Genomic DNA, 55,589 nt, shown 5'->3' on the forward strand with positions numbered 1-55,589 from the left:
TTCGTAGCGGACGGCACGGTCGGCACGCAGGTGCAGTTCCGGCTGCGGTTCCTGCCTGGCGGCGAGCGCGATATTGTTCTCCAGGGTGGCCTGGTCGACTTCAACCTGGTTCCAGAACACTTTGCCTGCCGCATCGATCGAGACATTGATGTTCTGCGGCTTGCTTTGGTTCGGCTGGTTGGTCGCGCGCGGCAAGTCGATCTTCACCGCGTGATTGATGACAGGGATGGTGATGATGAAGATGATCAGCAGCACCAGCATGACGTCGACCAGCGGCGTCATGTTGATCTCGCTCATCACCTCGTCGTCATCTCCCTCGATGGTACCGAATGCCATGATGACTTCCTTGATGCCGTGTTATTGCCGTGCTGCGGCCAGGCGCACCGCACCGTCTTCCGGACGGGTGCTGGTCGGGCGCACGCGCGCGCCGGTGACGAAGTAGGCGTGCAGGTCGTGGGCAAAGCGGTTGAGCTTGGAGATGACCGCCTTGTTGCCGCGGGTCAGCGCGTTGTAGCCCAGCACTGCCGGGATCGCCACGGCCAGGCCGAAGGCGGTCATGATCAGTGCCTCGCCGACTGGGCCAGCCACCTTGTCGATGGTCGGGACGCCCGATGCGCCGATGCCGATAAGTGCATGATAGATGCCCCACACCGTGCCGAACAGGCCGACGAACGGGGCGGTGGAGCCTACCGATGCCAGCACGGCCAGACCCGATTGCATGCGTGCCACGGAGTCGTCAATCGCGCTCTTGAGCGAGCGGGTCAGCCAGTCGGAGATATCCATCACGTCGTGCAGCTGCGGCTGGCTGGCGCGATGGTGCTGGGTCGCGTCCTTGCCGGTGATGGCCAGGGCGCGGAAAGGGTTGGCGTCGCTGGCGCCGAGGGTTTCAAGCGCGTGGTCGAAGTCGTCCGAGTGCCAGAAGCGTTTCTCGGCGCCTTGCGCCATCTTCTTGAGCCGAATCAGATCCCATGCCTTGGTGAGGATCACGATCCATGACGCGAGCGACATGATCAGCAGAATGATGGCAGTCGCACGCATGACGAAATCGCCTTGCGCCCAGAGGTGGGAGAGTCCGAGGTCCTGCATGTTGGTTCCTGGTGAGTTCGCTGGTTAGTTAGTTCTGAATCAATTGAGTTCAAAGCCGATCGGCTGCTGCGCGGTGACGGCAACGGCGCGGCCGTTGTCCATGTACGGCTTGCAGCGCATCCGCTGCACCGCATCGACGGCAGCCTGGTCCAGACGCGATGAGCCGCTGGATGTCACCACGGAAGTCTTGACGACTTTACCGCTTTCATCGGTGGTCAGACGCACAACCGCCTTGCCGGTTTCGCCCATGCGGCGCGATTGTGCCGGGTAGGACGGTTGCGGCGGCGTGCACTGGATTTCGCCGATGCCGACCGCGCGCGGCGCGGCGGAAACCGGAGCGGGCTCCGGGGCCGGGGCGGGGGGCGCCGGCGGGGCCGGCGGCGCGGGCGGTGCCTCGAGCGCCGTCGGCGAGGGCGGCAGCGCTGCAACCGGTTGCGGCGTGGGTTTGGGCTGTGGCGGCGTCGGCCGTGGCGTGGTCACCTTGACCTGCTTGGGCGGCGTTTCGGGCTTCGGCGTTGGAGCATCGGGCGCCTTTTCCTGCTTTGGTGGCTCGAGCGGGATGATGCGCGCAACGATTTCCGGCGCTATCACTGCCTCGGTCAGCTTGCGGCCGAGGCCGCTCTGGATCAGATAGAGCAGTCCAGCGTGGAACAGCAAGACCGCAATCGTAATCTTGAAAAAGCGTTGGTCGAACATGGGTGAACAACAGAAATCGGCCGGCCGGCGCAATGTCACTTGCGATAGAACAGGATCAGCGAGATGCCACAACCAACCAGCAGGCTAAGCAGCAATTCCATGATAAACGCTCCTACAACAGGGTTGCCGGGGGAGCGCTACTCTCGGGCAGCGTGTCAGTCGGGCAGTATAAACGATAATGATTCTTATTTGTTGTGATTTGTGCGACGCAACTGGCAATTTGTCCAAACCGACGTTATACCCCCATTCCGGGGATCTTTCTGTATCCGTGGTCAAGGCCACAGTGGCGTGCACTAGGGGTTGCCGGGAATGCCCGGCGGGCGACAAAGCGCGCTAGCATAGGAAGAAACTGCAAAAGGTGGCTGCGCGCCTGTCGCGGCGCCGTAGCCGCGCGCTCGGGGACCAGGACATGGACTTCACACGTTTTGCTGAAGATGACCGTTCGACGATTCTCCGCGCCGTCCCGGGCGTTTCTTCCAGCTCGGCACTGGACTGGATGTGTGCCCAGTTCGCGTTGCGCGTTGTGTGCGCCCTGGGCCCCCGATTCAATCTCCGCAGCAATATCAATGATGTCCTGACCGTCAGCGCCCAGGAAATGGTGTGGCCGTACGGAGTGGTGCTGCGCGTGCAGCGCTTCCTGTCGGCCCGCTGTGCCGACATGCCGGCCTGGAAGGGCGCGTCGCGGCTGACACCCGAGGAATTCCTGGACCGCCACGGCCAGTGGAACAGCGCCTTCGACGAGAGCGCGCTGTTCTACTACCTCGACGAGTACGTCAAGCATCACGCCAAGGACATGTTCGCCGTCTTCGATGCCTCGGCCGCGGCCATTGCCGCGCGCCTGGACGGCGAGCGCGTCTTGCTGGTGCGCAATATCGACATGCTGAGCCATGTGCTCGACTTGCCCGACCACGAGCGCAAACTGCTGCTTTATGCCGCACTGGCCAAGTACAAGCGCGACCTGCGCGCCGTGATGGTGGACTGCAAGGTGGCCCACAGCCAGGAAGCCTTCCAGATCCTGTCCGGCCTGACCGGTGCGAGCCCTGCGGACGTGGCCGCGTCGCTGCGGCCTGGCTCTCGGCTCGAGACCCTGAACCTGATCGAACAGCCGCTGCCTGAGAACAGCGTGACGGACCTGGGCGACCTGATGCGCCTGTCGGATCGCCTGCTCCACGTGCTGCTGGGCAACTACGCGAACGAGGCCGAGATGATGGCGGTCTTTACCCGCCCGGCTGCGCCGCCCACGCTGTGTACGGCCGACTACCCCCATGTGGAGACCGACGCCCGCTACCTTTCCGCGCTGCTGGCCAATGCCACGCGGCAGCACGCGAGCGGTGTCAACGTGCTGATCTATGGCCCGCCGGGTACGGGCAAGACTGAGTTTGCCCGCCTGCTGGCGCGCGAAGCCGGCTGCGAGCTGTACGAGGTGGATTGCCTGGACCGCGAAGGCAACAGCCTGTCGGGCAAGGACCGCTATCGCTCCCTGCAGGTCTCGCAGGCCTTCCTGCGAGGCCGTGCGCGCACGGCGCTCTTGTTCGACGAAGTAGAAGACGTCTTCCCGGGCAGCGCGCGCGAATTGATGAGCCTGTTCGGACAGGAGGATGCGCGTGCCTCCGTCAACGGCAAGGCGTGGGTCAACCAGACCCTGGAACAGAACCCGGTGCCCGTGATCTGGATCTCGAACTCGATCCGGCAGATCGACCCGGCTTACCTGCGGCGCTTCCAGTTCCACCTGGAGCTGAAGATCCCGCCGCCGCAGGTGCGGGAGAACATCATCCGCAAGCATCTGGGCGGGCTGGACGTGACCGATGCGTTTATCACTTCGCTGGCCGCGCGCAAGACGCTGACGCCGGCGCAGGTGCAGTCGGCGGCGCGTTTTGTCCAGCTGGCGCGGCCGGACGTGGACGAACCGGTCGAGGCACTGATCCTGCGCCAGCTCGAACATGCGGACCGCGCGATGGGCCTGCGCCCCGAGGTGGAAGCGCGCCCGGTGGTGACCCACTACCGGCTCGACAACCTGAACCTGGAAACGCGCTATGAAGTGGCCAAGATTGTCGAGGCGCTCAAGGCTCGGCAGCGCGGGACCATGTGCTTCTATGGCCCGCCTGGCACCGGCAAGACTGCGCTGGCCGAACACATTGCTGCCGCGCTCGACCTGCCACTGATGATCCGCCGCGCGTCCGACCTGATGAGCAAGTACGTGGGCGAGACCGAGCAGCAGATCGCCGCCATGTTCGCGCGGGCCGAGGAGGACGGCGCCGTGCTCTTGCTGGACGAGGCCGACAGCTTCATGCAGAGCCGGCAGCAGGCGGTGCGCAACTACGAGGTCTCCGAGGTCAACGAGATGCTGCAGGGCATGGAGCGCTTCAATGGCATCTTTATCTGCACCACCAACCTGTTCGACCGGATCGATGAAGCCGCATTGCGCCGCTTCTCGTTCAAGATCCGCTTCCTGCCGCTGAAGGCGCCTCAGCGCGTGACGATGTTTGTCGACGAGGCGCTGGACGGGGACGATAGCCAGCTGACCGACACCATGCGGCACGAACTGGATGCGATGGACTGTCTGACGCCGGGCGACTTTGCCACGGTCAAGCGTCAGTGCGTGTTGCTTGGCGAGGCGCTGACGCCGGACGAATTCCTGGCGCAGCTGCGCCACGAGCACGCCGTCAAGCCCGAAGTGCGGCACCACCGGCCGCTGGGTTTTATTCAGTAGGCAAGCGCCCGACGGCTAGAACGCCGGGGCCGGCTCGATCACGACTGTTTCCGAGCGGGCATCCACCTGCAGCAGCGCTGCGGCCATCGCGCGCAGATGCTCCGCGTTCTTGGTAGAGACGAAGCGGTCCTGGGGGATCGCATCCGGACCGGCGGAAAGCGCATGTTCCATCAGCTTGCGCGCGAGCTGTCGCGCAATGGCGCTGCCGGTGTCGACCAGCGCCAGCTGGTCGCCGACCATCGCGCGGATGGTGTCCGACAGGAAAGGGTAGTGGGTGCAGCCCAGCACCAGCGTGTCGGCGCCGGCTTCCAGCATGGGTGTGAGATAGGCGTCGAGCCGTTCGCGCACGGCAGGCCCGTTGGTGTCGCCTTGCTCGATCAGCGAGACCAGGCCAAGGCCGGCTTCGCAGATAAAGCGGCTTTCGCCATCCAGCGATGCAAGCAGGCGCGCGAACTTTGCGCTCTTGAGCGTGTTGGCGGTTGCCAGCACGCCCACCACCTTGCTGCGGCTGGCCGCGGCGGCGGGCTTCAGGCCCGGTTCCACGCCGATGATCGGCAGCGGCAGCCTGTTGCGCAGCAACTCCACGGCGTGGCCGGTTGCGGTGTTGCAGGCAATCACCAGCGCCTTGCAGCCCTGGCCGATCAGCCACTCGCAGGCCTGCAGGGTGCGCGCTTCGACGAATTTCTCAGGCTTCTCGCCGTACGGCGCGTACTTCGAGTCGGCCAGGTACAGCAGCGATTCATGGGGCAGCAGCGCGCGGATTTCGCGCAGCACGGACAGGCCGCCAAGGCCGGAATCGAAGACGCCGATGGGTGCGGGGTTCACGGGAAGCAACGGGTGGTCAGGGCAGGAGACTGTGCAGAAAAAAGCCGGGTCGAGACCCGGCTTTTTTCCAGTGCGACGGCAGATTCTACCGCCTTACAGCGCGGCGACCGGGATCTTGCCGATCTTGGCCTGCCATTCGGCGGGGCCGGTCTTGTGCACTGAGGTGCCTTCGCTGTCCACGGCAACGGTCACCGGCATGTCCTTCACTTCGAACTCGTAGATGGCTTCCATGCCGAGGTCTTCGAAGCCGACCACCTTGGCTGCCTTGATGGCCTTGGCCACCAGGTAAGCCGCGCCGCCGACCGCCATCAGGTAGGCCGACTTGTGCTTCTTGATGGCCTCGATGGCCACCGGGCCGCGCTCGGCCTTGCCGATCATCGAGATCAGGCCGGTTTCGGCCAGCATCATCTCGGTGAACTTGTCCATGCGGGTGGCGGTGGTGGGGCCGGCCGGGCCCACGGCTTCGTCGCGCACCGGATCGACCGGGCCGACGTAGTAGATCACGCGGTTCTTGAAGTCCACCGGCAGTTTCTCGCCCTTGGCCAGCATGTCGGCGATGCGCTTGTGCGCGGCGTCGCGGCCGGTCAGCATCTTGCCGTTGAGCAGCAGGGTCTGGCCCGGCTTCCACGAGGCCACTTCTTCCGGCGTCAGCGTGTCCAGGTCGACGCGCTTCGACGTTTCGGTGTTCGGTGCCCATTCCACCTTCGGCCAGGCCGACAGGTCAGGCGCTTCGAGCTTGGCCGGGCCGCTGCCGTCCAGCGTGAAGTGCACGTGGCGGGTGGCCGCGCAGTTCGGGATCATCGCCACCGGCTTGGAAGCCGCGTGGGTCGGGTAGCCCATGATCTTCACGTCCAGCACGGTGGCCAGGCCGCCCAGGCCCTGCGCACCGATGCCCAGCGCGTTGACCTTCTCGTACAGCTCGACGCGCAGTTCTTCGATCCAGTCCTTCGGGCCGCGGGCGATCACGTCCTGGATATCGATCGGGTCCATCAGCGATTCCTTGGCCATCACCATGGCCTTCTCGGCGGTACCGCCGATGCCGATGCCCAGCATGCCCGGCGGGCACCAGCCGGCGCCCATGGTCGGCACGGTCTTCAGCACCCAGTCTACGATGGAGTCGGACGGGTTCAGCATCACGAACTTCGACTTGTTCTCCGAGCCGCCGCCCTTGGCCGCGACCTGGATGTCCACGGTATTGCCCGGCACGATCTCGTAGTGGATCACTGCCGGGGTGTTGTCCTTGGTGTTCTTGCGGCCACCCTCGGGCGGGTTGACGATCGAAGCGCGCAGCACATTGTCGGGGTTGGTGTAACCGCGGCGCACGCCTTCATTGATCATGTCGGTCAGGCTCATGGTGGCGCCATCCCAGCGCACGTCCATGCCCACCTTGACGAAGATCGTGACGATGCCGGTGTCCTGGCAGATCGGCCGCTTGCCCTCTGCGCACATGCGGCTGTTGGTCAGGATCTGTGCGATCGCATCCTTGGCCGCGGGACTCTGTTCCAGCTCATAGGCACGGCCCAGGCTGGTGATGTAGTCCATCGGGTGGTAGTAGCTGATGTACTGGAGGGAATCGGCGACGCTCTGGATGAGGTCTTCTTGCTTGATCACAGTCATTTTTGTGGGGGAGGCCAGCGGTGAAATTCAGCCCGGAATCATACACCGACCGGCGCGCGGTTGCCCGGCTGCATACACGCGTCCACACGTACGGAAGTGCCGCCGGCGGCGCTCCACTGGCCCGATCGCCCCAAAATGAAAAACCGCGGCGCCAGGGCCGCGGTCCGGGGGTGCAGGCGGTGGCTCGCCGCTTCAATGTGCTTCAGGCTTCGCGTGGGCGCCGGCAGAGTGCGAAACCATGCGGTCTACCCAGGCCATCGCCAGCGCTGACAGCAGGAAGGCGAGGTGGATGGCTACCTGCGACATGACGGTGTGCCTGTTAGTCGACTGAGGTCATCCGCCGTGATTCAGCCGGCGGCGCCCGTATCCGCTTCCGCCGGGTCCGCTCGCCAGGCGCGCCGCGCCAGCTTGCCCGGCCAGCTGGCCAGTACGATGCCGCCCAGCACGCAAGCCAGCGCGACCGCGTGCGGCCAGCCTGGCGTCTCGCCGAGAAAGACAATGCCGTAGGTGGCCGCGGCCACCGGCAGCACCGAGGTAAAGACGCCAGCCAGCTGGGCCGGCACATGCCGGATGCCCTTCATCCACAGCCAGAACGAGAACACGCTCGCGGACAGCGCATACCAGAGCAGCATCAGCCAGGTCTTGGCCGGCACGTTCGACGGATCGAACGTCAGCAGCGGAATCAGACCTAGCGGCAGCATCAGCAGCCCGCCTATCAGGTGCGTGTAGGCGCAGATCTCGATGGCGGCGAGGGTCTGGGTGAGGCGTCGGGACAGGATCACGTAGATCGATTCGCACACCACCGCGCCCATGATCATCAGGTTGCCCAGCAGCGTCTGGCTGCCGGTTGCGCCACTGCCATGCCCTTCACCGCGGGCAATATTCAGCACTGCCACGCCGGCCATGGCGAGAAGCACGGACGCAATGGTCCGGCGCGACAGCCGCTCGCGCAGCAGCAGCCAGGACAGGATCGCGACCGTGGCCGGGATCGTGCTGGTGATCACGCCCGCAGCCATGGCGCTGGTCAGCCGCACGCCATTGAGCATCAGCAGCGTGAACATGAACGTGCCGAAGAACGCCTGCAGGAACAGGTTCAGCCACTCCCCGCGCGAGACCCTGCGCATGCGCGAGGGGCGGTACCACGGTGACAGGCAGACGATGGCGATCACAAAGCGCAGCAGGGCGAACAGCAGCACCGGCACGTGCGCGATGATGGATTTCCCGAGGCCGACATTGCTGCCGACAAGCGCCATCGAGGCGACCAGGAACAGGGCGTAGACGGGAGTGTAGGCGGGCACGGATACTGCCTTGGTCGGGAACCGGCGGGGCGGGCCCCCTGGTAGTGCGACTGGCTCCGGTTCCGGTGGGCGGCAGCAGCAGTGTGCCGCGTTCAGGTAAAGGACTCGCGGCATTATAGCTGTGCTAGCCTAATGGAGAAGGCTGCACATTCGCCATGAAATTTCCGGCGTCGCTCCCTGTTGCAACGCAATATGACGCTGGGAGACCGGCATCGTATCCGGGCGTCAGGTTTAAGTAAGCCGTCAGGCGTAATTTGGCAGCCAAGCAGCCTAGTCAAAAATCAGGAGACAAGTCCATGTCCGCCATCGAATCGGTGATGCAAGAGCATCGCGTTTTCAATCCCCCCGAAGCGTTTGCCAAGCAAGCCGCGATCCCGAGCATGGAGGCGTACCGCGCGCTGTGCGAGGAGGCCGAGCGCGATTACGAAGGCTTCTGGGCCCGCCACGCGCGCGAGCAGTTGCACTGGGACAAGCCCTTCACCAAGGTGCTCGACGAGAGTAACGCTCCGTTCTACAAGTGGTTCGAAGACGGGGAAATCAACGCCTCCTACAACTGTCTCGAGCGCAACCTGGAGAACGGCAACGCCGACAAGGTCGCGATCGTGTTCGAGGCCGACGACGGCACCGTGACGCGCGTCACCTATCGCGAACTCCACGCCAAAGTCTGCCGTTTTGCCAACGGCCTCAAGTCGCTCGGCGTCAAGAAGGGTGACCGCGTGGTGATCTATATACCAATGTCGGTCGAAGGCGTGGTCGCCATGCAGGCCTGCGCGCGCTTGGGCGCCACGCACTCGGTGGTGTTCGGCGGCTTCTCTGCCAAGTCGCTGCAGGAGCGGCTGGTGGATGTCGGCGCGGTGGCGCTGATTACTGCCGACGAGCAGATGCGTGGCGGCAAGGCGCTGCCGCTCAAGGCGATCGCCGATGACGCGCTGGCGCTGGGCGGCTGCGAGGCCGTGAAGAACGTGATCGTCTACCGCCGCACCGGCGGCAAGGTCAACTGGACCGAAGGCCGCGACCGCTGGATGGAAGACGTCTCCGCCGGCCAGCCCGACACCTGCGCGGCCGTTCCGGTCAGCGCCGAGCATCCGCTGTTCGTGCTCTATACCTCCGGCTCGACCGGCAAGCCGAAGGGCGTGCAGCACAGCACCGGCGGCTACCTGCTGTGGGCGCTGATGACGATGAAATGGACGTTCGACATCAAGCCCAACGACCTCTTCTGGTGTACCGCCGACATCGGCTGGGTCACCGGGCACACCTATATCGCCTATGGCCCGCTGGCGGCAGGCGCCACCCAGATCATCTTCGAAGGCGTGCCGACCTATCCGAACGCCGGCCGCTTCTGGGACATGATCGCGCGCCACAAGGTCAGCATCTTCTACACCGCGCCGACCGCGATCCGCTCGCTGATCAAGGCCGCCGAAGCCGACGAGAAGATCCACCCGAAGCAATACGACCTGTCGAGCCTGCGCCTGCTGGGTACGGTAGGCGAGCCGATCAATCCGGAAGCCTGGATGTGGTACCACAAGAACATCGGCAACGAACGCTGCCCGATCGTCGATACCTTCTGGCAGACCGAAACCGGCGGCCACATGATCACCCCGCTGCCGGGCGCCACGCCGCTGGTGCCGGGCTCGTGCACGCTGCCGCTGCCGGGCATCATGGCCGCCATCGTCGACGAGACTGGCCAGGACGTGCCCAACGGCAGTGGCGGCATCCTTGTGATCAAGCGCCCGTGGCCGGCGATGATCCGCACCATCTGGGGCGATCCGGAGCGCTTCAAGAAGAGCTACTTCCCCGAGGAACTCGGCGGCAATCTCTACCTGGCCGGCGACGGCTCGATCCGCGACAAGGACACCGGCTACTTCACCATCATGGGCCGCATCGATGACGTGCTGAACGTGTCGGGCCACCGCATGGGCACGATGGAGATCGAGTCGGCACTGGTGGCCAATCCGCTCGTGGCCGAGGCGGCAGTGGTGGGGCGTCCCGACGACATGACGGGCGAGGCCATCTGCGCGTTCGTGGTCCTGAAGCGAGCGCGTCCGGACGGCGAGGAAGCGGCGAAGCTCGCCGCCGAGCTGCGCAACTGGGTGGGCAAGGAGATCGGGCCGATCGCCAAGCCCAAGGACATCCGTTTCGGCGACAACCTGCCCAAGACTCGCTCCGGCAAGATCATGCGTCGCCTGCTGCGTTCCCTGGCCAAGAACGAGGAAATCACCCAGGACACTTCCACGCTGGAGAACCCGGCAATCCTGGATCAACTCAAGCAGGCGCAGTGACCTGCGTAGTGACTCGATAACGGCCTGCAACCCCTGACCCGCCGCCGCGCCCAGCGCGCCGGCGGGTTTCTCACAACGCCCCGCCGCTACTACTGCCACCCATGCCCGATGCCCAGGCGCGCTTTCGCCGCCGGCTGTTGCTGTACTACGGCCTGTTTACATTAGGGCTGTTTGGTTTCGTCGGCATGATGGGGCTGCTGGAGCGCTCCAATGCCGATGCGCTCTGGCTTGGCTATGTCTTCCTCTTCGTCACCATCGCCATTTACGCGTGTATCGGGCTGATCTGCCGCACCTCGGATCTGAACGAATACTACGTGGCGTCGCGGCGCGTGCCGGCGATGTTCAATGGCATGGCCATCGCGGCGGACTGGATGAGCGCGGCGTCGTTCATCGGACTGGCCGGCATCCTGTTTGCCTCCGGATACGAAGGGCTGGCCTATGTGATGGGCTGGACTGGCGGCTACTGCCTGGTTGCCTTCCTGCTGGCGCCATACCTGCGCAAGTACGGCGGCTACACCATTCCCGATTTCCTCGCCGCCCGCTATGGCAACGGCAAGCCGGGTGGCAACCTGCCCGTGCGGGCCATCGCCGTGCTGGCAGCTTCGCTGTGTTCCTTTGTCTATCTGGTGGCGCAGATCCAGGGGGTAGGGCTGGTTGTCACGCGCTTTATCGGGGTCGAGTTTGCCGTCGGCATATTCTTCGGGCTGGCCGGTATCCTGGTCTGTTCGTTCCTCGGTGGCATGCGCGCGGTCACGTGGACCCAGGTGGCGCAGTACATCATGATGATCGTCGCTTTCCTGCTGACGGTGTCGATGATCGCGTGGAAGCATCACCATGAAATAGTGCCGCAAGTGAGCTACGGTTCGCTGCTCACGCAACTCGATCAACGCGAACGCCAGATCGAGCGAGAGCCGGCCGAACAGGCCGTGCGCGAGTACTACCGGCAGCAGGCCATCCAACTGCAGGATCGGATCTCGCGCCTGCCGGAGTCCTTTGCGGAAGAGCGTAGCGCCCTGGAAGCGCGATTGCAGGAGCTGCGGGCGCGCAACGCGCCGCTGCGCGAAATCAAGGCCGTCGAGCGCGAACGGATCGACTTCCCCGCCGATTCCGCCGCCGCGCAGCAGCAGTGGAACCAGATGCGCGAGGACGCCCTGGCCCGCAGCATGCCATCCACTTCGTCCACGGAACCTTACCCGGCCGCATCGGAGCAGGAGCGCAAGACCAAGCGGTTGAACTTTGTCCTGCTGGTGTTCTGCCTGATGCTTGGCACCGCCAGCCTGCCGCACATCCTGACTCGCCTGTACACCACGCCATCGGTGAAGGAAACCCGCAATTCGGTGGCATGGGCGGTGTTCTGCATCGCCTTGCTCTACGTATCGGCGCCCACGCTGGCGGCCCTTGTGAAGTATGAGTTTTTCCAGCACCTGGTCGGCACGCCATACGCCGAACTGCCGCAATGGGTGGTGCAGTGGCGCAAGGTCGATCCGCCGGTATTCGGCATCCGCGACGTCAATGGCGACGGCATCGTGCAGTGGGCGGAAATCCTGCTCCAGCCAGACATGATCGTGCTGGCGGCCCCCGAGATTGCCGGGCTCCCCTACGTCATCTCCGGGCTGGTAGCGGCAGGCGCCCTGGCTGCCGCGCTTTCCACGGCCGACGGCCTGTTGCTGACCATTGCCAACGCGCTGTCGCACGACGTCTTCTATCACATGGTCGATCGCCAGGCGAGCCACCAGCGCCGCGTGACGACCGCCAAGATCGTGCTGCTCGGCGTGGCGCTGTTTGCCTCCTACGTCACCTCGCTGAGGCCGGGCAACATCCTGTTCCTGGTCGGCGCGGCGTTCTCGCTGGCGGCTTCCAGCTTCTTCCCGGTGCTGGTGCTCGGCATCTTCTGGCGTCGCACCACCGCCGCCGGCGCCGTCGCGGGCATGGCGGCGGGGCTTGGCGTGGCCGTCTACTACATCATCGTCAATTACCCGTTCTTCACCCGCATGACCGGCATCTTCGGAAACCGCTGGTTCGGCGTAGACCCCATCGCCTCCGGGGCATTTGGCGTGCCGGCAGGCTTCGCCGCGGCCATCCTTGTCAGCCTGGTGACGCCGCACAATGCGCCGGTGATCGACCGGCTGGTGAGCTACTTGCGGAGGGGGTAGGGCGAGGTTCGTCGACGAAACACTGGATTCGCCGGACAACTCTGTTATAATCGCCGACTTCCCGGAGAGATGGATGAGTGGTTTAAGTCGCACGCCTGGAAAGCGTGTATAGGTTAATAGCCTATCGGGGGTTCGAATCCCCCTCTCTCCGCCAGTTATTCTGTAAGGCTTAGCGGGTTAGTAAGAGCTAACTGCTGGGTCATAAAGCGCCATGTGGGTCATTCCCCCTGGCGCTTTTTGTTTGCCTGCAGAGGGGCGACGACCTCTGCCTTGCGCCGGTACACGCGCTGAGTGGTGGCGCTGATGGCATGCGAGAGCAGGGCGCGCGCATGCTCAAGGTAGTCCGCGTCGCTGCCGGCCTTCGCTCGGATGTCGTGCTCGGTGAACCGAACTGCAACACACGATGGCCAGCGACGCCTGCCCGACGATCACCGCGCTGGTGCCGCAGGTGTACCTGCCCGAAGGCTACGCGCAGGCGCTCGCCAAGCCGACCGGCGGCAACATCGCCGGCGACAACGTGAACCTGAGCTTCGCCAGGGATGCGGTGCTTCGCCCCAACGCAAGGGTCAGCCTGAACGAACCGATGCACGCCGACGCAGAGTATGTGAGCGTCGTTGCGTTCTTCCTCAGTCCAGACAAGGACGTGGCATGGAAGCTGGTCGTGCCGAAGCGGCAGTGGAGGAAGACCGATCCCGTAAGGATCGCCATATCCGGCAGCAGTCTCGAACTGGCGGCATCCCACTGACGCCGGCTGCCGGCGGCCCCCATGCGCAATTTGCATAATGCGCGGCAACGCAGTATGGAAGAATTCCAGCATCAACTCCTCTCGCCCCAAATACCATGACCGAACCCGTCGTCTACCTCAATGGGAACCTGATCCCGATCTCTGAAGCCAGCGTTCCCGTGCTGGATCGCGGTTTCATCTTCGGTGACGGCATCTACGAGGTCATTCCAATCTACGGTGGCAAGCCGTTCCGCGGTGTGCAGCATATGGCCCGGCTCCGGCGCAGCCTGGCGGCGATCGGTATTCCCGATCCGCATAACGAAGCCGAATGGCTTGCCCTGATCGCGCGCGTGGTGGAGGCCAATGGCCTGTCGGACCAGATGATCTACATCCAGGTCACGCGCGGCGTCGCCAGGCGGGCGCATGCCTTCCCGAAGGAAGTTACGCCCACGGTGCTGATCATGACGAACCCGATGGCGCTGCCGTCGGCGGAAATGCGCGAGCGGGGCGTGGCCTGCGTGACGATGGAAGACCGTCGCTGGCTGAATTGCCAGATCAAGTCGACATCGCTGCTGGGCAATGTGCTGGCCGCGCAGGAAGCTGCGGTGCACGGCGTGACCGAGGCGATCCAGTTCCGCGACGGCTACCTGACCGAGGCCTCGTCCTCGAACGTGTGGGTGGTCCGCAAGGGCAGGGTGGCGGCGCCGCCGAAGGACAACCTGATCCTGGAAGGCATCCGTTACGGGCTGATGGAAGAGCTCTGCGCGGCCCTGGATATCTCGCTGGAGGCGCGCCGCATTACGCGCGACGAGGTGTTCGAGGCGGACGAGGTGCTGTTGTCGTCCGCCAGCAAGGAACTGCTGCCGGTGGTGAAGATCGACGGGAAGACGATTGGCGCGGGCGTGCCGGGGCCGGTTTTTGGCCGGCTGTACGCCGCCTACCAGGCTGCCATCGCCGCACTCTGAGCAAGATTTTCGCCGTCGGGTGCCCGTGCTACGATGCCCCGGGAACTCGATCGAGGAGACGGTCATGGCCAAGCGCGAGCGCGGCCCGCGAGCCTTGCAGGATGAGGTGAGCCGGCGGATTCAGCAGATCTACGAAATCGGCGAGGATGGCGCCAAGGTCCGCGTGCCCCCGCCCGTGCCTCATGCCCGGGACGCGCGTGGCCGCAACTGGAACATGACGGCGTTTGGCAATGCTGCCGGTTACGAAGCCAGCATTCGCGCCGTGGTCGACAAAGTTCGCGACGAGTTCGATCTGGTGGAGACGCCGGGAAATCGCACGCCGAACCCGTTTGGCGACTGACGGCCCCTGGTGTGTCCCCTGTCTGCGTTACGAGACTGCCTCCAGGCATGGCTCCGCACTTTGCCAGATGCCGCCTGATCGGCGTTTGGCTCCGTACATGGCTGCGTCCGCCGCATGCAGCAATGCCTGGCTGCCTTGCGCATGCACGGGGAATACGGCCAACCCGATACTGACGGAGGCCCCGACGCTGGAGCCATCGGGCAGGGTGATGGGGGCCTGCATCGCAAGCAGGACGTGCTCAGCCACCTGTATGGCATCGTGAGGTGCGCGCAGCGATGCCACCAGCACCGCAAACTCGTCGCCGCCCAGGCGTGCCACCACGTCGCTTCCACGCAGGCTGCCGCGGATGCGCTGCGCAATGGCAACCAGCACCGCGTCGCCGGCGGCATGGCCGAAGCGGTCGTTGATGTCCTTGAAGGCGTCGCTGTCCAGGTACAACAGCGCGGCATAGCCCTGTTTTGCGGCGGCGGTGCGCACGGCCAACTCAAGGATTTCTTCGAATGCGGCGCGATTGAGCAGCCCGGTCAGGGCGTCGTGATTGGCGCGGTGCGCGAGCGACCGGTTCTCGTGCTGCAACTGGTTCTGCCAGGTCTGCAGTTCGTCGAGCAGGCCGTTGAAGTCTTCGCCCAGTGCGTTGAGTTCTTCGATATGCGCCGGCGGCGTGCGCTGCGCGAAGTCGCGCTCCGATCGGACCGCGTGCGCCACGCGCATCAGGTTGCGCAACGGCTCCACGATGTGGACCAGCATGCGGCTTGACAGATAGTGCGCGCCGACCGCGGTCAGCAACAGGCAGCCGAGCAGGCCGAGCACGCCGCGCAGCAGGAAGTGCAGCAGGTTGCCGGGGTCTGCCGTCACGCGCAGCAGGCCGACCTGCTGGGCCTCGTGGATGATCGGCTGTTCTGCCGCTCCGGTAGTCAGCAGTTCGCCGATCGCGTAGCGCAGGCCGGTGAAGCGCTGCGGGTCGGGCCGTTTCCATTCGGCGAGCACCTGGTTGTCACGATCAAAGACCGTGGCGCGGGCGATATCTTCGGACGCGGCGATCACGCCGAGCGTGTCGCCGGTCGCTGCCTGGTCGTGGAAGACCACGGGGGCTTCCAGCGTGTAGGCGATGGAACGCGCCACCAGGTGCAGATTGTGCTCGGCGTAGACGCGCAGTGCTGTCACGCCCAGCGCGGTCAGCGAGACGCCGGCTGTGCAGACGGCAATCAGTGCTACACCGAGGTGGATGCGGCGCAGCGCGCTGTAGAGCGTCAGGCGTGGCGCAGCGGTGCCGGCCGGAATCCGGGTGCTCATGATGATGCCGCCTTGCGCCGGCCCAATTGCAGCACGCCGGGATGGACATGGATGCCGCTTCTCGCGATCGCATCGAGATTGACCCGGAACGACACCTGGCCGTCGCGGAAATTCAGGCAAAACATGCTGCCGGCTTCACATTCGAAGTCTTCTTCGCTGATGACCAGGACCGGGCGGCCGGTCAGATCGGCGGAAAGCCGCTTGCGCCGTACATCCGTCATGCTGCCCAGGTAAAGCGCATCGCAGTTGAGCGCGAGCGTTTCGACCATGACATCGACCTCCCGGCTTTGCACCGCGCGGCCGCTGCCGAGCGTGCCGCCCTCAAGCAGCCTGGCTGCATATCGGCTTGTGCTGTCGACACAAAGGCGGACGGCTTCGCGCTCACTGGGCCAGCGCGCGTAGCTGAGCAGGCTGAAAACGACGCGGGCTACCGAGTCGACACGTTGCGGCGCAGGCTGTGCTGTCACGGTGGGCGGCAGCACAGCAGGCAGCACAGCCAGGACAAGAGCGAGCAGGAAGGGCGTGCCGCGGCGAACGCGGGAGCGATACCGTGCACTGCGAATAGTGGCTGGGGCAGTAGCCATCAAAAATGGGGCGCGTGATTGCGGACAGCCTGAAGTTGCAGAGTTCGCTATTGAGGCTGGCTACGGGGCTTCCGCTAAACGGATCATTTGGGCGCCAGGTCGCGCGGCTTTGTGCTTCTCGTCGCCGGAGGGCGGGGCTGGGTGGCCCGGCCGTCCGGCTTGGCATCTTTCGGTTATCGGAATACCGGCGGAATTCATGAGGGCTGAATTGCGTCTGGGCCGGCCCGATGCAGGAAGAAGGGCTGCACCGCCATTTACGGGGCATAGAATACGGTCGTCGCGCAATAACGCGCCCCGTCACGGACCCCCGATGTTTCCAGATCCGCTTTTCCGCTTCCTGCACGTGGCCGGCGTCGCCGTCTGGGTCGGTGGCATGTTCTTCGCCTATCTCTGCCTGCGCCCGACTGCGGGGGAGGTTCTGGAGCCGCCGGTGCGGCTGCGCCTGTGGCGTGGGGTATTCGAGCGATTCTTCCGCTGGGTCTGGGCGGCTGTCGTGCTGATCCTGGTCAGCGGCGGAGCCATGATGGCAAGCGCGGGTCTTGCCGCAGCGCCGCCCAGCTGGCACCTGATGGCTACCATCGGAGTCGTGATGGTGGCTGTCTTCGTGTATGTCTTCTTCGGGCCGTATCCTGCTTTGCGGCGAGCCGTCGACGCGCAGGACTGGCCCGCCGCTGGCGCCGCGCTGAATCGCATCCGGCAGGCCGTGGGGCTGAACCTTGTGCTGGGCCTGGTCAATATTGCGGTGGGCACGCTGGGCCGGCTGCTGGCCTGACCGGGCCATCACATCATCGATATGGCTGTGCTAGAGTTTTCAGACACGTTTCGCAAGGAGGTGGATCATGACGAGTGAATCCCGGCCCAACCTGAAAGCTATCGTGCAGACCGCGCCCCAGGCAGGCCGCTATGTCTGGATCATTTCGCTGGTGGACTTCAGTGCCCAGCAAATCCGGCGCACCATTGTCTCGGACGATACCTTCACCACGTCTGACGCGGCCAGGGTGGCCGGCGACGCGGAACTCAAGGCCATGGCATCGGACCATTAGCAGGACCGGCCTGCCACGTCGGGGTGTTGCATTTTCATCGCCCTGTCATGGACGGAAACCCTTTGTTACGCTCCCGGCATGTGCCGGCGGGGTAGACTTTGTGCATGTTCCGCAAGAAGAAAGGACTTCCATGACACAATGTGCCCGCCGGCCCATGATGGCGCTTCTGCTTGCCGCCATGCTCGGTACCGGCCTGACCTACGCTACTGCTGCAATGGCGCAGGTGTCGGTCGATATTGCCATCGGCGTTCCGCCTCCAGCCCCCGTTTACGAGGTCGTGCCTGCACCGCGTCCGGGGTATGTCTGGGCGCCAGGCTACTGGGACTGGGACGACCACTACCACAAGCACGCCTGGAAGAAGGGTCGCTGGGAGCGCGAGCGGCCAGGATATGTCTATGAGTCGCCTCGCTGGGTCCAGGCGAGCGGCGGCTGGGTGCTGGTGCCGGGTCGCTGGAACGACCGAGGGCGCCATTACGACCACGATGACTACGACCATGATGACCATGGTCACGGCAAGAAGGACAAGGGCTATCATTGCCCGCCGGGTCACGCCAAGAAGGGCGAATGCTGAGTCTCTGAGCCTGTGCCGTGCCGGCGATGTTGCCGCCAGGCGGTGACATCCGGACGGCATGCCATGCTACGATCCCGCAACTATTGGCGCACCTTTCGCGCACCATGCAGGTGCGCTGCCAGCGGACTCGGAGGCAGATATGGCAAAGCAGGTTTTTTCGCGCGCGCAGTATCTCGACATCCTTAACGACAGCCTGCGCAAGCATCCGGGCTGGCGGCCCGGCATGGCTTTCGTGTTCCTGCCGCCCGGCGCCGACGCCAGCCAGGCAACCGCCGTAGGCTGCACGGGACCCCTGGATGCGATCGCAGTCTATTCGGAAATCCAGCGCGTGGCCGCCGAACTGATTGAAGTCCGCGAGTAGCCCGGCACGGCAAAGCGGATGCGCGGGCCCGGGCCTGCGTACAATACCGGCCTCGACAGACTTTCGGATGATGCCGTGAAGAAGACAGACCTGGAAAAGAACAAAGGGCTGAAAATCGCCCACAGCATGAAGCAGGCGGCAGCCAGCCGTGGTGCCGGTGTGGCCACTGCAGCCAAGGTGGATCGCCGCGAACAGCGGCGGCTAGATCAGGAGCAGGGCCTGGTGCCCTTTGCGTGCAAGCTGGACGGAAAGCTGGCCAGTCGCCTGCAGGTGCTGGCGGCCAGTCATCCAGGCGGCATGACCGGCCTGCTCAATGAACTGCTGACCGGCGCGCTGCCGGCCGAGGAGAACGCGGGCTGAAGCCTGCCGGCGCCCGCCGGGCGCCCGGATCCGCCCGCGCCTGCGGGCGAGGTCAGTCTTCCTCTTCCTCGTCCAGGAATTCGCGGCGCAGCATCCAGTTGGCGATGGCTTCGTCGCAGACTTTCTTCAGCTTCGCCTTTTCCGGCAGCTTGTCGAAAAACTCGAAATTGACCAGCGCCATGCCGGCATCGGTGATGTAGAACAGGCGGCGCGGCTCGTCATGGTGGACGATGCGACCGTCGATATCGTCTTCACCGTTGTCCGCCGGCACGTCTTCCAGTTCGACGACCCGGCAGGTGAAGCGCGGGCTGCGGGTATGGGTCAGGTACTCGAACTCGTCGTGCATGACCTCGCCGCCTTTGCCGGCGACTACAGCGAAGCCCCAGATAAAGCGGGGCATTGGCAGATCGGACAGGTCTTCAATCTCGTCCATGGTGTTCTCCCTGATTCAATAGCCCGCATTATCGCCCGGAACGCCGTTCCTTCAAATGCCAGCGCGCAGGCTACCTGCGCGCGCTACCTGGCGGCGTGACAGCCGGCCCGCACCGGCGGCTCGTTTTCGCCCTTCATCAGCTCGCGCAGCGTGCCGTCCTCGCCCTTGGTCCACCACTCGTACCTGCCGCCGACATAGCGCGCCCCTGAGCCGCTGATCACGTTGACAGCCAGCACCGACTTGCCTTCCAGCCGGAAGATCGCGATCTGGTTGTCGGGGCTGTTGAAGTAGCGAACCGCCAGCGTCATGTCGCCCTCGCACTGATAGCGCACCGTGCGGATGTTTTGGAAGCGAACGTCGTCGATGCCAGGGTTGCGCGCTGCCTGGGCGGCGGTGCCGATGCCCAGGGTGGCGATCAGTGCAAGGCCGCAGGCGTTGCGGAAGGCGGGTTGGCGGTTCATGGGGCTCCTGTTCGCAGTAGGGAAGACAGCCATAGGACGCGCCGGCAGTGCCACGGTTCCGACCGCCAGCCGGCTCAGGCGAGTTGGTACCCGGCGGCAAGCTTGCGGAAGCTCTCAGTCTCGCTGGCCTGCCAGGCCGCATCGTGGCCCAGTTCCTCTGCCAGGATCGCCGCAACCTGCGGCGCGGCGGCGATTGCGGCGCTGGCATCCAGGAACAGCGCCCGGTTGCGCCTTGCCAGCACGTCTTCGACCCGCCGGGCCAGTTCGTGGCGCGCGGCGAAGCGCACATGGGCTTCGGTCAGCCCGGCCGTGGACGCGAGCACATTGGCATAGCCGGGCAGGGCCCGCAGCGCCGCCAGCTCGTTGCCGTAGTAGCGGTCGGGCGAGACCGAGTTGGGTGCCGGCAGATCCGCCGGCAGCCCGGTCGCACCGTGCAGCGCCAGCTCGGCGGTCACGCACGGGGCCGCGCGCAGCATCTGGCGCTGGATCGCGGTCTCGATGACATCCTCTGCCATCTTGCGGTAAGTCGTCCATTTGCCGCCGGTGACGGTGATGAGACCGGCCTTCGACACCACGATGGTGTGCTCGCGCGAGAGCGATGCCGTGGATGCCTCGCCGGTGGCCCTGACCAGCGGCCTCAGGCCGGCCCAGACGCTGGTCACGTCGGCGCGCGTAGGATCGCGCGCCAGGTAACGCGAAGCGGTTTCGAGGATGAAATCGACATCGTCGCCGGTGGGCTCGGGCTCCAGCGGCAGGTCCTGGCGGGGCGTGTCGGTGGTGCCGACGATGGTATGGCCGTTCCAGGGCACGATGAAGAGCACGCGGCCGTCGTCGGTCTTGGGGACCAGGATGGCGCGCTCGCCCGGCAGGAAGCTGCGCGGCAGTGTCAGGTGCACGCCCTGGCTCGGCGCGACCATGGTGCGCGCGTGGCCGTCTTCCATCTGGCGGATGGCGTCGACCCATACGCCGGTGGCATTGATCACGCAGTCGGCGCGCAGCCGGAAGGTGGCATCGCCCAGCACATCCTGCACGGTGACGCCGCTGATCACGCCACCCTGCTGCGAGAGGCCGGTCACGCGCAGGTAGTTGATGGCCGTGCCGCCTACGTCGAACAGCGTGCGCATCAGCGCGATGGCCAGGCGGGCGTCGTCGAACTGCCCGTCGAAGTACAGGTTGCCGCCGCGCAGCGGCCGGCCGCCTACGTGCTCGGCCAGGGTCGGGGCGGCGGCCAGGACCTCGCGGTGGCTCAGCCAGCGGCTGCCGGACAGGTTGAGCTGGCCGGCCAGCATGTCGTAGAGCTTCAGCCCGATGCCGTAGAACGGCTGGTCGAACAACTGGTAGGCCGGCACGACAAAGCCCAGCGGCCACACCACATGCGGCGCATTGCGCGCGAGCAGGCCGCGTTCGTGCAGGGCTTCGCGCACCAGGCTGATATTGCCCTGCGCCAGGTAGCGCACGCCGCCGTGCACGAGCTTGGTGGCTTTGCTGGAAGTGCCCTTGGCAAAGTCTGCGGCCTCCACCAGCAAGGTGCGATAGCCGCGCGAAGCCGCATCCACGGCAGTGCCGAGGCCGGTGGCGCCGCCGCCAATGACGATCACGTCCCAGCGCGGCTCGCGCTCCAGGCTGGCGAGCAAGGCGGCGCGCGAAGGTGGCTGGATCGGGGTGGGAACTCTCTGCATGACGGATTCGGGCAATGGCTTCAGGCCGGCGTGTTGCCGGTGGATGGCGAACTGGTGCCGGCGTCGTCCTCGCGTGCCCAGTCGCGGGCGCGTGCCACGGCGCGGTGCCAGCGCGCCAGGCGGTGGGCGCGTTCGTCGGACGAAAGGTTAGGTTCGAAGCGCTGGTCTTCCTGCCATTGCTGCGTAATCTGGGCCGGCTCGCTCCAGTAGCCGGTGGCCAGACCGGCCAGGTAGGCCGCGCCAAGCGCGGTGGTTTCGGTGATGCGCGGCCGTACCACGGCGGTGCCGAGCAGGTCGGCCTGCATCTGCATCAGCAGGTCGCTGCGCGAGGCGCCGCCATCGACGCGCAACTCGGCCAGCGAGATGCCGGCGTCCTTCTGCATGGCATCGAGCACGTCCACGCTTTGCAGCGCGATGGACTCAAGCGCGGCACGCGCAATTTGCGGGCGACCAGTGCCGCGCGTCATGCCAACCAGCGTGCCGCGCGCGAACGGATCCCAGTGCGGCGCGCCGAGGCCGGCGAAGGCCGGTACCAGTACCACGCCGCCGGTATCGTCGCATTGGCGGGCCAGCGGCTCCACTTCCGGGGCGCTGTTGATGATCTTCAGGCCATCACGTAGCCACTGGATGGTGGCTCCCCCCATGAAAACACCGCCTTCCAGGCAGTATTGGGTTTGCCCGCCGATCTGCCAGCCGATGGTGGTCAGCAGCCGGTTTTGCGAGGTGACCGGCTGCGTGCCGGTATTCATCAGCAGGAAGCAGCCGGTCCCATAGGTATTCTTGGCCATGCCCGGCGACAGGCAGGCCTGGCCGAAGGTGGCGGCCTGCTGGTCGCCCGCGATGCCGGCGATGGGAATGGGTATGCCGAACAAGCGCGCGGCGGTGCGCGCGACCTCGCCGCTGGATGGCACCACTTCCGGCAGCACCTTGTGCGGGATGTCCAGCAGCGCCAGGAGCGCATCGTCCCACTCGAAGGTGTGGATATTGAACAGCATCGTGCGCGAGGCATTGGACACGTCGGTCACATGGCGCGCGCCATCGGTCAGCTGCCAGATCAGCCAGCTGTCCACGGTGCCGAAGGCCAGCTCGCCGCGCTGGGCCCGCTCGCGCGCGCCTTCGATGTTGTCCAGCATCCAGCGCAGCTTGGTGCCGGAGAAATAGGCATCGATGATCAGCCCGGTCTTCTCCCGGAACAGCTCGCCGTGGCCGGCGGCCTGCAGTGCCTCGCACATCGGCGCGGTGCGGCGGTCCTGCCAGACCAGCGCGCGGCCGACCGGCTCGCCGGTCTTGCGGTCCCACAGCACGGTCGTTTCGCGCTGGTTGGTGATGCCGATGGCGCTGAGCTGCGAGGCCGAGATCCCGGCATCGTTGAGCACCGCGTGGGCGACGGCCAGCTGCGATTGCCAGATTTCGTAGGGGTCGTGCTCCACATGACCCGGATGCGGATAATATTGGCGAAACTCGCGCTGGGCGAGCCGCACGACGTTGCCCGCGTGATCGAACAGGATGGCGCGCGAGCTGCTGGTGCCCTGGTCGAGCGCCAGTACATATTGAAGCGGCTGGTTCATGCCTTCAGTCCTGTAAATCTTTCCGATAATCTCGTTCCGGGCCGGCAATACCGGCTTCCGCTCACGATATGCCCGATATCGCTTCCCAGACCCCTAATCCTTCGGTTCCCGTTGACGTGCTGGCGGCCATAGCCGCGACGGTGGCCGACCGCAGTCCGTTCGATCCGGCCGCGCACCTGCGGCTGACCGTCGAGGATCTCCAGGTCGGCTGGCTCTCCCGTGTGCATGCCGAGATCCTGCGGAGCATGGGCTCCGTGCTCGGCGTGGAAGGCGAGGGGGCCCGGGTCGAGCTGTTGCCCGGACGCACCGACTTCGCGGCGCGCAGCGCGGCACTGGAGGCGCTGGCGCGGCAACTGGCCGACGCCGGCCACGTGCGCGGATGGCGCAACGAGCTGTTCGCCGTCACGGCGGCGCGGGACGTGCCGGCCTTCGCCGTGATCGAGCGCGCCGCGGCGCGTTTCCTGGGACTGCTGACCTTTGCCTCGCATATGAACGGCATCATCGAAGGCGAGCGGACGATGTGGATCTCGCGCCGCAGCCAGTCCAAGGCAGTCGATCCCGGCATGTGGGACAACCTGGTGGCCGGAGGCATGCCGCACGGCAGCGATCCGCTCGAAACGCTGGTGCGTGAATGCGACGAGGAATCCGGCATTCCCGAAGCGCTGGCGCGGACCGCGCGGGCGCACGGCGTGATCGAGGTGCTGCGCGAAATCTCGGAGGGCGTGCAGTGGGAACACGTCTATGTCTACGACCTGTTGCTGCCGCCCGGTTTCGTTCCGCACAACCGCGACGGCGAAGTGGCCGAGCATCGCCGCGTGGAACCATCCGCATTGCTTGATATCATGTCGGACCGCGCCATGACGGTCGATGCCACCCTGGTGACGCTGGATGCCCTCCGCCGACGCGGCTGGGCGGCAGCCGAAGGCCGTCGCGTGTGAGGTTTCGCACTGGTTTGTGCGGGAATTTCCGCCAGCGATTGCCCTGAAGCTCCCGCCAGGACGCATGTGCCGGGCCCTGATCCCGCACTCTCGCGTCTGCGCAGTGCCCACCCGACAGAACAACCTACGATGAGCAACCCCGGATTCATTCTCACCATTTCGTGCCCCGACCAGCCGGGCATCGTCCATGCCGTTTCGGGCCTGCTGTTCCAGCACGGCTGCAATATCGTCGACTCCGACCAGTATGGCGATGCATTCACCGGGCGTTTCTTCATGCGCGTGCATTTCAGCACGCCCGCCGGCGGTCCTGACCTGGCGGCGCTGAAGACGGCGTTTGCGCCAGTCGGCGACCAGTTTTCGATGCAATGGGAGCTGTTCGACGCCTCGGTCAAGCCGCGCGTGATGATCATGGTGTCCAAAATCGGACACTGCCTCAACGACCTGCTGTTCCGTGCCAAGGTCGGCGGCTTGCCGGTCGAGATCGCGGCCATCGTGTCGAACCATCGCGACTTCTACCAGCTCGCCGCGTCGTACGACGTGCCGTTCTTCCACCTGCCGCTGATGAATGCGTCGGCCGAGCAGAAGGCCGCGCAGGAAGCCCGCGTGTTCGAGGTCGTGCGCGACCAGAATATCGACCTGGTGGTGCTGGCGCGCTACATGCAGGTACTGTCGCACGACCTGTGTACCAGGCTGGCCGGCCGCGCCATCAATATTCACCATTCGTTCCTGCCCAGTTTCAAGGGCGCCAAGCCGTATTACCAGGCGCATGACCGCGGCGTGAAGCTGATCGGCGCTACCGCGCATTATGTGACGGCGGACCTGGACGAGGGCCCGATCATCGAGCAGGAGATCGAGCGCGTCGACCACAGCATGGATCCGGAGCAGCTCACCGCCGTGGGCCGCGACGTGGAATGCGTCGCACTGGCGCGTGCCGTCAAATGGCACGCCGAGCATCGCATCCTGCTGAACGGCCACAAGACTGTCGTCTTCAAGTAACGCCATCACCTTGCCGTTCCCGCGCAGGCGGGAACGCTGCATCCTCAAAGGTGCCGGATCCCCGCCAACGCGGGGATGACTGGCAAGTGGATCAGTCCCGGTCCGCGACCACACAGTTCACTCCGCTATCCGCCAGCATCTGCCCGAACGGCGCAATCAGCGCCTGGTCGGTGAACAGCCGGTCGATCTGCGACAGGTGGGCCAGTTCCACCATGGCCTGCCGGTTGAACTTGCTGGCGTCCGCCGCCAGCCAGATCTCGCGCGAATGCTCCATGATGGTTCGCGCCACCTTCACTTCCCGGAAGTCATAGTCGCGCAGCGTGCCGTCGGCCTCGATCCCTGAAATGCCGATCAGGCCGATATCCACCTTGAACTGGCGGATGAATTCCACCGTGGCTTCACCGACGATGCCGCGGTCGCGCGAGCGCAGCACGCCGCCGGCCACGATCACCTCGCAATCGGGGTTGTCGGCAAGGATGTTGGCCACGTTCAGGTTGTTGGTAATGACCCGCAAGCCTCGGTGATGCATCAGCGCGCGGGCGATCTCTTCCACGGTCGTGCCGATGTTCAGGATCAGCGAGCAGCCTTCGGGCACCGCGGCTGCCACGGCGCGTGCAATGCGCGCCTTGCCTTCGGCGTTGAGCACCTGGCGCTGCCGGTAGGCAATGTTTTCCGTGGTGGAGCCTTCGACCCGCACGCCGCCGTGAAAGCGCGCCAGCATGCCGTTGCCGGCCAGCAGGTTCACGTCGCGCCGGACGGTCTGCAGCGTCACGCCAAACTTCCTGGCGAGTTCATCGATGGAGGCGAAGCCTTGTGTGCGGACTTCTTCCAGGAGAGCGGTCTGGCGGGGATTGAGGGTCATGCCGGGATTCTAGTTCAAACAGAAACGAAAACAAATGATGCGGTGCACGATTGTTTTGTGTTCGTTTCTTTGCTAAAACGAGCACGAAACCAAGTCTTGTGCGCCTGCGTCGGAAGATCGACGGTGATGTAGAGAGCATATCGAACATTGGAGGCTGGATGCAGCTACGACTGGAAGGCATTGCGCAGCAGGTCGGTTCGCAGGCCTATCTCTATCCGATGACGCTGGAGCCCGTGTCCGGCGCCGTCACCAACTTGCTGGGCGTCACGCAGGCTGGCAAGACCTCGCTGATGCGGGTCATGGCCGGGCTGGACCGCCCTAGCGCGGGCAGGGTGCTGGTGGACGGCATCGACGTGACCGGTGTGCCCGTGCGCGAGCGCAATGTGTCGATGGTCTACCAGCAGTTCATCAACTACCCCTCGCTCAGGGTGTTCGACAACATCGCCTCGCCGTTGCGATTGCGCGGCAAGGCGCGCGGCGAGGACATCGCGGCGCGCGTCCGGACGCTGGCGGGACGGCTGCACATCGATCATCTGCTCGACCGCTATCCCTCCGAGCTGTCCGGCGGGCAGCAGCAGCGCGTGGCGCTGGCGCGCGCGCTGGCCAAGGGCGCGCCGCTGATGCTGCTGGACGAGCCGCTGGTCAACCTGGACTACAAGCTGCGCGAAGAACTGCGCGAGGAGCTGACGCAGCTGTTCGCGCATGGCGATGCCACCGTGATCTACGCCACGACGGAGCCTGCCGAGGCGCTGCTGCTCGGCGGGCATACCGCGGTGATGGATGGCGGCGAACTGCTGCAATATGGCCCGACGCCGGAAGTCTTCCACTTCCCGGATTCGCTGCGCGTGGCGCGCGCCTTCAACGATCCGCCCATGAACCTGATCGCGGGCCAGTTGCAGGGCGGGCGGGTGACGCTGGCCGGCGACATCTCCGTGCCGCTGCCGGAGGCTGGCCGCCACGGCGGGCCGGTCACCGTGGGCGTGCGCGCGGCCGCGCTGCGGCTCGACGGCGTGCCGGGCTCGGTGCCGGTGCCGGGGCGCGTTGCACTGGCGGAGCTGTCCGGCTCGGATACGTTCGTGCACGTGGACACGGCCGCCGGCAACCTGGTTGCGCAGTTCGCGGGCGTGCTGGACCTGCGGCTGGGCGCATCGCTGACGCTGCAACTGGTGCCGGAGCAGCTCTACCTGTTCGATGCCGGCGGCAAGCGTATCCACGCGCCGCGGCGGCCGGGCGGGCTGGCGGCAGATGTGGTCGCGCCTGGCGCAGTGGCGGGAAGCTGAGATGGCACGCATCGATCTCGATCTGGCGCACTCCTATCTGCACGAACCGCAGACCGATGAGGATTACGCGCTGCTGCCGCTGAAGTTCACGTTCGAAGATGGTGGTGCCTACGCCTTGCTCGGGCCTTCCGGCTGCGGCAAGACGACTTTGCTCAACTGCATTTCAGGGCTGCTGCATCCGTCGCAGGGCACCATCGTCTTCGACGGCGCGGACGTCACCCGTGCGACCCCGCAGGACCGCAACATCGCGCAGGTGTTCCAGTTTCCGGTCATCTACGACACCATGACCGTCGGCGAAAACCTTGCCTTTCCGCTGCGCAATCGCGGCGTGCCGGAGGCGCAGGTCCGCGAGCGGGTAGGACGGGTCGCCGAAATGCTCGACCTGTCCGGCGCACTGGAACGCCGCGCGAGCGGGCTGGCGGCCGACGCCAAGCAGAAGATCTCGCTCGGACGCGGGCTGGTGCGCCAGGACGTATCGGCAATTCTGTTCGACGAACCGCTGACCGTCATTGACCCGCAACTCAAATGGCAGCTGCGGCGCAAGCTTAAGGAGATCCATCACGAATTCCGCCTGACGCTGATCTACGTGACCCACGACCAGACCGAGGCGCTGACCTTTGCCGACCAGGTGGTGGTGATGTCGCGCGGCAAGGCGGTGCAGGTCGGGCCGGCTGACGCACTGTTCGAACGCCCGGCGCATACCTTCGTCGGCCATTTCATCGGCTCGCCTGGCATGAATTTCCTGCCGGCGATCTGGCGCGACGGGGCGATCGAGATTGCCGGGCGCCGCTACCTGCCGGCGCTGTCGCCCTCAGTCGGGCAGGCCTTGCAGGCCGCCGGCAGCTTCCGTGTGGGTGTACGGCCGGAGTACCTGCATCTGGCGGATGACGGCGACGCGCAGGCGGTACCGGTGCGGGTGGAGCGGGCGCAGGACATCGGCACCTACTGGCTGGTGACGGCGTCGGTGCAGGAAGCCGGCGCGCAGGTCGGCACGTTGCGGGCGCGTCTGGGTGCCGCGGCCGCTGCGCTGCGGCCGGGCGACACGGCGTGGATGTCGGTGTTCAATCGGCACACGTGCTACTACGTCAACGAGGAACTGGTCCCATGAAGCCCGTCAACCAGAAGGCATGGCTGCTGGTGTTGCCGGTGGTGCTGTGCGTGGCGTTCTCGGCCATCCTGCCGCTGATGACGATCGTCAACTACTCGGTGCAGGACATCATCTCGCCGGAGCGGCGTGTGTTCGTCGGCACCGAATGGTTTCGCACGGTGCTGCGCGACGGCGAGCTGCACGACGCGTTGCTGCGCCAGCTCGGCTTTTCGCTGGCGGTGCTGCTGGTGGAGATCCCGCTTGGAATCATGCTGGCGCTGTCGATGCCGGCAAGGGGCTGGAAGGCGTCGGCGGTGCTCGTCACGATCGCACTGTCGCTGCTGATTCCGTGGAACGTGGTCGGCACCATCTGGCAGATTTTCGGGAGAACGGATATCGGTCTGCTCGGCGCGGCGCTGGCCGCGATGGGCTTTGACTACAACTACACCGGCAGTGCCTTCGACGCGTGGGTGACCGTGCTGGTGATGGACGTCTGGCACTGGACGCCGCTGGTCGCATTGCTGTGCTACGCAGGCCTGCGGGCCATTCCCGACGCTTATTACCAGGCCGCGCAGATCGACGGCGCCACGCGTCTGGCGGTGTTCCGCTACATCCAGCTGCCCAAGCTGCGTGGGGTGCTGATGATCGCGGTGCTGCTGCGCTTCATGGACAGCTTCATGATCTATACGGAGCCGTTCGTGCTGACCGGCGGCGGGCCCGGCAACGCCACCACCTTCCTGTCGCAATACCTGACGCAGAAGGCTGTGGGGCAGTTCGACCTGGGGCCGGCGGCGGCGTTTTCGATTGTCTATTTCCTGATCATCCTGCTTCTGTGCTTCATCCTCTACAACTGGATGCAACGCGCGGGCACCGCAGGCAGCGAGGACATGCCCCATGGCTGATACCCGATCCCGCAGCGTTCACTGGCGGACCGGCTTCCTGCTGGTCTATCTGCTGTTTGCCATCGTGCCGATCTACTGGATGGTGAACATGTCGTTCAAGACCAACGAGGAGATCGTCTCCACGCTGTCGCTGTGGCCGGCGGACTTCACGCTGGAGCACTACAAGACCATCTTCACCGATTCGTCGTGGTATTCGGGCTATATCAACTCTATGATCTACGTGGCAATGAACACAGTGATCTCGATCTCGGTGGCGCTGCCCGCGGCCTACGCCTTCTCGCGCTACCAGTTCATCGGCGACAAGCATGTGTTCTTCTGGCTGCTGACCAACCGCATGACCCCGCCGGCGGTGTTCCTGCTGCCGTTCTTCCAGCTCTACAGCACGATCGGGCTGATGGACTCCCATCTCGGCGTTGCGCTGGCGCACCTGGTCTTCAACGTGCCGCTGGCAGTGTGGATCCTGGAAGGCTTCATGTCGGGCGTGCCGCGCGAGATCGACGAGACGGCCTACGTCGACGGCTATTCCTTTCCGCGCTTCTTCCTCACGATCTTCCTGCCGCTGATCAAGGCCGGCGTGGGCGTGGCGGCGTTCTTCTGCTTCATGTTCAGCTGGGTCGAGCTGCTGCTGGCGCGCACGCTGACATCGGTCAACGCCAAGCCCATCGTGGCCACCATGACGCGTACGGTGTCGGCCTCCGGGATGGACTGGGGCGTGCTGGCCGCGGCGGGCGTGCTGACCATCGTCCCGGGCGGCATCGTGATCTGGTTTGTGCGGCACTACATCGCGAAGGGCTTCGCGATGGGCCGCGTGTAGTCCGGCAGGGGGAATGCAATGCTGAACTGGATGGTCTGGACTACGCCGGTAGCGGTGTTCTTTGGCTGCATCGTCATCATGCTGATCGGCATGACGATCTGGGAGACGCGCGCACCGGCGGTGCTGCGCAAGGGCTTCCTGCCGATCGCCACCACGCGCGGGGACCGGCTCTTCATCGGCCTGATGTGCGCCGCCTGGATCAACCTTGCGTGGGTGGGGCTGGGCGAAAAGATGGTCCAGTGGTTCTCGCTGGCGGAGGAGCCGTCGATCTGGATCAGCTTCGGGCTGTCGGCGCTTGTGCTGCTGCTGGTCATGCGCAAGGGGTAAGAGACGCTATCAAAATGATTCTGGCGTCGTTGCGCGGCCTTGCCGTACGAGTTGTACTGTCTGCGGCCGCGCGCCTAGCCAGAATCGCTTCGCTTCATTTTGATAGCGTCTCTAATCAGGACCATCGAATCATGGGACAGGCGGCTTGACCCTTCCCCGGGGCCGCAACCCAGATAACAGTCGGGGAGGGGACTCTTGAGGAGACACCGATGAAAGTGCACGTGAAGTTGGGGATGACAGCCCTTGCCTGCGCGGCCGCGCTGGCGTGCGGGCATGCCGCGTGGGCCGGCGAGCCGGAAGCCAGGAAGTGGATCGACAACGAGTTCCAGCCCTCGTCGCTGGCCAAGGACAAGCAGGCGGCCGAGATGAAGTGGTTCATCGACGCGGCCGCCAAACTCAAGGCGAAGGGCGTCACGCAGATCAACGTGGTGTCCGAGACCATCACCACCCACGAGTACGAATCGAAGACGCTCGCCAAGGCCTTCGAGGAAATCACCGGCATCAAGGTCAACCACGACATCATCCAGGAAGGCGACGTGGTGGAGAAACTGCAGACCTCGATGCAGTCCGGCAAGTCGATCTATGACGGCTGGATCTCGGATTCCGACCTGATCGGCACGCATTATCGCTACGGCGCCATCCTGCCGCTTACCGACTACATGGCAGGCGCGGGCAAGGAATGGACCAATCCGGGGCTGGACGTCAAGGACTTCATCGGCACCAAGTTCACCACCGCGCCGGACGGCAAGCTCTATCAGCTGCCCGACCAGCAGTTCGCCAACCTGTACTGGTTCCGTGCCGACTGGTTCGCGCGCAAGGACCTGCAGGACAAGTTCAAGGCGAAGTATGGCTATGAGCTGGGCGTGCCGACCAACTGGTCGGCATACGAGGACATCGCCAACTTCTTCTCGAACGATGTGAAGGAGCTCGACGGCAAGAAGGTCTATGGCCACATGGACTACGGCAAGAAGGATCCATCGCTCGGCTGGCGCTTCACGGATGCCTGGCTGTCGATGGCCGGCACCGCCGACAAGGGGCTGCCCAACGGCATGCCAGTGGACGAGTGGGGCATCCGCGTGGCCGAGGACAAGTGCACGCCGGTGGGCGCTTCCGTTTCGCGCGGCGGCGCCACCAACAGCCCGGCGGCAGTCTACGCGCTGACCAAGTACATCGACTGGATGAAGAAGTTCGCGCCGCCGCAGGCAATGGGCATGACCTTCTCCGAGGCCGGCCCGGTGCCTGCGCAAGGCCAGGTCGCCCAGCAAATCTTCTGGTACACGGCGTTCACTGCCGACATGACCAAGAAGGGCCTGCCGGTGGTCAATGCCGATGGCTCGCCGAAGTGGCGCATGGCACCGTCGCCGTACGGCCCGTACTGGAAGCAGGGCATGCAGAACGGCTACCAGGACGTGGGCTCGTGGACCTTCTTCAAGAACACCGATCCCAACCGGCTGGCGGCGGCGTGGCTCTATGCGCAGTTCGTGACCTCCAAGACGGTTTCGCTGAAGAAGTCACTGGTCGGCCTGACCTTTATCCGCGACAGCGACATCCATCACGAGTACCTGACCAAGAACGCTGCCAAGTACGGCGGCCTGATCGAGTTCTACCGCAGCCCGGCCCGGGTGGCCTGGACGCCGACCGGGACCAACGTGCCTGATTATCCGAAGCTCGCGCAGCTCTGGTGGAAGAACGTGGCCACCGCGGTGACCGGCGAGAAGACGCCGCAGGCGGCCATGGACAACCTGGCCGAAGAAATGGACCAGGTGATGGGGCGGCTGCAGCGTGCGGGCATGTCCAACTGCGCGCCAAAGCTCAATGCCAAGAGCGATCCCTCGAAGTGGCTGTCGGGCGACCATGCGCCGTGGAAGAAGCTGGCCGACGAGAAGCCGAAGGGCGAGACCATCGCCTATGACAAGCTGCTGCAGGCATGGAAGGAGGGCAAGGTGCGCTGAGGCACGGCTCCTCGGAGGATGTCTGCACGACGGTGGCGCATGCGCCACCGTTTTTCCATCAGGCTCCGGCAGCAGACCAGGCGTCGTCTATCCTGAAGCAGGACGTCAGCCTGCTCTGCCTTGCGGGTTGCGTCCAAGCCGCAGGAGCCAGCCATGCCCGCGATCTGCCTGTTCCTGGCCGGCGACGTGATGACCGGCCGTGGCATCGACCAGATCCTTGCCGTGCCCGGCGAGCCCACACTGCACGAGCATTACGTGCACGATGCGCGGGACTACGTGAGCCTGGCGGAACGCAAGTCAGGCGCGATCCCGAGGGCGGTGCCGCCGGGCTACATCTGGGGCGACGCACTGCCCGAACTGGCCAGCCGCCGCCCGGATCTGCGCATCGTCAATCTTGAGACGGCGGTGACAGTGTCGGCGGATGCCTGGCCTGGCAAGGGCATCCACTACCGCATGCACCCCGCCAACATCGGCTGCCTGACAGCTGCCGGAATCGACTGCGCGGTGCTGGCCAACAACCATGTGCTGGACTGGGGCGAGGCGGGACTGACGGACACGATTGCCGTCCTGCAGCGCGAAGGCATTGCCACATCGGGGGCGGGACCGGATACCGACGCGGCGGCACACCCGGCCTTGCTTGATGTTCCGGGCAAGGGCCGTGTCGTGCTGCTGGCATTCGCCATGGAGAGCGCCGGCACGCTGCGACAGTGGCAGGCGGGCGACAGCCGGCCAGGCGTGAACCTGTTGCCGGATTTCTCGACGGCAAGCGCGGCACGCATCGCCAGCCAGGTCCGCGCTTTCCGGCAGCCGGGCGACGTGGTCGTGGTATCGATGCACTGGGGCAGCAACTGGGGGTTCGGGCTGGAGCCGGGGCAGCAGGCCTTTGCGCACCGCCTGATCGATGAGGCCGGTGTCGATATCGTCTACGGGCACTCGTCGCACCATGTAAAGGGGATTGAATGCCACGGCGGCAAGCTGATCCTCCACGGCTGTGGCGACTTCATCAATGACTACGAAGGCATCGGCGGCTACGAGAGCTTCGCGCCGGACCTGGCGCTGATGTACTTCGTCACGGTGGATGTTGCCGGTGGCCGCCTGGCGGACCTGACGCTGGTGCCGCTGCGCCGGCAACGGTTCCGGCTCTGCCGTGCCACCGAGGCGGAGCGGGACTGGCTCGGGCGCGTGCTTGATCGCGAAGGGCGCGCGTTCGGCACGCGGGTGTCCCGCCTGGCGCGGAGCGGGCTGCAGGTCGTGTGTGCGTGACCCGCGCACACACTAAGCGATGCTCGTTGTCTCGGGTGACGCGTAGCGGGCCTTGCCGTGCCGCTTGGCCTCGTAAAGCGCCATGTCGGCGCGCATGAACAGCTCGCTGACCGTCATGCCATGGTCGGGGTGGTGGAGCGCGGAGCCGACGCTGGCAGTCGCGACGAGTGTCAGTCCGTCTATGACAAACGGCTTCAGCGCTGCCTGCACAATCGTCTGCGCGATGCGCTCGACCGTCCTGGGATCGGCCACGCCGTTCAGGATGACGGCGAACTCGTCGCCGCCGATGCGGGCGACGGCGTCGCCCTTGCGCACACATGCGGTCAGCCGCTGTGCAAAGGCGACCAGCAGGCGGTCGCCGACCGGATGCCCGTGGCTGTCGTTGACGGCCTTGAAATCGTCCAGGTCGACCAGCAGCAGGGCGGCAGCCTGGCCATCGGCGTCGGTGCGGGCCATGGCTTCGGCCAGCCGGCGGTCAAAGCCTTTGCGGTTGAGCAGGCCGGTCAGGTGGTCGGACACCGTCTGGGCTTCGAGCTTGCGCAGCTTTGCACGCTCGCTGGTTACATTGCGCGCGAACATGTGCAGGCCCAGCACGGTGTCCTGTTCATCGTTCCAGGCCGGCTGGCAGGTGAATTCCATGCATTCGGAGCCGTCCGCATTCTCGCGCGTGAAGGTGACCAGCTTGCCCGCGTAGGCTTGCTCCAGGTAGGGCTTCGAAGCCAGGTATGCCTGCGTTCCCCACAGCTCGCGCAGCGTCAGCCCGACGATCTGTGCCGCCGGCAGCCCGAAATGGCATGCATAGGCCTGGTTGACGAAGACGTAGCGCTCGTTGGCGTCGATGGATGACACGAAGTCCGGCACGTGGTTGGCAATGGCTTCGATGCGCTTCTCGCTCTCGGCGGCGCGGTCCTTGGCCGCCTTCAGTGCCGCTTCGCGCTCGGAGAGCTGGCCCATCACCTCGGCAAAAGTGCCGGCCAGCTCGCCGATCTCGTCTTCGCGCCCGAGCGGCAGTTCCGCCACGGCTGCCGGGTTGGCGGCCACCTGGCGCACCACGCGGGTGAGCCGTTGCAGCGGCGCCAGCAGACGGGACATCACGAGCCACATCAGGATGGCCGCGATGACGAGAGACAAGCCGGCCGCTGCGATCACGCGCGCGCGCGCCTGGACCAGTGGGGCATAGGCCTCCCTGGCGGGCAGTACGGCCACCACTTCCCAGCCATTGGCCTCGAGCAGGTAGCGCGCAACGATCGGCTGGGTAGGGCGCAGGGCTTCCCAGAAAGGCTCGGGCTTGTCGTTGCCACATGTTTCGCCGATGGCGCGAGCCGGGGCGAGGATCTTCGCCGGGTCCTGGTGCATCGCATAGCGCGGGCTGGGCCCGGCCGAGACCAGGCAATAGCTGCCGGTCACGCCAACCCGGCTGTGTGCCAGTTCGCGCAGGAAATTGCTGGAGGAAAGGTTGAGGACGCCGCCCACCACCGCGCGCAGTTCGCCTTTCGGCCCGGTGAGCGGTACGGCAAGGACAACCCCCGGCGAGTTGGTGAGCTTGCCTTGCAACAGATCGGACACGGCATAGGATGCGCCGCGCTGTATCTCACGGAAATAATCGCGTTCGCCTACCTGTAGCCGGACGCCGTCGGGTACCGCTGTGCTGAAGATGACTTCGCCATCCGGCGCAGCCATGAAAACCGCGTTGAAGCTCACCGGGAGGTCCGCCGCATCGGCTGCGAAGCGCTTCAGTTCAGCCGGCCTGGCGCCGAGCATGGGCGTGAGCTGCCGCGCCAGGCGCCGCAGCATGGCCGTGCGGCTCTCCAGCTTCTCGTCGAGTTGTTCGGCAATGAGTCTGACCAGCGTGTCCTGCTGGGCCTGCAAGAGGTCTTTCAGGCTCTGGTAGGCGTAATACTGGGAGAACAAGGCCCGAATTACGATGATCAGGGTGACCACTACCGCGGTGGCGACCGCCATCCGGTACTTCAAAGAGCGCCGCATGAGTAACTTCTTAATTTTGCGCACTGACCCGTTTTTCCAGTCCCGGGGCTATGAACTGCCGACCCGCCCCATTTGTGTGGAACCGGATTTGCAGATTAGCAGAGTTGCAGTCCGCTTCGTCAAAGCAGACGTTGCAATCCGGCGGGATGTGAATTTCGCTGCGCTTGCGGGGAGGCGTTGGTGGTGCTGGTGCGACGATCGGTAACAGGAAAGGGCACTGCAAACGGCGAATGGTCGCTCCGGCAATGTGGGCCGTTGTATGGCACATTGCGGGCATCGGGTGCCGCCGGCGTCTTATCCGTGCGGAGCCCGGGATGTCCACCTTGTTGCTTCCGACTCGATCAATCCTGGAGCCCATTTGAAATGACCACCCCATTCACGCTGCTGGACCTGGCGGGTGCGAGCCGCGCACCTTCCGCCTGGGATGCCTCGGTGCTGATCCTGATCGACCATCAGCGCGAATACGTCGATGGCAGCCTGCCACTGGTCGGCATGCCGTCGGCGGTCGCAGCCTGTGGCGAGCTGCTGGCGCTGGCACGTCGCCACGGCACGCCTGTTATCCACGTGGCGCACCACGGACGCCCCGGCAGCGCGGCCTTTGACCCGAGCGGGCCTTATGCAGCGTTCATCGAAGGCATCGGGCCGAGTGCCGGCGAGCATACCGTCGTCAAGGGCCTGCCCAACAGCTTCGCTGGAACCAGCCTCGCTGAACTGCTGACCTCGATCGGTCGGAAGGAGCTGATCGTCGGCGGCTTCCAGACGCATATGTGCGTGAGTGCGACGGTGCGCTCCGCGCTCGACCATGGCTATCGCACCACGGTGGTCGCTGCCGCCTGCGCCACGCGCGATCTGCCTGATCCGCTAGGCGGCGGGCCTCTGCGCGCGGCGGAACTGCACCGCAGCACGCTCGCCGCGCTCAACGACCGCTTTGCGACCGTGGTGGCGGACGCATCGGCCTGGCGCTGAGCGGCATCGGGGGCCGACCGCCTCAACTGCCGGCCCCAGCCGTTCCGATGGACGGCCAATGGCGATAGCGCTCGATGGTGCCATCGGCGTCGCGTACCGTGATCTCGATTCCCCTGGGCTGGTTTCGCCGGCTCATCAGCGCGGCATATTGGGAGATGCCCGAATCGTAAGTGGCGCGGGTGCCCTGGCGGATTGCCAGCCGCAGGATGTGCATCGGGACAAAGCGCTCCGGCTCCTGCATGTCCCCCAGCGCCAGCGGCGAAAAATGGATCGGCAGGCGAGCCAGCTGGTTGAAGCGCCGCCGCAGGCCGGCGAGCGCCTGGACGGTCATCGCGGCGCCTTCGCCTTCGGTGCCGGCGCGCGTCATGCCCCGCACGCCGGGGCGCCACAGCGTGCCGACGACCAGGAGTGGAGGCGAGGCGCCAGTCGCCGGCGCATCGGTCCACAACTCCGCAATGGACTGCATGTCGCCGCGCAGGTCGTAGGTGAAGGACACCTCTGAAAACGTGCGGCGGTATCCGATGATGCAGTCCAGATCCTCGTCATAGAGCGGCCGGGCATCGCGCGGCACATTGGCGGGGCGCATCTCGAACCATCCCGCGGAGACCGGATTGCGGCCGGTCCAGGCGAGCGAGACTGCGCGATCTTCGGGGTGGTGAGGGTGTGGCACGGTCCGGTTCCCGCGATAGAGAGGAACCGTCCACGCTATTGGCTTTGTGGCCTGGCCGATATGGGACGAGCCTTGTGTCGGGGTGCCGGATTGTTTCGCGCACAGCCCAACTTGTGGTTATCCCGGCCTGCGGTAAGCGGCCTAGTGTCCTGTCCCGCAAATCAACTCGATATGAAATCGCCCAATTGCCCGCCGTGCGTCGTTGCTTGTCGTTGCCATAGCTACGGCTATGGCGCCTCCTCGCGCCTAGCCTGACGGGCAATTGGACGATTTCATTTATCAAGCTATTTGCGGGACAGAACACTAGAATGTGATGAGGATCGTCATTCCGTCAGGAGGTCATCATGCTCACCGCAATTGTCCTGGCTGCCACGATTGTTGCCCTGTACATCCTCGCCATCAGGGCCGAGTTTTTCCACAAGTCGCCGCTATACCCGGAACACGCGCATCCGCTCCACTACTGGTGGGACCGGCTTGTTCACCACAAGAAGTAGGTACCCGGCGGGCGGCCATCGGCCTGACCCGGCTTCTCGCGCGAAGGAGGTCCACATGACCACGCTCCTGTTGCTTGCAACGTCGCTCGGTGTCCTCGCGATTTACGTCTTCACCATTCGGGCAATCTTTCATCCGAGGCCGAAGCTGGACCGCGCCCGCTTGCACGCGCGTCGCCATCTCGATCGACGGTCCTGACGGGGCGGCTTGCTCCTGCCTGCAAGACTAGGCGCCTTCGCAGACGATCGCCGTCAGGAACGGTGCTGCGTGCTCGACACTGGCCTTGCTGCCGGCAGCCTTGAGCGACTTCCTGACCGATTCCTCGCCTGCTACGACCACCACGCCGTAGAGCGGTTTATCCGAAGGTGAGCCGTCCCCGGGCCTGAACAGCAGGTCGCCTCGCTGATAGCCAAAGACGGCGAATACGTCGTGATCAAACGCGGTCAGCCTGACATCGTGCGCCGGCCAGAAAGCATTGACCGAGTTGGGTTCGACATGCATGGGACTGGCTTCGATAAGGTGGTGCGCGCGCAGCTCCGAGAAGAAGTGGTGGGGAGAATCGCCGCACGAAAGTGCCGAGTCGAGTGGCGCGGAGTGGGCAAGCGCCGGAAGTGCCACCAGTAAGACACCCAGGACAGAATTTTTCATGGCGGCACTTTACCTGAGTCGGCGTGGTGGCGCCGGGCGTGCCGCGGGCTGCGCCGTGGTTAGGCAGGAAGGGCATTCCACGAGGCTTTGCGGCAATGAAAAAAGGCCCTCGACTTTCGTCTGAGGGCCTTCTTCCATACGGTTTCCCGCGAATCTGGTGGGTGGTACAGGGATTGAACCTGTGACCCCTGCCGTGTGAAGGCAGTGCTCTACCGCTGAGCTAACCACCCCAGCTGCTGCGTCGTCGTTGCCGTCGTGCAGCGGAGAAACGAGATTATGCAGAGGTTGCTGTATCTTGTAAAGCCCTTTTTTCGAGCTTTTTGCATTGCAGCGATACGGGCTGGCAGGATCCTCACTCTGCGGCGGCTTGAAGTGGCTCCTGCTCCTGCCATACCGTCTTGCCGCCACTGGCCTTGTCGAGTTGCTTGAGCACGGCCAGGTGGGCCGACTGCTCGGCCTCGCTGGCCAGCAGCACCGGCAGCGTCAGCCGCGACAGGTCGGCCGCCGCCACCGCGCCGCCGTCACCGCCCGTGCTGTCCAGCATGTCGATGACCAGCGAGTTCTGGCCGCGCGTCATGGCCAGGTAGACCTCGGCCAGCAGTTCGGCGTCCAGCAGTGCGCCGTGCAGCGTGCGGTGGGCGTTGCTGATGCCCATCCGCTCGCACAGGGCATCGAGCGAATTGCGCTTGCCCGGGAACATCTGGCGGGCTTCGCGCAGAGTATCGATCACATTGCCGGCATGTTCGCGAAAGGGCGGCAGGCCGAGCAACTGGAATTCCATGTCGAGGAAGCCCAGATCGAACGGCGCGTTGTGGATGATCAGCTCCGCGTCCTGCACGAAGTCGCGGATCTCGCTGACGACTTCGGCGAACTTGGGCTTGTCGGCCAGGAACTCGACGGTGATGCCGTGGACGGCGATCGCGCCCTCGTCGATGTCGCGTTCCGGGTTGACGTAGAAGTGCAGGTGACGCCCCGTCAGGCGCCGGTTGACCAGTTCGACGCAGCCGATTTCGATCAGGCGGTCGCCGGAGGCGGCATTGAGGCCGGTGGTTTCTGTGTCGAGAACGATTTGTCGCATGGCGGGCATTCTAGCGGAGCGCCGGGCATGGGGGCCCGGCGCAGGCTGAAAGAAGCTGGAGATCAGGCGTTCAGGGATTCGACGCCGCGGTTGGCCAGCGCGTCGGCGCGCTCGTTGCCGGGATGGCCGTTGTGGCCGCGCACCCAGTGCCATGAAATCTGGTGCTGCTGCGCCAGTACGTCGAGCTCCTGCCACAGGTCGGCGTTCTTCACGGGCTTCTTGTCGGCGGTCTTCCAGCCGCGGGCCTTCCAGCCCGGCAACCATTCGCTGATGCCTTTCTGCACGTACTGCGAGTCCGTGTAGACGCGCACCGTGCACGGGCGTTTGAGTGCCCGCAGTGCCTCGATGACGGCGGTCATCTCCATGCGGTTGTTGGTCGTGTTGGCTTCGCCGCCGAACAGTTCCTTCTCGCTCGTGCCGGAGACAAGGACGGCGCCCCAGCCGCCGCGGCCGGGGTTGCCCTTGCAGGCGCCGTCTGAGTAAATCGTGACTTCTTGCATAGGAAATTGGATGTGACCGCCCGATTGGGTGGTCGCAGTGAATGGGCCCGGCTGCGCTGTCAGCGTTCCTCGCCGGGTGTCTTGCCGTGGGTGCCGGTGGGTGTGGCAACCGGAGATGCGACTGGCGCAAGCGATGGCTTGCTCTTCCAGGCGGGGCCGACCAGCCGGATATTGCGCACCCGCTTGACGGCCGAGATCATATAGACCGCCCCGAAGATCGGCCACCAGCGGTCGCCGGCTTTTTCCATGAAGGCGGCGCGCTGCAGCCAGCGCTCGGTGCGGTAGGGTGGGCAGTAGCAGCCAAAGCGGCCGCGGATGATATCGAAGCCGAGCAGCTTGAGCCAGTCCTTGATGCGGACAAAGCCGATGGATTGCGCATCCGCCGGCAGGAACGGCGTGGCGCCAACCCGGTTCAGGCCCTGGCGGGCGCCCCACAGGCTCATCGGGTTGAAGCAGGTGATCACGACGCGGCCCTCGGGCATCAGCACCCGCGAGACTTCGCGCAGTACCTCATGCGGATCTTCCGAGAACTCCAGGACGTGGGGCAGGGTGACGAGGTCGATGCTCTGGGTATCGAACGGCAGTTCGTCGAAGCGGCACAGCAGCTGGCGGGCATCGGGATGGGCCTCGCGCGGACCATGCGGGCCGCTGGCGGGGTCGAGCGCCAGTGCCGAGAACGGCATGCGGTTCTCGCGCAGGGTATCGATGACCGGCAGGCCGAACTGCACGGCGTGGTAGCCGAAGATGTCTGCCACGGTCCGGTCGTACTGCTGCGCCTCCCATCGGAGCATGTATTCCCCGGGAGGCGAAGCCAGCCAGTCTTCCCAGCTTACAATCGGACGATTGGACATAGGAGCACGTATGTTGAAAGTGGAGCCGATCCCCGCATTCCAGGATAACTATATCTGGGCTATCCACGACGGGCACAGCGCCGCCGTGGTGGACCCGGGCGAGGCCGCGCCGGTGGAGGAGTTCCTCGCGGCGCGGGGCCTGGCTCTGGGCGCTATTGTAATCACCCATCACCACGGCGATCACCAGGGCGGCGTTTCCGACCTGCTGGCGGCCCACCCGACCACCTCGTCGGGCAGCCCGATGCCGGTTGTCGGGCCGGCCGGCGAACGGATCGGCGGACGGACCCAGGCGGTGCGCGAGGGCGACACCGTGGCGCTGGAGGCGCCTGCCGTGCAGTTTCGCGTACTTGACGTTCCGGGCCACACCGCCGGCCACGTCGCCTATGTCGGCGACCTGCGCGAGGCCGGCCCGGCGGTGTTCTGCGGCGATACGCTCTTTGCTAGCGGCTGCGGCCGCCTGTTCGAGGGCACGCCCGCGCAGATGCTGGACTCGCTGGACAAGCTCGCCGCGCTGCCGGGCGACACCCGTGTCTATTGCGCTCATGAATATACGCGCAGCAATGTACGCTTCGCTCGCGCCGTGGAGCCGGGGAATCATGCATTGGCGGAATGGGAATCCCGCGTCGATGCGCTGCGCCAGGCCGACCAGCCGACGGTGCCCACCACGGTGGCGCATGAGCGGGCGGTCAATCCCTTCCTGCGATCGCGCGAGCCAGCGGTGCGTGCGGCCGTGGCGGCCCATGGCGGCAATCCCGCCAACGATGCCGCGGCCTTCGGTGCGTTGCGCGGCTGGAAGGACAACTTCCGGTAGCCGTCTTGCGCGGATGCCGGCCACGCCCAGGGCGCGCCGGAGAATTTGCATCCTGTGGAAAATCTGATTGACGCGAATCGCCGTTTTTTTTAGCATCAGGCACAATTTTTGGCGTCACGATTCGAGAACTTAATGAAATTTGGTCGATTACTGGCGGTAGTTGCGTGTGCCGCGCTGCTTGCAGCCTGCGCCAGCACACCCACCCCGCCTGCCGCCGACAACACCGGCGCGACGACCGCCCAGAATTCCACGCCTGCAAAGAAGGATCCGCTCAACTCGCTCAACAGCGAAAAGAGCACGGCGTTCGGCACCTCCACTATCAATGTCGACCAGGGCGGCCTGGACTGGCTGCAGGGCCCGTCCACCGATATCTGGGACCGTATCCGGCGCGGCTTCGCCATGCCGGATCTGGAGGGGACGCTGGTCGACGACCGCACCCAGTGGTATGCGCAGCGGCCGGAATATATGGAGCGGATGGTAGGGCGTTCGAGCCGCTACCTCTATCACATCGTCGAGGAGCTGGAGCGCCGCAAGATGCCGACGGAACTGGCGCTGCTGCCGTTCGTCGAGAGCGCGTTCAACCCGCAGGCGCAGTCCACTGCCAAGGCCGCGGGCATGTGGCAGTTCATCCCGAGCACGGGCAAGACCTACAACCTGAAGCAGAACATGTTCCGCGACGAGCGGCGCGACGTGCTGGCGTCGACCGACGCCGCGCTGGATTACCTGGCGCGGCTGTACGACATGTTCGGCGACTGGCAGTTGGCGCTGGCGGCCTACAACTGGGGCGAGGGCGCAGTGTCGCGTGCCATTGCACGCAACCAGGCGCGCGGGCTGCCGACGGACTACGCCAGTCTCACCATGCCCAACGAGACGCGTTACTACGTGCCGAAGCTGCAGGCGGTGAAGAACATCATTGCCAATCCGGCGGCCTATGGCGTGAAGCTGCCTGAGATCCCGGACCACCCGTATTTCGTCACGGTGACGACCTCGCGCGACATCGATGTATCGCTGGCGGCCAAGCTCGCCAATATGCCGCTGGACGAGTTCAAGGCACTGAATCCGTCGTTCAACCGGCCGGTGATCCTCGGGGCGTCCAATCCGCAGATCCTGCTGCCGTTCGATAATGCAGAGCGCTTCCAGTACAACCTGAACACGTACCGGGGCGGCCTGTCGAGCTGGACCGCGGTGACGGTGGACAACCGCGAGCGGATCGAGGCCTTGGCCGCGCGCCTGAATATCGACGTCGATACGCTGCGCGAGATCAATAGCATCCCGAAGGGCATGCGGCTGAAAGCGGGCTCGACGGTCATGATCCCCCGCTCGGGACACCACGACCAGGACATCAGCGCCTCGCTGGCCGATACGGCCATGCTGTCGATGGAGCCGGACGTGCCCGACGCGCGCCGGATCGTGGTGCGGGCCGGCCGGCGCGATACGGTCGCTTCGGTGGCGCGGCGCTATGGCGTGTCGGCGGGGCAGGTGCAGTCGTGGAACAAGCTGCCGGGGACCAAGCTGGTGGCCGGGCAGAGCCTGGTCCTGATGGTGCCGGTGCGTGGCGCCGGCGCCGCCAGGGCGGCGCGCGCGCAGGCCGCGGACGACAAGCCTGAAATCGTACGGGTATCGGCGGGCGGCAAAGGCAAGAGCGCGAGCAAGACCGAGCCGCGCAAGCGCATCACGGTAGAGGCCAGGCCGCGGCAAGCGGTCAGGAGTGCAGCGCCGTCGCACAGCGTACGGGAGGCCAAGGCGTCACCGGCGGTCAAGGCGTCCGCCAAGAGTACGGCCAAGGGCGCCAAGGCACGCTGAGAGAGCCAGGCCGGACCGTAAGCAAAGGGGCGTTGCCAGCGGCACGCCCCTTTTTCAATTGACGGCAACCGTCGGAGCCCGGGTTCCCTCGTGGTGGGGTGGCGCGCACAGCGCGGTCCGCTGGTGGCAAACTAGCAGGACGATAAGACTACCGCAGACCGCGGAGGAGACCTGCCATGACGGCAAGCCATGCCGTGCATGCGCGTTCGCTGGCCGACCCCCAGGGGTTCTGGGCCGAACAGGCGAAGCGCATCGACTGGGAAACGCCCTTCGGGCAAGTGCTGGACAACAGCTGCCCGCCATTCACCCGATGGTTCGTGGGCGGGCGCACCAACCTGTGCCACAACGCGCTCGACCGTCACCAGGCAGCGCGCGCCGCCCAGCCCGCGCTGGTATGGATCTCGACCGAGACTGACGAGCAGCGCACCTACACCTACGCCGAGCTGTACGACGAGGTCAACCGCATGGCTGCGATCCTGCAGGGGCTTGGTGTGCAGAAGGGCGACCGCGTGCTGATCTATATGCCGATGATCCCGCAGGCGACCTTTGCCATGCTGGCGTGTGCGCGCATCGGCGCCATCCACTCGGTGGTGTTCGGCGGGTTTGCCTCGGTAAGCCTGGCGGCGCGGATCGACGACGCGCAGCCGCGCGTGATCGTCAGCGCCGACGCCGGCTCCCGCGCCGGCAAGGTGGTGCCCTACAAGCCGCTGCTCGACGAAGCGATCCGCTTGTCGCAGCACAAGCCTGAAAAAGTGCTGCTGGTCGACCGCAAGCTCGCCGACATGCCGCGCACCGAAGGGCGCGACGAGGACTACGCCGCCTGGCGCGAGCGGGTGGCCGGTGCTCAGGTGCCGTGCGTCTGGCTGGAGTCCTCGGAGCCCTCCTACGTGCTCTACACCTCCGGAACCACGGGCAAGCCAAAAGGGGTGCAGCGCGATACCGGCGGCTATGCCGTGGCGCTGGCAACGTCGATGGCGTACATCTTCTGCGGCAAGGCCGGCGACACCATGTTCACCGCGTCGGACATCGGCTGGGTGGTGGGGCACAGCTATATCGTCTACGGACCGCTGCTGGCAGGCATGACCACGGTGATGTACGAAGGCACGCCGATCCGCCCGGACGGCGGCATCCTCTGGCGCATTGTCGAGCAGTACAAGGTCAACCTGATGTTCAGCGCGCCGACCGCGATCCGCGTGCTCAAGAAGCAGGACCCGTCCTGGCTGACGCGCTACGACCTGTCCAGCCTGCGCCTGCTGTTCCTGGCCGGCGAGCCGCTGGACGAGCCGACCGCCCGATGGATCCAGGAAGGCATCGGCAAGCCGGTGGTCGACAACTACTGGCAGACCGAATCCGGCTGGCCGATCATCGCCATCCAGCGCGGCATCGAAGCCCTGCCGCCCAAGCTCGGCTCGCCCGGCGTGCCGGCCTATGGCTACGACCTGCGCATCGTGGACGAGAATACCGGCAAGGAGTGCGCGCCAGGGCAGAAGGGCGTGGTTGCCATCGATGGGCCTCTGCCGCCGGGCTGCATGAGCACGGTCTGGGGCGACGATGATCGATTCGTGCGCACCTACTGGTCGGCCGTGCCGAACCGCTTGTGCTATTCGACGTTTGACTGGGGGGTGCGCGACGAGGATGGCTACGTGTTTATCCTCGGCCGCACCGACGATGTCATCAACGTCGCGGGCCATCGGCTCGGTACGCGCGAGATCGAGGAGAGCCTGTCCTCGCACCCGGGTGTGGCAGAGGTGGCAGTGGTCGGCGTGCAGGACGCGCTCAAAGGGCAGGTGGCGATGGGCTTCTGCATCGCCCGCGACGCCGCCCGCACCGCCACGCCTGCCGACCGGCTGGCGCTTGAGGGCGAGCTGATGAAGACAGTGGAGCAGCAACTGGGCGCGGTCGCGCGCCCGGCGCGGGTGTTCTTCGTCAACGTGCTGCCCAAGACGCGTTCCGGCAAGCTGCTGCGGCGCGCGATCCAGGCGGTGGCGGAAGGGCGCGATCCCGGCGACCTGACCACCATTGAGGATCCCACCGCGCTGGAGCAGCTGCAGTCCGCCCTGAAGGGCTGAGCGCGCCAAGGTGAATCTGCGACGTGCCTGACCAGGCACATCGCAGAATCACCTTGCCACATGCTCACGCGCGGACTAATATTTGAAGCATAAAATATTTAAGCTTGATTTAGATGCCGTCCGGATAGGCTGGCTGGCAGGAGACGACAAATGCGAGTGCTTTGTATTGGCGGTGGTCCGGCAGGCTTGTACTTCGGCTTGCTGATGAAGCTGCAGGATCCGGCGAACGAGGTCATCGTGGTCGAGCGCAACCGGCCGTACGATACCTTCGGCTGGGGCGTGGTGTTCTCCGATGCCACCATGGACAACCTGAAGGAGGCCGACCCGGTCAGCGCCGCCGAGATCAACGCGGCGTTCAACCACTGGGACGATATCGATGTCCATATCGGCGGCCGCACCATCCGCTCCGGTGGCCACGGCTTTATCGGCATTGGCCGCAAGCGCCTGCTCAACATCCTGCAAGCCCGCTGCGAGGCGCTCGGCGTGAAGCTGGTGTTCGAGACCGATGTGAGCGATGACCAGGCACTGGCCATGCAGTACAACGCCGACCTGGTGATTGCCTCGGACGGCCTCAACAGCCGCATCCGCACCCGGTATGCTGACACCTTCCGCCCGGACATCGACACGCGTCAATGCCGTTTTGTCTGGCTCGGCACCCACAAGCTGTTCGACGCCTTCACCTTCGCCTTCGAGAAGACCGAGCACGGCTGGTTCCAGGCGCACGCCTACCGCTTCGACGACAACACCTCGACCTTCATCGTCGAGACCCCCGAGGAAGTCTGGCGCGCCGCTGGCATCGAACAGATGAGCCAGGAGGAGGGCGTGGCGTACTGCGAAAAACTGTTCGCCAAATACCTCGACGGCAACAAGCTGATCAGCAATGCTTCCCACCTGCGCGGCTCCGCGATCTGGATCCGCTTCCCGCGCGTCATCTGCAACAAGTGGGTGCACTGGAATACGCTGGCGGACGGGCGACGCGTGCCGGTGGTGCTGATGGGCGATGCCGCCCATACCGCGCACTTCTCGATCGGCTCCGGCACCAAGCTGGCGCTGGAAGATGCGATCGACCTGGCCGCCGACATCGGCGCGGCCGGGCACGACGGGCTGCCCACGGCGCTGGACCGCTACGAAGCCACGCGCAGCGTGGAAGTGCTGAAGATCCAGAATGCCGCGCGCAATTCCACGGAGTGGTTCGAGAACGTCGAGCGCTATGCGGGCCTCGCGCCGGAACAGTTCGCCTATTCACTGCTGACACGCTCGCAGCGCATTTCGCACGAGAACCTGCGCGTGCGTGACGCTGGCTACGTCGAGGGCTTCGAGCACTGGCTGGCACGTCAGTCCGGCGTTCCGGCCGAATCGGCGCAACTGAGCGAAGGCAAGTCGGTGCCGCCGATGTTCACGCCGTACCGCGTGCGCGGCGTCACGCTGAAGAACCGCGTGGTGGTATCGCCGATGGCGATGTATTCCTGCGTCGACGGCGTGCCGGGAGACTTCCACCTGGTGCACCTGGGGTCGCGCGCACTCGGCGGCGCCGGCATGGTGGTGGCGGAGATGACCTGCGTCTCGCCGGATGCCCGCATTTCGCCGGCCTGCCCGGGCCTGTGGAACGACACCCAGCGCGATGCCTGGCGGCGCATCGTCGACTTCGTCCATGGCAACAGCGACGCGCGCATCGCCATGCAGCTTGGCCACTCCGGGCGCAAGGGCTCGACGCAGCTGGGCTGGGAAGAGATGGACCACCCGCTGCCCGAAGGCAACTGGCCGGTGATTTCGGCTTCGGCGCTGCCATACTTCCCGGGCGAATCGCAGACCCCGCGTGCCATGACGCGCGCCGATATGGATCGCGTGCGGGATGATTTCGTTGCCGCCGCGCGCCGCGCTGCCGAGGCCGGATTCGACTGGCTCGAGCTGCACTGTGCGCACGGCTACCTGCTATCGAGCTTTATCTCGCCGCTGACCAATACGCGTGAGGACGAGTACGGCGGCTCGCTGGCTGCACGGCTGAGCTATCCGCTGGAAGTCTTCGCCGCGGTGCGCGAAGTCTGGCCGCAGGACCGGCCGATGTCGGTCCGGATCTCGGCGCACGACTGGGTGGAAGGCGGCATTACCGCCGACGACGCCGTGGAAATCGCCAAGGCGTTCAAGGCGGCCGGCGCCGACATGATCGACTGCTCGTCGGGGCAGGTGAGCCCGGACCAGGAGCCGGTCTACGGTCGTATGTACCAGACGCCGTTTGCCGACCGCATCCGCAATGAGGCCGATATTCCGACCATTGCAGTCGGTGCGATCTTCGAAGCCGACCACGTCGACTCCATCGTCGCTGCGGGCCGTGCCGATCTCTGCGCAATTGCCCGTCCGCATCTGGCGGACCCGGCGTGGACGCTGCATGAGGCGGCAAGGCTGGGGTATCGCGATGTCACGTGGCCCAAGCAATACCAGGCCGGCAAGCGCCAGCTCGAAACCAACCTGGAACGCGCGGCTGCACAGGCGCAGCCGCCGGGGAAACAAGCATGACCGCATCGAAGCTTTCATTGCAGGGACGGCACGCCCTGGTTACCGGCGGCGGGCGCGGTATCGGCGCCGCCATCGCACAGCGCCTGCTGGCGGACGGCGCCAGGGTGACGCTGCTCGGGCGCGATGCCGCAACGCTCGATGCCACGGTGCGGGTGCTGAGCACCGCCGTGACGGACCACGGGATGCTGACTGCGGTCAGCGCCGACGTGACGGATGCGGAAAGCGTTGCCAATGCATTCAGGGCTGCGACGGCAAAGGCGGGGCCGGTCACGCTGCTGGTCAACAATGCCGGACAGGCCCACAGCGCGCCGTTCGTCAAGACCAGCCTGGAACTCTGGCAGCGCATGCTGGACGTGAACCTGACCGGGACCTTCCTCTGCACGCAGGCCGCCCTGCCGGACATGCTGGAGGCTGGCTGGGGGCGCATCGTCAACGTTGCCAGCACTGCCGGGCTGATCGGCTACGGCTACGTCAGCGCCTATTGCGCGGCCAAGCACGGCGTGATCGGCCTGACGCGCGCGCTGGCGCTGGAAACCGCGGACAAGGGCGTGACGGTCAACGCCGTCTGCCCGGGCTATACGGAAACCGACATCGTGCGCGATGCGGTGGCCAATATCGTCAGCAAGACAGGCCGCACCGAAGCGCAGGCGCGCGCCGAGCTGGCCGCGCGCAATCCCCAGCGCAAGCTGGTGCAGCCGGAGGAAGTTGCCGACGCTGTGGGCTGGCTGTGCCAGCCGTCCGCGGCCTCGATCACGGGCCAGGCCATCCCGGTGGCCGGCGGCGAGGTCATGGCGGGCTGACGCAAGGCAGCTGCCAGCAGCGATACAGACAATTATTTGAGCGAGATAGACATGAGCGAGATTGCACTGGACATGCGCCACCACAAGCGCAGCTTTGCCGACTACAAGCCTGAGCACTTCCTGTGGTCGGTCTCGGCCGACGGCAAGGTGGCAACGGTGACGCTGAACCGCCCCGAGCGCAAGAACCCCCTGACGTTCGATTCCTACGCCGAGCTGCGCGACCTGTTCCGCGGCCTCTGCTATGCCCGCGACATCAAGGCTGTCGTCGTGACGGGAGCTGGGGGCAATTTCTGCTCCGGCGGCGATGTGCACGAAATCATTGGCCCGCTGACGAAGATGACGATGCCGGAACTGCTCGACTTCACGCGCATGACCGGCGACCTGGTCAAGGCCATGCGCGCGTGCCCGCAGCCGGTGATCAGCGCAGTCGACGGCATCTGCGCCGGTGCCGGCGCGATGATGGCGCTGGCTTCGGACATGCGTCTCGGTACTGCGCTGGCCAAGACGGCTTTCCTGTTCGTACGCGTAGGGCTGGCAGGCGCGGACATGGGCGCCTGCTCGCTGCTGCCGCGCGTGATCGGGCAGGGCAGGGCCAGCGAGCTGCTTTACACCGGACGCGTGATGACCGCGGAGGAAGGCTTGCAGTGGGGCTTCTTCAACGCACTGCATCCCTCCGATGCCGTGCTGGCACAGGCCCACGCGCTGGCGGTGCAGCTGGCGGCCGGCCCCACCTTCGCGCACGGGGTGACCAAGAAGCTGTTGCATCAGGAATGGAACATGGGCCTGGACGAAGCTATCGAGGCCGAAGCCGAAGCCCAGGCCATCTGCATGCAGACCCGCGACTTCCGTCGCGCATACGAGGCTTTTGTTGCCAAGAGCAAGCCTGTGTTCGAAGGCGACTAAAGGACTTCCCATGTCAGACAAGACCTATCTCGACCTGCCGTTCCTGGGGGATGCGCACCGCGTGCTGGAACGCGATCTCGATGCCTGGTGCGCGGCGAACCTGAGGGTCGACCACAGCGATACCGATGCCGCCTGCCGCGCGCTGGTGCGCCAGCTTGGCGAGGCGGGCTGGCTGCGCTATTGTGTGCCGGCTGCGCATGGCGGCGCGCTGCCCGCGCTCGATTCGCGCTCGCTGTGCCTGATGCGCGAGACGCTGGCCCGCCATGACGGCCTGGCTGACTTTGCGTTCGCGATGCAAGGCCTGGGTTCGGGCGCGATTTCGCTGGCCGGCAGCGATGCCGCGCGTGAGCGCTACCTGCCGCGCGTGGCGCGCGGCGAGGCCATCGCCGCCTTTGCATTGTCCGAGCCCGAAGCCGGCTCCGATGTGGCGGCCATGCAGTGCAGCGCTCGGCTGGATGCGGACGGCAGCCACTACGTGATCGATGGCGCCAAGACGTGGATCTCCAATGGCGGCATCGCGGATTTCTATTGCGTATTTGTGCGGACCGGCGAAGCGCCGGGCGCGCGAGGCATCTCGGCCTTCGTGGTCGACGCGGACACGCCGGGCCTGACCATTGCCGAGCGCATCGACGTGATGGCGCCGCACCCGCTCGCCACGCTGCGCTTCGACAACTGCCGCGTGCCGGTGGGGAACCGCCTTGGCGAAGCCGGGCAGGGCTTCAAGGTGGCGATGATGACGCTCGATATCTTCCGCGCCTCCGTCGCCGCCGCGGCGCTTGGCTTCGGCCGGGCTGCGCTGGACGACGCGATGGCGCGTGCCTGTGCCCGCCCGATGTTCGGCGGCGTGCTGGCCGACCTGCAGCTGACGCAGGCCGCCATCGGCGACATGGCCACGGCCATCGACACGGCAGCGCTGCTGACCTACCGCGCGGCCTGGCTGCGCGACGTCAAGGGCGTGCGCACTACGCGCGAGGCGGCGATGGCCAAGATGGTCGCGACCGAGAATGCACAGCAGGTGATCGACCGCGCAGTGCAGATGTTCGGCGGCCTGGGGGTGAAGGTAGGCACGCGGGTGGAGAGCCTGTACCGCGAGATCCGCTCGCTGCGCATCTATGAAGGTGCGACCGAAGTGCAGAAGCTGATCATTGCCCGCGAAACGCTCGCCGGCAGGGCAGCCTGAGCGCGGCACGAAAACCACCTAGCGAAACTGCGACACAGCAGAAAGCAGACAGGAGACAAGTCATGGCAACCACAGCCCACCTCGACACCTTTGCCCGGGACCGCTTGCCGCCGTCGGCGTTGTGGCCGGAATTCCGCTTCAACGCGGATACCGACTACCCGGAGCGGCTCAATTGCGCAGTGGAACTGGTTGACTGGCATGTGCGCGAGGGCCGCGGCGAGCGCGTGGCGATCCGCCACCGGCGCGACGGGCGCATCGAGACCGTGACCTACGCGCAGCTCGGAGCGCTGAGCAACCGGATCGCCCATGTGCTGGTGGAGGATATGGGCCTGGTGCCAGGCAACCGCGTGCTGCTGCGCGGCCCCAACAACCTGATGATGGCCGCGAGTTGGCTGGCCACCCTCAAGGCGGGCCTGATCGCGGTGCCGACCATGCCGCTGCTGCGTGCCAAGGAGCTCAAGCAGATCATCGATAAGGCGCAGGTCAGCGCTGCACTATGCGATGTGCGCCTGCGCGAGGAACTCGATGCCAACCAGCTATCGGGTGGTGAGTTCCACTGTCCGAGCCTGACACGCACCCTGTATTTCAACGGGCAGGGTGAAGGCTCGGTCGAAGCCGCGATGGCCGGCAAGCCGGACCGGTTCGACGCCTGCGATACCGCCGCCGACGATGTGTGCCTGATTGCCTTCACCAGCGGCACCACTGGTCAGCCCAAGGGGACCATGCACTTCCACCGCGACGTGCTGGCGATGTGCGACCTGTTCCCGCGTCACGTGCTGCGCCCGGAGCCGGACGACGTCTTCTGCGGCACGCCGCCGATTGCCTTTACCTTCGGACTGGGCGGGATGCTGTGCTTCCCGTTGCGGGTCGGCGCCAGCACCGTGCTGGCCGAGAAGCTGACGCCCGAAACGCTGCTGGAGCTGATTCACGACTTCCGGGCGACCATCGTGTTCACCGCGCCGACGTTCTACCGGCAGATGGCGGCCCTGGCGCCGCGCTACGACCTCGGCAGCCTGAAGAAGAGCGTATCCGCGGGCGAGGCGCTCCCCGATGCCACGCGCCAGAGCTGGAAGGCGGCGACGGGCATCGAGATGACCGACGGCATCGGCGGCACCGAGATGATGCATATCTTTATCTCCAGCGCCGGTGCCGATGTGAAGGCGGGCGCGATCGGCCGTGTGGTGCCGGGCTATATCGCGCAGATTGTCGATGACAACATGCAGCCGCTGCCGCCGGGCAAGGTCGGCAAGCTGGCGGTGCGCGGCCCGACCGGCTGCCGCTACCTGGACGATCCACGCCAGACCAACTACGTGAAGGACGGGTGGAACCTGCCGGGTGACACCTTTACCGTGGATGAGGACGGCTACTACTTCTACCAGGCCCGCTCCGACGACATGATCATCTCCGCCGGCTACAACATCGCCGGCCCCGAGGTCGAGAGCACCCTGATGCAGCACGAGGCCGTGGCCGAGTGCGGCGTGGTGGGTGGCCCGGATGCGGAGCGTGGGCAGGTTGTGACCGCCTACGTGGTGCTGCGCGAAGGCGTGGATGCCAGCGACGCCATGCGCGCCGCGCTGCAGGACTATGTGAAGCAGAAGATCGCGCCGTACAAGTATCCGCGCCGCATTGTCTTCGTTCCCGCCTTGCCGCGCACCGAGACCGGCAAGCTGCAGCGCTTCCGCCTGCGGAAAATGGCGGAGCAGGGCAATGGCGACGCCAAGGGTGCGGGGCAACAATGAGCGCCGTATTCCGCAACACGGTCCGTGTCCGTTTCGCACACTGCGATGCGGCCGGCATCGTGTTCTACCCGCGCTACTTCGAGATGCTCAACGACTTCATCGAAGACTGGTTCGGCGAAGCGCTCGGGTGGCCGTTTGAAGCCATGCACGGCACGGGCCATGCAGGCGTGCCGACCGCGGAACTGAACTGCCGCTTTGTCGCGCCCAGCCGCCTCGGCGATGTACTCACGCGGGAGCTGCGCGTACTGAAACTCGGGCAATCGAGCTTCACGGTGCATATCCGCTTCGCCGGTCCGCAGGACGACACGCGGCTGGAAGTGACGCAGCGGCTGGTGTGTGTGGACACGGCAAAAATCGAGCCGCGCCCCTTGCCCGAAGCCGTACGGGAGGCCATGGCGCGATATGTGGACACCGATTTAGCAGCGCCGGCTGCGTGAATGCATAAGCCGGTCATCAGAGACACAGCAACAAAACTCAGCAACAGGAAGCCATCATGAAAATACTTCAGCCGCCCGAGTGGGCTGCCCCGCGAGGCTACGCCAACGGTGTGATGACCGAGATGCAGGCCGGCAGCCGCCTGATCTTCGTCGGCGGGCAGATCGGCTGGAACGGCCAGTGCGAATTCGAAAGCGACGATTTCGGCTTGCAGGTCGCCCAGACCTTGCGCAATGTCGTGGCCGTGCTCGCGGCCGGCGGTGCGCGCCCCGAACACATCACGCGCATGACCTGGTATGTGAAGGACAAGGCGGAATACGTCGGGTCATATCGCGCCATCGGCGAGCACTACCGGGAGATCATCGGGCGGCATTTCCCGGCGATGACTGCGGTCGAGGTGGCGGACCTGGTGGAAGCGCGCGCGAAGGTGGAAATCGAGGTCACGGCGGTAGTGCCTCCGGCGGCATAGGATTGCCTGGCGGGAGCGGCGGGGCGCTGGCGAGGGCGGCACGCCCGCGCGCAAGTCCTTGAAAACTTGAGAAATTGGTCGGCGCGGGATATAATTCGAAAGTTTCGCTTTCAGAACCCTTCACCCTAGCGCCTACCGCTTTCCACCTTCCGCCGCCCCCGCCCGCGCAGCCCTCGCAAGCATGAAGTCATGTGATGCAAGGAGCATGCCGCGACCGAGTCCGACTGCAACGGCGCGATGCCGATGCCGCCGCACCGGAAACTGCCTCGGGGGCACGAGGCGTCGATTGGTCGGTCACGGGGTGAGTCCAGCAGGAGCCTACCCGTGTTACCGTCTTTTCCGTCCGCCATTCTCGCGCTTGCAGACGGCACGGTCTTTCGTGGCTATTCCATTGGCGCTTCCGGCCATACCATCGGTGAAGTGGTGTTCAACACCGCCATCACCGGTTATCAGGAAATCCTCACCGACCCCAGCTATTCCCGGCAGATCGTCACGCTGACGTATCCGCATATCGGGAACTACGGCGTCAACCCCGAGGATGTCGAAGCCACGAAAGTCCATGCCGCCGGCCTGATCATCAAGGATCTGCCGATTCTGGCCTCCAACTTCCGCAAGGAACATACGCTCGGCCACTACCTCAAGCAGGAAAAGGTCGTTGCCATCGCCGGCATCGACACCCGCAAGCTGACCCGCATCCTTCGCGAGAAGGGCGCGCAGAACGGCTGCATCCTGGCCGGCGAGGACAACGTCCAGAAGGCCATCGACCTGGCCCGCTCGTTCCCCGGCCTGGCCGGCATGGACCTGGCCAAGGTGGTGTCGGTCAAGGAACCGTACGAGTGGACCCAGTCCGAGTGGAAGTTGGGCGAAGGCTACGGCAAGCAGGACAAGCCGCAGTTCCACGTGGTTGCCTATGACTACGGCGTCAAGTTCAACATCCTGCGCATGCTGGCCGAGCGCGGCTGCAAGGTCACCGTGCTGCCCGCCCAGGCGAGTGCCGCCGATGCGCTGGCCCTGAATCCGGACGGCGTGTTCCTGTCGAACGGCCCTGGCGACCCCGAGCCCTGCGATTACGCCATCGCCGCCACCCGCGAGTTCATCGATCGCGGCATCCCCACCTTCGGCATCTGCCTGGGCCACCAGATCATGGCCCTGGCCGTCGGCGCCAAGACGCTGAAGATGAAATTCGGCCACCACGGCGCCAACCATCCGGTCAAGGACCTGGACGACGGCCGCGTGGTGATCACGTCGCAGAACCACGGTTTCGCGGTGGACGCCGACACGCTGCCGTCGAACGTGCGCGTGACGCACAAGTCGCTGTTCGACGGTTCGCTGCAGGGCTTCGCGCTGACCGACAAGCCGGCCTTCTGCTTCCAGGGTCACCCGGAAGCGTCGCCCGGCCCGAACGACGTGGCCTACCTGTTCGATCGCTTCACGAAGATGATGGCGGACGCGCGCAAGTAAGCACGAATACGCAAGAACAGAGCAGACCATCAGGGACATCCCATGAACGCCTTCATGCATACCGCCTTCGGCATCACCGATTTTTGGACCTATGTGCTCGGCACGATCTTCATCGTGCTGCTGCCGGGGCCGAATTCGATGTACGTGCTGTCGGTGGCGGCGCAGCGCGGCGTGCGCGCCGGCTACAAGGGCGCGTGCGGGGTGTTCCTGGGCGACGCGGTGCTGATGGTGCTGTCGGCGGCGGGCGTGGCCTCGCTGCTGAAAGCGAGCCCGGCGCTGTTCTACGTGGTGAAGTACATCGGCGCGGCCTACCTGGGCTGGATCGGCTTCAACATGCTGCGCGGCGCGGTGCGCAACTGGTCGTCGCGCGGTGATGCGGCTATGAGACAGCCGGTGCCGGCCAGCGTACCGGACCAGTCCAACCCGTTCCGCAAGGCGCTGCTGATCAGTCTGCTGAACCCGAAGGCGATCCTGTTCTTCATCTCGTTCTTCATCCAGTTCGTCGACCCGGGCTTCGCCTGGCCGGTGCTGTCGTTCGGCGTGCTGGGCCTGATCTGCCAGATATGCAGCTTCGCCTACCTGACTACGATCATTTTCGTGGGCGCGAAGCTGGCCGACGCGTTCCGCCGGCGCCGCCGCCTGTCAGCCGGCATGGCGAGCGGGGTAGGGGCCATGTTCATCGGCTTCGGCGCCAAGCTGGCTACGGCCACCATGGGCTGAACGCGCAGTACACGCAAGACAAGCAGC

At 65.4% G+C, this 55,589-nt stretch carries 54 protein-coding genes, 2 tRNA genes and 1 pseudogene (1 of these 57 running past the window's edge); 36 read left to right on the forward strand and 21 right to left on the reverse strand.

What is annotated here, in order from left to right; all coding sequences use genetic code 11:
- The 3 genes in view from RM96_RS00830 to RM96_RS00840 are tightly spaced (at most 39 nt apart) and all read right to left on the reverse strand, a layout consistent with a single transcriptional unit that may run on beyond the window.
- On the reverse strand, positions 1-336 hold the 5' portion of the coding sequence (locus RM96_RS00830; protein WP_039006664.1) for an ExbD/TolR family protein. Its footprint begins 78 nt before the window's first position; the window shows 336 of its 414 coding nt (coding positions 1-336); its start codon is at positions 334-336; its stop codon lies off the left edge, out of view.
- A gap of 21 nt (positions 337-357) precedes the next feature.
- Complete coding sequence (locus RM96_RS00835) at positions 358-1,086, reverse strand: MotA/TolQ/ExbB proton channel family protein (protein WP_039006666.1); 729 nt, start codon at positions 1,084-1,086, stop codon at positions 358-360.
- 39 nt (positions 1,087-1,125) lie between these two features.
- Positions 1,126-1,782 (reverse strand): energy transducer TonB, encoded by a 657-nt coding sequence (locus tag RM96_RS00840; RefSeq protein ID WP_039006667.1) that lies wholly within the window; start codon positions 1,780-1,782, stop codon positions 1,126-1,128.
- 409 nt (positions 1,783-2,191) lie between these two features.
- Here RM96_RS00840 and RM96_RS00845 point away from each other — a divergent pair, with 409 nt between their 5' ends.
- Complete coding sequence (locus RM96_RS00845) at positions 2,192-4,492, forward strand: AAA family ATPase (protein WP_039006772.1); 2,301 nt, start codon at positions 2,192-2,194, stop codon at positions 4,490-4,492.
- 15 nt (positions 4,493-4,507) lie between these two features.
- On the opposite strand, the gene murI is transcribed toward RM96_RS00845, so the two are convergent.
- The 4 genes and pseudogenes from murI to RM96_RS00860 form a co-directional block, all read right to left on the reverse strand.
- Positions 4,508-5,317 (reverse strand): glutamate racemase, encoded by an 810-nt coding sequence (murI, locus tag RM96_RS00850; protein ID WP_039006773.1) that lies wholly within the window; start codon positions 5,315-5,317, stop codon positions 4,508-4,510.
- 93 nt (positions 5,318-5,410) lie between these two features.
- Positions 5,411-6,934: a fumarate hydratase gene (locus RM96_RS00855; protein ID WP_039006669.1), complete on the reverse strand. Its 1,524-nt coding sequence runs from the start codon at positions 6,932-6,934 to the stop codon at positions 5,411-5,413.
- 192 nt (positions 6,935-7,126) lie between these two features.
- A pseudogene (locus RM96_RS38345) lies at positions 7,127-7,249 on the reverse strand (TIGR00645 family protein); the annotation flags it as partial.
- Positions 7,250-7,281: 32 nt separating this feature from the next.
- Positions 7,282-8,232 carry a DMT family transporter gene (locus tag RM96_RS00860; protein ID WP_039006671.1) on the reverse strand — a complete coding sequence of 317 codons (951 nt, stop codon included), beginning with the start codon at positions 8,230-8,232 and terminating at the stop codon, positions 7,282-7,284.
- A 296-nt stretch (positions 8,233-8,528) separates the two neighbouring features.
- Between RM96_RS00860 and acs the strand changes: the two genes are divergently transcribed.
- From acs to RM96_RS00890, 6 genes are all read left to right on the forward strand, one after another.
- Positions 8,529-10,511, forward strand: coding sequence for an acetate--CoA ligase (acs, locus tag RM96_RS00865; RefSeq protein WP_039006673.1), 1,983 nt, complete (start codon positions 8,529-8,531; stop codon positions 10,509-10,511).
- 101 nt (positions 10,512-10,612) lie between these two features.
- Entirely contained in the window at positions 10,613-12,664 is a 2,052-nt protein-coding gene (locus tag RM96_RS00870) for a VC_2705 family sodium/solute symporter (protein ID WP_039006674.1), read from the forward strand.
- 63 nt (positions 12,665-12,727) lie between these two features.
- Positions 12,728-12,818: transfer RNA gene (locus RM96_RS00875), tRNA-Ser, on the forward strand.
- 249 nt (positions 12,819-13,067) lie between these two features.
- Positions 13,068-13,409 carry a type VI secretion lipoprotein TssJ gene (locus RM96_RS00880; RefSeq protein WP_052279249.1) on the forward strand — a complete coding sequence of 114 codons (342 nt, stop codon included), beginning with the start codon at positions 13,068-13,070 and terminating at the stop codon, positions 13,407-13,409.
- Between the two features lie 95 nt (positions 13,410-13,504).
- Positions 13,505-14,353: a D-amino acid aminotransferase gene (locus RM96_RS00885; RefSeq protein WP_039006676.1), complete on the forward strand. Its 849-nt coding sequence runs from the start codon at positions 13,505-13,507 to the stop codon at positions 14,351-14,353.
- Positions 14,354-14,417: 64 nt separating this feature from the next.
- Positions 14,418-14,693, forward strand: coding sequence for a hypothetical protein (locus RM96_RS00890; RefSeq protein WP_039006678.1), 276 nt, complete (start codon positions 14,418-14,420; stop codon positions 14,691-14,693).
- Positions 14,694-14,720: 27 nt separating this feature from the next.
- Here RM96_RS00890 and RM96_RS00895 read toward each other — a convergent pair whose 3' ends face one another.
- Positions 14,721-15,986 (reverse strand): diguanylate cyclase, encoded by a 1,266-nt coding sequence (locus RM96_RS00895; RefSeq protein ID WP_039006680.1) that lies wholly within the window; start codon positions 15,984-15,986, stop codon positions 14,721-14,723.
- Positions 15,983-16,570, reverse strand: coding sequence for a YfiR family protein (locus tag RM96_RS00900; RefSeq protein ID WP_039006681.1), 588 nt, complete (start codon positions 16,568-16,570; stop codon positions 15,983-15,985). The genes RM96_RS00895 and RM96_RS00900 overlap by 4 nt, the downstream gene beginning before the upstream one ends.
- A 310-nt stretch (positions 16,571-16,880) precedes the next feature.
- Between RM96_RS00900 and RM96_RS00905 the strand changes: the two genes are divergently transcribed.
- The 5 genes from RM96_RS00905 (at position 16,881) to RM96_RS00925 (ending at position 18,905) form a co-directional block, all read left to right on the forward strand.
- Positions 16,881-17,342: a DUF4149 domain-containing protein gene (locus RM96_RS00905; protein ID WP_039006683.1), complete on the forward strand. Its 462-nt coding sequence runs from the start codon at positions 16,881-16,883 to the stop codon at positions 17,340-17,342.
- Positions 17,343-17,409: 67 nt separating this feature from the next.
- Positions 17,410-17,613, forward strand: a complete 204-nt coding sequence (locus RM96_RS00910; RefSeq protein ID WP_039006685.1) for a hypothetical protein — start codon at positions 17,410-17,412, stop codon at positions 17,611-17,613.
- Positions 17,614-17,743: 130 nt separating this feature from the next.
- Positions 17,744-18,184 carry a YXWGXW repeat-containing protein gene (locus tag RM96_RS00915; protein WP_039006687.1) on the forward strand — a complete coding sequence of 147 codons (441 nt, stop codon included), beginning with the start codon at positions 17,744-17,746 and terminating at the stop codon, positions 18,182-18,184.
- Between the two features lie 139 nt (positions 18,185-18,323).
- A complete protein-coding gene (locus RM96_RS00920; protein ID WP_039006690.1) occupies positions 18,324-18,545 on the forward strand; it encodes a hypothetical protein in 222 nt (73 codons plus the stop codon).
- 18 nt (positions 18,546-18,563) lie between these two features.
- On the forward strand, positions 18,564-18,905 hold the full coding sequence (locus tag RM96_RS00925) for a hypothetical protein (RefSeq protein WP_052279250.1): 342 nt from the start codon (positions 18,564-18,566) through the stop codon (positions 18,903-18,905).
- A gap of 52 nt (positions 18,906-18,957) precedes the next feature.
- On the opposite strand, the gene RM96_RS00930 is transcribed toward RM96_RS00925, so the two are convergent.
- From RM96_RS00930 to glpK, 4 genes are all read right to left on the reverse strand, one after another.
- On the reverse strand, positions 18,958-19,338 hold the full coding sequence (locus RM96_RS00930) for a hypothetical protein (protein ID WP_039006692.1): 381 nt from the start codon (positions 19,336-19,338) through the stop codon (positions 18,958-18,960).
- Between the two features lie 83 nt (positions 19,339-19,421).
- On the reverse strand, positions 19,422-19,799 hold the full coding sequence (locus RM96_RS00935) for an MliC family protein (protein WP_039006693.1): 378 nt from the start codon (positions 19,797-19,799) through the stop codon (positions 19,422-19,424).
- Between the two features lie 74 nt (positions 19,800-19,873).
- The gene (locus tag RM96_RS00940; RefSeq protein WP_039006695.1) at positions 19,874-21,478 is read right to left on the reverse strand and encodes a glycerol-3-phosphate dehydrogenase/oxidase; all 1,605 of its coding nucleotides are present in this window, start codon (positions 21,476-21,478) and stop codon (positions 19,874-19,876) included.
- A 20-nt stretch (positions 21,479-21,498) separates the two neighbouring features.
- The gene (gene glpK, locus RM96_RS00945; RefSeq protein ID WP_052279251.1) at positions 21,499-23,046 is read right to left on the reverse strand and encodes a glycerol kinase GlpK; all 1,548 of its coding nucleotides are present in this window, start codon (positions 23,044-23,046) and stop codon (positions 21,499-21,501) included.
- Positions 23,047-23,114: 68 nt separating this feature from the next.
- Between glpK and RM96_RS00950 the strand changes: the two genes are divergently transcribed.
- Both RM96_RS00950 and purU read left to right on the forward strand, forming a co-directional pair.
- On the forward strand, positions 23,115-23,984 hold the full coding sequence (locus RM96_RS00950) for an NUDIX hydrolase (protein ID WP_039006697.1): 870 nt from the start codon (positions 23,115-23,117) through the stop codon (positions 23,982-23,984).
- Between the two features lie 129 nt (positions 23,985-24,113).
- Positions 24,114-24,980 carry a formyltetrahydrofolate deformylase gene (gene purU / locus RM96_RS00955; RefSeq protein ID WP_039006699.1) on the forward strand — a complete coding sequence of 289 codons (867 nt, stop codon included), beginning with the start codon at positions 24,114-24,116 and terminating at the stop codon, positions 24,978-24,980.
- A 91-nt stretch (positions 24,981-25,071) separates the two neighbouring features.
- On the opposite strand, the gene RM96_RS00960 is transcribed toward purU, so the two are convergent.
- The gene (locus RM96_RS00960; protein WP_039006701.1) at positions 25,072-25,842 is read right to left on the reverse strand and encodes a DeoR/GlpR family DNA-binding transcription regulator; all 771 of its coding nucleotides are present in this window, start codon (positions 25,840-25,842) and stop codon (positions 25,072-25,074) included.
- Positions 25,843-26,000: 158 nt separating this feature from the next.
- Between RM96_RS00960 and RM96_RS00965 the strand changes: the two genes are divergently transcribed.
- The 7 genes from RM96_RS00965 to RM96_RS00995 all read left to right on the forward strand — a co-directional run bounded on the left by RM96_RS00965 (position 26,001) and on the right by RM96_RS00995 (position 33,467).
- A complete protein-coding gene (locus RM96_RS00965; RefSeq protein WP_039006703.1) occupies positions 26,001-27,122 on the forward strand; it encodes an ABC transporter ATP-binding protein in 1,122 nt (373 codons plus the stop codon).
- A gap of 1 nt (position 27,123) precedes the next feature.
- The gene (locus RM96_RS00970) at positions 27,124-28,230 is read left to right on the forward strand and encodes an ABC transporter ATP-binding protein (RefSeq protein WP_039006780.1); all 1,107 of its coding nucleotides are present in this window, start codon (positions 27,124-27,126) and stop codon (positions 28,228-28,230) included.
- Positions 28,227-29,111 (forward strand): carbohydrate ABC transporter permease, encoded by an 885-nt coding sequence (locus RM96_RS00975; RefSeq protein ID WP_039006705.1) that lies wholly within the window; start codon positions 28,227-28,229, stop codon positions 29,109-29,111. Before RM96_RS00970 ends, RM96_RS00975 begins: the two co-directional genes overlap by 4 nt.
- The gene (locus RM96_RS00980; RefSeq protein ID WP_039006706.1) at positions 29,104-29,925 is read left to right on the forward strand and encodes a carbohydrate ABC transporter permease; all 822 of its coding nucleotides are present in this window, start codon (positions 29,104-29,106) and stop codon (positions 29,923-29,925) included. Before RM96_RS00975 ends, RM96_RS00980 begins: the two co-directional genes overlap by 8 nt.
- 18 nt (positions 29,926-29,943) lie before the next feature.
- On the forward strand, positions 29,944-30,252 hold the full coding sequence (locus tag RM96_RS00985) for a DUF2160 domain-containing protein (protein WP_039006708.1): 309 nt from the start codon (positions 29,944-29,946) through the stop codon (positions 30,250-30,252).
- Between the two features lie 221 nt (positions 30,253-30,473).
- Positions 30,474-32,204 carry an ABC transporter substrate-binding protein gene (locus tag RM96_RS00990; RefSeq protein WP_039006782.1) on the forward strand — a complete coding sequence of 577 codons (1,731 nt, stop codon included), beginning with the start codon at positions 30,474-30,476 and terminating at the stop codon, positions 32,202-32,204.
- A 153-nt stretch (positions 32,205-32,357) separates the two neighbouring features.
- Positions 32,358-33,467, forward strand: a complete 1,110-nt coding sequence (locus RM96_RS00995; protein ID WP_039006710.1) for a CapA family protein — start codon at positions 32,358-32,360, stop codon at positions 33,465-33,467.
- A gap of 12 nt (positions 33,468-33,479) precedes the next feature.
- On the opposite strand, the gene RM96_RS01000 is transcribed toward RM96_RS00995, so the two are convergent.
- Positions 33,480-35,453: a sensor domain-containing diguanylate cyclase gene (locus RM96_RS01000; protein WP_238587027.1), complete on the reverse strand. Its 1,974-nt coding sequence runs from the start codon at positions 35,451-35,453 to the stop codon at positions 33,480-33,482.
- A gap of 363 nt (positions 35,454-35,816) precedes the next feature.
- Here RM96_RS01000 and RM96_RS01005 point away from each other — a divergent pair, with 363 nt between their 5' ends.
- Positions 35,817-36,419 (forward strand): cysteine hydrolase family protein, encoded by a 603-nt coding sequence (locus RM96_RS01005; protein WP_039006714.1) that lies wholly within the window; start codon positions 35,817-35,819, stop codon positions 36,417-36,419.
- 22 nt (positions 36,420-36,441) lie between these two features.
- On the opposite strand, the gene RM96_RS01010 is transcribed toward RM96_RS01005, so the two are convergent.
- Complete coding sequence (locus tag RM96_RS01010; RefSeq protein WP_039006716.1) at positions 36,442-37,089, reverse strand: hypothetical protein; 648 nt, start codon at positions 37,087-37,089, stop codon at positions 36,442-36,444.
- Between the two features lie 344 nt (positions 37,090-37,433).
- Here RM96_RS01010 and RM96_RS39190 point away from each other — a divergent pair, with 344 nt between their 5' ends.
- Entirely contained in the window at positions 37,434-37,583 is a 150-nt protein-coding gene (locus RM96_RS39190) for a hypothetical protein (RefSeq protein ID WP_193752368.1), read from the forward strand.
- A 55-nt stretch (positions 37,584-37,638) separates the two neighbouring features.
- Positions 37,639-37,779, forward strand: a complete 141-nt coding sequence (locus tag RM96_RS39195) for a hypothetical protein (protein WP_193752369.1) — start codon at positions 37,639-37,641, stop codon at positions 37,777-37,779.
- Positions 37,780-37,806: 27 nt separating this feature from the next.
- On the opposite strand, the gene RM96_RS01015 is transcribed toward RM96_RS39195, so the two are convergent.
- The 5 genes from RM96_RS01015 to RM96_RS01035 form a co-directional block, all read right to left on the reverse strand.
- Positions 37,807-38,229, reverse strand: coding sequence for a hypothetical protein (locus tag RM96_RS01015; protein WP_039006718.1), 423 nt, complete (start codon positions 38,227-38,229; stop codon positions 37,807-37,809).
- A 155-nt stretch (positions 38,230-38,384) separates the two neighbouring features.
- Positions 38,385-38,459: transfer RNA gene (locus RM96_RS01020), tRNA-Val, on the reverse strand.
- A gap of 122 nt (positions 38,460-38,581) precedes the next feature.
- Positions 38,582-39,307, reverse strand: a complete 726-nt coding sequence (gene dnaQ / locus RM96_RS01025) for a DNA polymerase III subunit epsilon (RefSeq protein WP_039006783.1) — start codon at positions 39,305-39,307, stop codon at positions 38,582-38,584.
- A gap of 62 nt (positions 39,308-39,369) precedes the next feature.
- Positions 39,370-39,807 (reverse strand): ribonuclease HI, encoded by a 438-nt coding sequence (rnhA, locus tag RM96_RS01030; RefSeq protein ID WP_039006720.1) that lies wholly within the window; start codon positions 39,805-39,807, stop codon positions 39,370-39,372.
- A gap of 59 nt (positions 39,808-39,866) precedes the next feature.
- Positions 39,867-40,658 carry a class I SAM-dependent methyltransferase gene (locus tag RM96_RS01035; protein ID WP_039006722.1) on the reverse strand — a complete coding sequence of 264 codons (792 nt, stop codon included), beginning with the start codon at positions 40,656-40,658 and terminating at the stop codon, positions 39,867-39,869.
- Between the two features lie 10 nt (positions 40,659-40,668).
- Between RM96_RS01035 and gloB the strand changes: the two genes are divergently transcribed.
- The 12 genes from gloB (at position 40,669) to leuE (ending at position 55,562) form a co-directional block, all read left to right on the forward strand.
- Positions 40,669-41,469, forward strand: a complete 801-nt coding sequence (gloB, locus tag RM96_RS01040; protein WP_039006724.1) for a hydroxyacylglutathione hydrolase — start codon at positions 40,669-40,671, stop codon at positions 41,467-41,469.
- A 132-nt stretch (positions 41,470-41,601) separates the two neighbouring features.
- On the forward strand, positions 41,602-43,272 hold the full coding sequence (locus tag RM96_RS01045) for a transglycosylase SLT domain-containing protein (protein ID WP_039006726.1): 1,671 nt from the start codon (positions 41,602-41,604) through the stop codon (positions 43,270-43,272).
- Between the two features lie 176 nt (positions 43,273-43,448).
- Entirely contained in the window at positions 43,449-45,341 is a 1,893-nt protein-coding gene (locus tag RM96_RS01050) for a propionate--CoA ligase (protein ID WP_039006728.1), read from the forward strand.
- A gap of 150 nt (positions 45,342-45,491) precedes the next feature.
- On the forward strand, positions 45,492-47,855 hold the full coding sequence (locus RM96_RS01055) for a bifunctional salicylyl-CoA 5-hydroxylase/oxidoreductase (RefSeq protein ID WP_039006730.1): 2,364 nt from the start codon (positions 45,492-45,494) through the stop codon (positions 47,853-47,855).
- Entirely contained in the window at positions 47,852-48,655 is an 804-nt protein-coding gene (locus RM96_RS01060) for an SDR family NAD(P)-dependent oxidoreductase (protein WP_039006731.1), read from the forward strand. The genes RM96_RS01055 and RM96_RS01060 overlap by 4 nt, the downstream gene beginning before the upstream one ends.
- Before the next feature lie 51 nt (positions 48,656-48,706).
- Positions 48,707-49,558, forward strand: coding sequence for an enoyl-CoA hydratase family protein (locus RM96_RS01065; protein WP_039006733.1), 852 nt, complete (start codon positions 48,707-48,709; stop codon positions 49,556-49,558).
- Positions 49,559-49,568: 10 nt separating this feature from the next.
- On the forward strand, positions 49,569-50,738 hold the full coding sequence (locus RM96_RS01070) for an acyl-CoA dehydrogenase family protein (RefSeq protein ID WP_039006735.1): 1,170 nt from the start codon (positions 49,569-49,571) through the stop codon (positions 50,736-50,738).
- A gap of 62 nt (positions 50,739-50,800) precedes the next feature.
- Positions 50,801-52,477, forward strand: a complete 1,677-nt coding sequence (locus RM96_RS01075) for an AMP-binding protein (protein WP_039006738.1) — start codon at positions 50,801-50,803, stop codon at positions 52,475-52,477.
- A complete protein-coding gene (locus RM96_RS01080) occupies positions 52,474-52,914 on the forward strand; it encodes an acyl-CoA thioesterase (RefSeq protein ID WP_039006740.1) in 441 nt (146 codons plus the stop codon). Before RM96_RS01075 ends, RM96_RS01080 begins: the two co-directional genes overlap by 4 nt.
- A 56-nt stretch (positions 52,915-52,970) precedes the next feature.
- Complete coding sequence (locus RM96_RS01085) at positions 52,971-53,381, forward strand: RidA family protein (protein ID WP_039006741.1); 411 nt, start codon at positions 52,971-52,973, stop codon at positions 53,379-53,381.
- A 324-nt stretch (positions 53,382-53,705) separates the two neighbouring features.
- Positions 53,706-54,842, forward strand: a complete 1,137-nt coding sequence (carA, locus tag RM96_RS01090; protein ID WP_039006743.1) for a glutamine-hydrolyzing carbamoyl-phosphate synthase small subunit — start codon at positions 53,706-53,708, stop codon at positions 54,840-54,842.
- Between the two features lie 42 nt (positions 54,843-54,884).
- The gene (leuE, locus tag RM96_RS01095) at positions 54,885-55,562 is read left to right on the forward strand and encodes a leucine efflux protein LeuE (protein ID WP_039006745.1); all 678 of its coding nucleotides are present in this window, start codon (positions 54,885-54,887) and stop codon (positions 55,560-55,562) included.
- Positions 55,563-55,589 lie beyond the last annotated feature (27 nt).

This window comes from Cupriavidus sp. IDO (genome assembly GCF_000812465.1).
Lineage (GTDB): Bacteria > Pseudomonadota > Gammaproteobacteria > Burkholderiales > Burkholderiaceae > Cupriavidus.

Excerpts from the sequence above, each read along its gene's own strand:
- RM96_RS00835 (WP_039006666.1), bottom strand. The coding sequence starts at position 1,086 with ATGCAGGACCTCGGACTCTCCCACCTCTGGGCGCAAGGCGATTTCGTC.
- RM96_RS00840 (WP_039006667.1), bottom strand. The coding sequence starts at position 1,782 with ATGTTCGACCAACGCTTTTTCAAGATTACGATTGCGGTCTTGCTGTTC.
- RM96_RS00845 (WP_039006772.1), top strand. The coding sequence starts at position 2,192 with ATGGACTTCACACGTTTTGCTGAAGATGACCGTTCGACGATTCTCCGC.
- RM96_RS00855 (WP_039006669.1), bottom strand. The coding sequence starts at position 6,934 with ATGACTGTGATCAAGCAAGAAGACCTCATCCAGAGCGTCGCCGATTCC.
- acs (WP_039006673.1), top strand. The coding sequence starts at position 8,529 with ATGTCCGCCATCGAATCGGTGATGCAAGAGCATCGCGTTTTCAATCCC.
- RM96_RS00870 (WP_039006674.1), top strand. The coding sequence starts at position 10,613 with ATGCCCGATGCCCAGGCGCGCTTTCGCCGCCGGCTGTTGCTGTACTAC.
- RM96_RS00880 (WP_052279249.1), top strand. The coding sequence starts at position 13,068 with ATGGCCAGCGACGCCTGCCCGACGATCACCGCGCTGGTGCCGCAGGTG.
- RM96_RS00885 (WP_039006676.1), top strand. The coding sequence starts at position 13,505 with ATGACCGAACCCGTCGTCTACCTCAATGGGAACCTGATCCCGATCTCT.
- RM96_RS00890 (WP_039006678.1), top strand. The coding sequence starts at position 14,418 with ATGGCCAAGCGCGAGCGCGGCCCGCGAGCCTTGCAGGATGAGGTGAGC.
- RM96_RS00895 (WP_039006680.1), bottom strand. The coding sequence starts at position 15,986 with ATGAGCACCCGGATTCCGGCCGGCACCGCTGCGCCACGCCTGACGCTC.
- RM96_RS00900 (WP_039006681.1), bottom strand. The coding sequence starts at position 16,570 with ATGGCTACTGCCCCAGCCACTATTCGCAGTGCACGGTATCGCTCCCGC.
- RM96_RS00905 (WP_039006683.1), top strand. The coding sequence starts at position 16,881 with ATGTTTCCAGATCCGCTTTTCCGCTTCCTGCACGTGGCCGGCGTCGCC.
- RM96_RS00910 (WP_039006685.1), top strand. The coding sequence starts at position 17,410 with ATGACGAGTGAATCCCGGCCCAACCTGAAAGCTATCGTGCAGACCGCG.
- RM96_RS00915 (WP_039006687.1), top strand. The coding sequence starts at position 17,744 with ATGACACAATGTGCCCGCCGGCCCATGATGGCGCTTCTGCTTGCCGCC.
- RM96_RS00920 (WP_039006690.1), top strand. The coding sequence starts at position 18,324 with ATGGCAAAGCAGGTTTTTTCGCGCGCGCAGTATCTCGACATCCTTAAC.
- RM96_RS00925 (WP_052279250.1), top strand. The coding sequence starts at position 18,564 with ATGCGCGGGCCCGGGCCTGCGTACAATACCGGCCTCGACAGACTTTCG.
- RM96_RS00930 (WP_039006692.1), bottom strand. The coding sequence starts at position 19,338 with ATGGACGAGATTGAAGACCTGTCCGATCTGCCAATGCCCCGCTTTATC.
- RM96_RS00935 (WP_039006693.1), bottom strand. The coding sequence starts at position 19,799 with ATGAACCGCCAACCCGCCTTCCGCAACGCCTGCGGCCTTGCACTGATC.
- RM96_RS00940 (WP_039006695.1), bottom strand. The coding sequence starts at position 21,478 with ATGCAGAGAGTTCCCACCCCGATCCAGCCACCTTCGCGCGCCGCCTTG.
- glpK (WP_052279251.1), bottom strand. The coding sequence starts at position 23,046 with ATGAACCAGCCGCTTCAATATGTACTGGCGCTCGACCAGGGCACCAGC.
- RM96_RS00950 (WP_039006697.1), top strand. The coding sequence starts at position 23,115 with ATGCCCGATATCGCTTCCCAGACCCCTAATCCTTCGGTTCCCGTTGAC.
- purU (WP_039006699.1), top strand. The coding sequence starts at position 24,114 with ATGAGCAACCCCGGATTCATTCTCACCATTTCGTGCCCCGACCAGCCG.
- RM96_RS00960 (WP_039006701.1), bottom strand. The coding sequence starts at position 25,842 with ATGACCCTCAATCCCCGCCAGACCGCTCTCCTGGAAGAAGTCCGCACA.
- RM96_RS00965 (WP_039006703.1), top strand. The coding sequence starts at position 26,001 with ATGCAGCTACGACTGGAAGGCATTGCGCAGCAGGTCGGTTCGCAGGCC.
- RM96_RS00970 (WP_039006780.1), top strand. The coding sequence starts at position 27,124 with ATGGCACGCATCGATCTCGATCTGGCGCACTCCTATCTGCACGAACCG.
- RM96_RS00975 (WP_039006705.1), top strand. The coding sequence starts at position 28,227 with ATGAAGCCCGTCAACCAGAAGGCATGGCTGCTGGTGTTGCCGGTGGTG.
- RM96_RS00980 (WP_039006706.1), top strand. The coding sequence starts at position 29,104 with ATGGCTGATACCCGATCCCGCAGCGTTCACTGGCGGACCGGCTTCCTG.
- RM96_RS00985 (WP_039006708.1), top strand. The coding sequence starts at position 29,944 with ATGCTGAACTGGATGGTCTGGACTACGCCGGTAGCGGTGTTCTTTGGC.
- RM96_RS00995 (WP_039006710.1), top strand. The coding sequence starts at position 32,358 with ATGCCCGCGATCTGCCTGTTCCTGGCCGGCGACGTGATGACCGGCCGT.
- RM96_RS01000 (WP_238587027.1), bottom strand. The coding sequence starts at position 35,453 with ATGCGGCGCTCTTTGAAGTACCGGATGGCGGTCGCCACCGCGGTAGTG.
- RM96_RS01005 (WP_039006714.1), top strand. The coding sequence starts at position 35,817 with ATGACCACCCCATTCACGCTGCTGGACCTGGCGGGTGCGAGCCGCGCA.
- RM96_RS39190 (WP_193752368.1), top strand. The coding sequence starts at position 37,434 with ATGCTCACCGCAATTGTCCTGGCTGCCACGATTGTTGCCCTGTACATC.
- RM96_RS39195 (WP_193752369.1), top strand. The coding sequence starts at position 37,639 with ATGACCACGCTCCTGTTGCTTGCAACGTCGCTCGGTGTCCTCGCGATT.
- RM96_RS01015 (WP_039006718.1), bottom strand. The coding sequence starts at position 38,229 with ATGAAAAATTCTGTCCTGGGTGTCTTACTGGTGGCACTTCCGGCGCTT.
- dnaQ (WP_039006783.1), bottom strand. The coding sequence starts at position 39,307 with ATGCGACAAATCGTTCTCGACACAGAAACCACCGGCCTCAATGCCGCC.
- rnhA (WP_039006720.1), bottom strand. The coding sequence starts at position 39,807 with ATGCAAGAAGTCACGATTTACTCAGACGGCGCCTGCAAGGGCAACCCC.
- RM96_RS01035 (WP_039006722.1), bottom strand. The coding sequence starts at position 40,658 with ATGTCCAATCGTCCGATTGTAAGCTGGGAAGACTGGCTGGCTTCGCCT.
- gloB (WP_039006724.1), top strand. The coding sequence starts at position 40,669 with ATGTTGAAAGTGGAGCCGATCCCCGCATTCCAGGATAACTATATCTGG.
- RM96_RS01045 (WP_039006726.1), top strand. The coding sequence starts at position 41,602 with ATGAAATTTGGTCGATTACTGGCGGTAGTTGCGTGTGCCGCGCTGCTT.
- RM96_RS01050 (WP_039006728.1), top strand. The coding sequence starts at position 43,449 with ATGACGGCAAGCCATGCCGTGCATGCGCGTTCGCTGGCCGACCCCCAG.
- RM96_RS01055 (WP_039006730.1), top strand. The coding sequence starts at position 45,492 with ATGCGAGTGCTTTGTATTGGCGGTGGTCCGGCAGGCTTGTACTTCGGC.
- RM96_RS01060 (WP_039006731.1), top strand. The coding sequence starts at position 47,852 with ATGACCGCATCGAAGCTTTCATTGCAGGGACGGCACGCCCTGGTTACC.
- RM96_RS01065 (WP_039006733.1), top strand. The coding sequence starts at position 48,707 with ATGAGCGAGATTGCACTGGACATGCGCCACCACAAGCGCAGCTTTGCC.
- RM96_RS01070 (WP_039006735.1), top strand. The coding sequence starts at position 49,569 with ATGTCAGACAAGACCTATCTCGACCTGCCGTTCCTGGGGGATGCGCAC.
- RM96_RS01075 (WP_039006738.1), top strand. The coding sequence starts at position 50,801 with ATGGCAACCACAGCCCACCTCGACACCTTTGCCCGGGACCGCTTGCCG.
- RM96_RS01080 (WP_039006740.1), top strand. The coding sequence starts at position 52,474 with ATGAGCGCCGTATTCCGCAACACGGTCCGTGTCCGTTTCGCACACTGC.
- RM96_RS01085 (WP_039006741.1), top strand. The coding sequence starts at position 52,971 with ATGAAAATACTTCAGCCGCCCGAGTGGGCTGCCCCGCGAGGCTACGCC.
- leuE (WP_039006745.1), top strand. The coding sequence starts at position 54,885 with ATGAACGCCTTCATGCATACCGCCTTCGGCATCACCGATTTTTGGACC.